We start from the raw sequence: 57,671 nt of genomic DNA, 5'->3' as shown, positions 1-57,671 counted from the left end.
GTAAAAAAAAGAACTAACGCGCGCTACTGGATAGTGGTGATGTTATTTATTGTCACCTCATTTAATTATGGCGATCGTGCCACACTCTCTATTGCCGGTTCGGCAATGGCAAAAGATATTGGGCTGGACTCTGTCGGGATGGGATATATTTTCTCGGCATTTTCATGGGCCTATGTCATCGGACAAATACCCGGCGGCTGGTTGCTGGATAAATTCGGGTCCAAGAAAGTTTATTTCTACAGTATTTTCATCTGGTCCTTATTTACCCTGCTGCAAGGCTTCGTCGATATATTCAGCGGCTTCGGCATTGTGGTTTCTCTCTTCGCGTTACGCTTCCTGGTCGGGCTGGCAGAAGCGCCTTCTTTCCCCGGAAACAGCCGGATCGTCGCTGCCTGGTTCCCTGCTCAGGAACGCGGCACCGCTGTCTCCATTTTCAACTCCGCTCAGTATTTCGCCACGGTCATTTTCGCGCCGATCATGGGCTGGCTGACTCAGACTGTTGGCTGGTCGCATGTCTTCTTCTTCATGGGAGGTCTCGGGATCATCCTGAGTTTTATCTGGCTGAAAGTGATCCACGATCCGAAAGATCATCCGGGCGTAAATCAGGCTGAGCTCGACTACATGGAAGCCGGTGGCGCGCTGATCAATATGGATCAGAAGACCACCAAAAAAGCGCCAGTCAAAGGCGAAAAACTTTTTCAGATTAAACAGTTAATGAAATCCCGCATGATGATTGGCATCTACATAGGCCAGTACTGCATCAATGCTCTGACCTACTTCTTCATCACCTGGTTCCCGGTATATCTGGTGCAGGCGCGCGGCATGTCAATTCTCAAAGCCGGGATGGTGGCCTCCGTGCCTGCGATTTGCGGATTCCTCGGCGGCGTGCTGGGCGGGATTATTTCCGACTGGCTGATGCGCAGAACCGGCAACCTCACGCTGGCGCGCAAAACGCCGATTGTGGTCGGAATGTTGCTGTCGATGTCGATGATCTTCTGTAACTACGTCGATACCGAATGGATGGTGGTAGGCATTATGGCCTTTGCTTTCTTCGGCAAAGGGCTGGGGGCATTGGGCTGGGCGGTGATGGCCGATACCGCACCAAAAGAAATCAGCGGACTTAGCGGCGGCCTGTTCAACATGTTCGGTAACGTCTCCGGCATCATTACGCCAATCGCCATCGGCTACATTATCGGCAGCACAGGATCATTCAACGGCGCGCTGATTTACGTCGGAATTCACGCGTTACTGGCGGTCGTCAGCTACGTATTTATCGTCGGAAAAATCGAACGCATCCAGTTACGCGCCTTCTGAGCTAAAGGAGAATCATGATGAATACGCAATCCTCACCGGTGATTACTGACATGCAGGTCATTCCGGTAGCAGGGCATGACAGCATGCTGATGAACATCGGCGGCGCGCATGGCGCTTATTTTACCCGCAATATCGTTATTCTGACCGACAGCGCCGGGAATACCGGAGTGGGTGAAGCGCCGGGCGGAGAGGTGATTTACAACACGCTGGTGGATGCCATTCCCCAGGTGAAAGGTCAGGAAGTGGCGCGCATGAACCGGCTGGTGCACCAGATCCACGTCGGTAATCAGTCGTCGGATTTTGATTCTTTCGGCAAAGGCGCGTGGACGTTCGAACTGCGCGTCAACGCTGTCGCGGCACTGGAAGCGGCACTCTTAGACCTGATGGGCAAATTCCTCGGCGTTCCGGTGTGCGAGCTCCTCGGGCCAGGCAAACAGCGCGATGAAGTGACGGTGCTGGGATATCTGTTCTACGTCGGCGACCGGCAGAAAACGGATCTTCCCTATCAGGAAGGCGCGCGTGGCGTTCACGACTGGTATCACCTGCGCCATCAGCAGGCGATGAACAGCGAAGCGGTGGTGCGACTGGCGGAAGCGGCGCAGGACCGCTACGGTTTTAAAGATTTCAAACTCAAAGGCGGTGTACTGCCGGGCGAGCAGGAGATCGACGCAGTAAAAGCACTGGCAAAACGTTTCCCTGATGCGCGCATTACCGTCGATCCCAACGGTGCGTGGCTGCTGGATGAAGCGATCGACCTATGCAAAGACCTGCACGGGATCCTCAGTTATGCCGAAGATCCTTGCGGAGCAGAGCAGGGTTTTTCAGGGCGTGAAGTGATGGCGGAATTCCGCCGTGCGACCGGTTTGCCAGTGGCGACCAACATGATCGCCACCAACTGGCGTGAGATGCAGCATGCGGTGATGTTGCAGTCGGTGGATATTCCGCTGGCCGATCCGCACTTCTGGACCATGCACGGCGCGGTGCGCGTGGCGCAACTTTGTGACGAATGGGGCCTGACGTGGGGCTGCCATTCCAATAACCATTTCGATATTTCGCTGGCGATGTTTACCCATGTAGGCGCTGCAGTGCCGGGTAAACCGACGGCCATTGATACGCACTGGATCTGGCAGGAAGGCAACCAGCGCCTGACCAAAGAGCCGCTGCAAATTGTGAACGGAAAAATCAAAGTCCCTGAAAAACCGGGGCTGGGCGTGGAGATCGACATGGATCAAATCCGTCGCGCCCATGAGTTGCATCAGAAACTGCCCTCCGGTGCGCGCAATGATGCTATCGCCATGCAGTACCTGATCCCAGGCTGGACATTCGATCGTAAGCGCCCGGCAATGGGCCGCTGATTAGGAATCTGAATCAATAAGGAGTGAGTATGAGTGCTTCATCTACACCAAAAATTGTTTCCATGCAGGTAATCCCAGTTGCCGGACACGACAGCATGTTGCTCAATCTCAGCGGTGCGCACGCGCCGTTTTTCACCCGTAATATACTGATCCTCAAGGACAGCAGCGGTAATACCGGCGTCGGAGAAGTGCCGGGTGGTGAGAAAATTCGCCAGACGCTGGAGGATTCCTCTTTGCTGGTGATCGGCAAAACGCTGGGTGAATACAAAAACGTGATGACCGCCGTGCGCGAAAAATTCGCCGATCGCGATGCTTCCGGTCGCGGATTACAGACGTTTGATTTGCGTACCACCATTCACGTGGTGACTGCCCTTGAAGCGGCGATGCTGGATTTGCTCGGCAAGCATCTGGGCGTGACCGTGGCGTCATTACTGGGTGACGGTCAGCAGCGCGATGAAGTCGAAATGCTCGGCTATCTATTCTATGTCGGCGACCGCAACAAGACTTCGCTGGGCTATCAGAGCCAGCCGGGCGACAGCTGCGACTGGTACCGTCTGCGCCACGAAGAAGCGCTGACACCGGCGGCGGTGGTACGTCTGGCGGAAGCGGCCTATGAAAAATACGGCTTTAATGATTTCAAACTCAAAGGCGGCGTGCTGGCGGGCAGCGAAGAAGCCGAAGCCGTAACGGCGCTGGCGCAGCGATTCCCGCAGGCGCGCATCACGCTGGATCCTAACGGCGCCTGGTCACTGAATGAAGCGATCGCGCTGGGCAAACAGCTGCGCGGTGTGCTGGCGTATGCCGAAGATCCTTGCGGTGCTGAGCAGGGCTTCTCCGGGCGTGAGGTGATGGCGGAGTTTCGTCAGGCGACCGGTTTGCCGACGGCGACGAATATGATTGCCACCGACTGGCGTCAGATGGGGCATACCATCCAGCTGAAATCCGTGGATATCCCGCTGGCGGATCCGCATTTCTGGACCATGCAAGGTTCAGTGCGCGTGGCGCAGATGTGCCACGAATGGGGACTGACCTGGGGCTCACACTCTAATAATCACTTTGATATTTCGCTGGCAATGTTTACTCAGGTTGCCGCTGCGGCACCGGGTAAAATCACTGCAATCGACACGCACTGGATCTGGCAGGAAGGCAATCAGCGCCTGACGAAAGAACCGTTGCAGATCAAAGGCGGTAAAGTGCGCGTCCCCGAACAGTCGGGTCTGGGCGTCGAGCTGGATATGGATCAGGTGATGAAAGCCCACGAACTGTATAAAGGCATGGGCCTCGGCGCGCGCGACGACGCCCAGGGTATGCAGTTCCTGGTGCCGGACTGGAAGTTCGACCCGAAAAAGCCGTGTCTGGTGCGTTAGTCCACCGGCGTATATCAAAAAGCCTCTCTTGTGAGAGGCTTTTACTTTCCGGCAGAGAACTTAACCCCGTGCGTGCGCAGCCGCTTTCTCAATCAGCTCGTCTGACGGGCGTTGGCCGGTGTACAGCACAAACTGTTCGACAGCTTGTAATGCGGCGACTTCCTCGCCGGTGATGATTTTTTTGCCCTGTTCGCGGCCATAGCGGATAAGCGGTGTCCCGCCCGGTGCTACGACCACGTCAAACACGGTGCTGGCGCGGTCAATCACCTGCTTGTCAAACGCCAGCGACTCGGCTTCTGCGGCACCCGGCATACCAATTGGCGTGACGTTGACCACCATATCCACCGGTAAATCGCCGACTTCGGCTTTCCATTCATAACCATATTCTTCTGCCAGCGCACGGCCGTTCACTTCATTGCGGGCAATGATGTAACCCTTTTTGAATCCGGCGTCACGGATGGCGGCGACCACGGCTTTACCCATACCGCCGCTGCCGCGCAGGGCGAAGACGGCATCACGTGGCACCTGATAGCTGTCGAGCAATTTGGCGACGGCAATATAGTCGGTGTTGTATGCGCGCAGGAAACCGTCGTCATTGACGATGGTATTCACGGACTGAATGGCGGTAGCGGAAGGATCCAGTTCATCGAGGAAAGGAATGCAGGCTTCCTTGAACGGCATCGACACGGCGCAGCCACGAATACCCAGCGCGCGGACACCTTTCACCGCGGCTTCGATATCTTTGGTAGAAAAAGCTTTGTAGACAAAATTCAGGTCTAACGCCTGATAGAGGTAATTATGAAAACGCGTGCCGAAATTTCCCGGACGACCGGAAAGGGACATACACAACTGCGTGTCTTTATTGATTTCCCGACTCATTTCGTTCTCCTGATAGGGGCATTTAGTCTCTCTGAACCTTAGCTGAAACGATACAACCCTACAATCCTACTGTTCCGGTATGATGGAAAAAGTGACGGCTTAACCGTGTTGGATCACGTTAAAATCCTCTTCCGGTTCCGGTGCGACAAAGTGGCGGGATATCAGATCAAACTGCTCATCGGTGACACTAAACTGATGCGTTCCGGCCTGATTGCGTGTCCGCAGCCGGGCTTTACAGACTTCCTCCGGCACGTTCAGATAATGCAGACGGTGGTCCGCGCCCGACTCCGTGATAAGACGCTTCATCCACTGGCGGTTCGCCACGGTATTGGCCGGAAAATCCAGCACGAGCGAGACACCGGCCCTGAGCAGCGAAATGGCGTGTGGCGCAATGGCTTGTCTGAGTTTGGCAGAGCAGTGGACGTAATCCGCCACGCTTTGCATCTCATCCTGATAAAGATGAGCTAGCCACTGGTCTTCATTAAGTACTACGGTGCAGGGTTCTTTAGCCAGTTGAGCTGACAGGGTGGATTTTCCGGAGGCTATTTTCCCGCATAAAATATGCAAAACTGCCGGACGTGCTTGCAGAACATTTTCGGGGCTGGCTGTGGAATTCATTTACCTCTCCTGATCAGACTGCGGTTGAGTCGTTAAAACATCGCATTAATTTCTGAATATGGCGCGGCTTTTTCCAGCATCGGCGTCATTTCATCGTGTCGCAGGAACCTGCTGACTAACTGAGCGTTGTACGCCCATAGCGTTTGCGGCAACCAGGATCCGGCACTGAAATGACCCGGAAAATCGACGCCGCGCGGGCAACATATTCCTCTACCGGCAGCTGATTGCCATCGCGATAGCCCAGAGACCACGCGACGCCCGCGCTGGTGGTCGCAATCGCAGTCGCCCCCAGACTTTCTGACCGCGCGCTGACAGTGCAAATGACGTTCAGGCGACATCCGTTATACTTAGCGGATACGCATAAGCGGAGGCGGTTATGAATTTAGATCTTTTCGATCATCCGGATTTTCACCCGAACTGGCGTGAGGATCTCTGTCCCGGTGCGGTGGTTCTGCGCGGTGCCGCGCTGGAGGAGGATGTGGCACTGCTGGCGGAGATCGACCGTATCGCCGGACTGGTCCCTTTTCAGTACCGGGCCACACCCGGCGGTTACGCGATGTCGGTGGCGATGACCAACTGCGGGGATGTCGGCTGGGTGACAGATAAAGCCGGTTACCGTTATCAGGCGACGTCGCCGGAAAGTCACCAGCAATGGCCGCCGATGCCGGAACTGTTTCGCCATATTGCCATAACGGCGGCGGAGCAGGCGGGATTCCCCGGATTCGAGCCGGATGCCTGCCTGATTAACCGCTATCAGCCGGGCGCCAAAATGAGTCTGCATCAGGACAAAGATGAGCACGATTTCGGCCAGCCGATCGTCTCTGTCTCGCTGGGCTTACCGGCTGTTTTTCAGTTTGGCGGTATGGAGCGCAGCGATAAAACGCAGCGCGTGCAGCTGACGCATGGCGATATTGTGGTGTGGGGCGGCCCGTCGCGGCTGCGTTATCACGGTGTATTGCCGCTGAAAGCGGGCGAGCATCCGCTGACCGGATCCTACAGATTTAATCTGACGTTCCGAAAAGCGATATAAACTGAGGGCATCAGGCAGTAAAGCACAGGACTTTATCCTCATTCTGCTTTACACTGCCGCCCTGCAAAAACTGACATGTTGAATAGATAATTACTTAGGCGGTAAGCGATGAACGGCGTAATCACAACCTGGTTTGAAGATAAAGGTTTCGGTTTTATCAAAGATGAAAACGGCGATAACCGTTATTTCCACGTGATTAAAGTTGCAAACCCTGAGCTGATTAAGAAAGACGCGGCAGTCACTTTTGAGCCGACCACCAATAACAAAGGCCTTTCCGCCTTTGCGGTGAAAGTCGAGCCAGAGAGCAAATACATCTTTATTGCCGGTGAGCGTATCAAAATCACCAGCATCAAATCCTTCCTGGCCTTTAATGAAGAAATGCCGGCAGAAGCGAAAATCGACAAAGAAAACGCCGTACTGTCCGTGGGCCTGCTAATGAACCGCATCCGCCCGCAGGAAGAAGAGAAAAAAGACGCGACGCGTACCATGAAAAAGCTGCTGATCACCACTTTCCAAAACAGCACGTATGTGTTCACTGAAGATGAAATTGATGTCGATGCGACCATCAAAACGCTGAAAGCGCTGTAAGATTTTCAGTTCCAAAACCGGTGCGCATTCGCTGCACCGGTTCTGTTTTTCTCATTATCAATAGGTCACTGTGACTGTCACTGTATCGCTGTAGTTACCTGCGGGCTGATTGCTTTGCGACAAATTCACCGAAGCAGTATACGGGAATGATTGTGATGTTCCGGTACCGGTCGCGCTGCTGTTGGTTGCCGCCGTCCATACCGTGCTGTCGCCTTTAAATATCTGATATTGCAGATAACTGGTGGTGCTGCCGACGGTGGAAGCCATCTGCCGGTACTGACCTGAAGCCAGTACGCTGCTGGAGAGGTTCACGGAATAGCTGGCATTGAGCGTACAACGTACGCTGAGGGTATTGGCGACAACGGTGGTCAGGCCGGAAGGCAGGGCGGCGCTGCCAAATCCGACGTTTGGCGCGCTGTCGATGTAGCAAAAGTTGGTGACGTTAAGCGTCAGGTTGACGGTGCCACTGACGTTGCCGGTATCGGCGATGCACAACAATGTCCCGATGGCCACCGAGCAGATGTTCCACGTCCAGGCGATAGGCACGGTATCGGTGTAGGTGCCAGCCGCCAGATTGGACAGCGTTTTAGGCATCACATAAAGCGGCAATGTACCGTTCGGCCCGGAAAACAGCCCCAGTAATCCCAATGCGGTGGTGCTGCTCCAGCTAATCACATCGCCCTGGTTATATACCGTGCCGCAGCCGCTGTCCTTACACAGGTTGTAGGGCAGAAACTGGCCGGTCGCCGCGCTGTAAAGGCGGGGTTGCGTGCCGGTCGGATGCAGTGTGGCGCCAATGGTTGCGGTAATGGTGTTGGTACCGCCGATACTCAGTAACGGCCCTGTGCAGGTTAATCCGCTGCCACCCGCCGTCACCAGCGGGGACGTGCTGACCGCAAACGAGTTCTGGGTGCCCAGCGTAATGGTGGAGGCCGCCGTGGTACAACCGGCAAAAGCCTGCGATGACGCGCCCAGAAACAGCATCAGCACTAACACGCGCCCGATCCATCGTCTGAATATTCTCATGATTGATCTCCTGGCCTTGCGTTCGCGGCGCTGCCCGCTGTGTTACCAGGGCATGACAGCGGCCCGACTTGCTCAATACTATGACGGTCAGGGTTCAGCCTGAAACTGACCCGACATACCGAATGGTCTTCCTGCTGGATATTCAGCACGTTGTTTTCCTTTAAATGCGAGAAGTACACCAGCCCGTCGTAACCGGTCACGGTGGTTTGCTGCGTATTCTGTTCTGTGACCAGCGTACCCAGTTTCAGCGGTTGTCCGGCGGCGTCATGAAGTGTGATATTGGCCGAAAGCACTTTCTCGACGTTGAATTTCACTACCACGCCGCTGCCTTGTTTCACCGCGATGCGGTCATTGACGTTATTGGCGACCACATCGGCGGGCAGCGGCAGGGTATCGATTTCCACTTTGGCCGGATAATACGAGCTGACGGTCGGGATCAGCAGATGGCCATTCTTATCGGTTTTACCCATTTTCTGGTTCTCGAAAAGTACCGGAACGTCGGCGTAATGGTCGGTATCGACCACAATAAAGGCGTCATTGATCTTGTCAGAAAGGAACCAGTCATTAGCCATAAATACAACTGAACCGCTGAGATCTGCCCAGTTGGTGTAATCCCCCTGATTGCCGTAGAACCCGCCCTGAAGGGTGGCGTAGCGGGATTTCCAGGTGGCATCAGCCTGCTGATAGGGATCGTTGCCGCCGCTGTAGGCCAGATTCCAGCCGAGGCCGCCATCGGTTGGCGTGGCTTTGCTGGCGCCGATTTGCTCCTGATAATTGCCCGCGCTGTCACGCTGTACACCGGCGTTCATGTTGATAGTGGTGCCAATCGGAATGATGAATTGCAGCTGCGCGCTGTAGCCGTTATCGCCCAGCGTTTTATTGAGCGATAAAAACATGCTGCTTTGTCCCCACAGCGAGCGGCTGTAGGAAAAATTCACCAGTCGCGTATGCGAATTGTCATAAGCTTCGACGTCGTAATACCCGATGCCCATCGTGCCGTTTGAAGGCCCGAACGGCGAGGTGCTGAACGTGACCTGATCGGCCTGACGGCTTAACCGCGTGTCACTGGTGTACGACGTCAGATCCTGATAACCCACCGTGCGTTTTGAGCGCAGCGCCGAGAGGCTGAAAATCGTTGAATAATAGGAATAACCCAGCGTGTACTGGCTGCCATCCTTTTTATCCGTGATGTTCTCACCCAGCGGATTGTCGATTTCGCCGCTGGAATCCGGGATGCCCGGCGTCTGACCGTTGTTGTAATTATCCTGCGTAATTATCTGATTATCGCTGCTGACCGGCGGATGATCGGCCTTACTCTGGCTGCCGGATACGCTCAGTGTTCCCCATGTTCCCACTGCGACATCCGCCCCTAAACCTCCCAGCGCCAGACCTTGTACGATTTCGGTATGTCCGGACAGCGTCAGATAATCGCTCAGCCCGTAACGGTAAATCCCGCTGAATGCGGCATCCGAATAGTCGCCGTTGGTGACGCCATAATTGTTGCGCACCGCACCGAGCGAGAAATCAAAATCGCTGAGGTTTTTGCGCAGTAAAGTATTGGAAACGTAAAACGGCACGCTGGTGGAAATCTGACGTCCGACCGCATCGGTGGTAACAATCGTCGCTTCACCGGCACCGTTGATATAAGGCACGTTGGTCAGCGTAAACGGTCCGGAATTCAGGTTGTTGCTGCTGGCCTTGTAGCCATTGAGGAACAGATCAACGGTGCTCGGTACCGCCGCTGTGCCGCTGTACTGCAACAGCGGATACGTCACCAGATCCGGACGCACAGCAAAGTTGCGGCTGATGCGTAAACCGCCCATGCGCGCCGAGTTACTCCAGGTCAGGGAATCGCTGACGAAATCCCCGACCTGATAGCTGATCAGGTTCTTCTCGTCAGTGAATCGCCAGAACGTGTCGTAACGCAGGTAGCCATCCTGTGCGGTGCTGCCGCCATTTTCGTTACCGCCAGAACCGGCGATGTTATAGCGGTAAGTACCGGTATTGGTGAACAGGCCGAGGCTGCTGAATAATCGCTGCTCCATCCAGGTGGCGATGGATTTCGAACCGCCGGGCGGGTCGGTGTAGTACGAATCATAGTTAAACAGCAGGCCGGTGCTGCTTTGTGACGGCGTGTAATTCATCAGCGGATCGCCACTGACATTCTGGTTCGGCAGCCAGGCGTCAGGCACTGTTAACACCAGCTGCTGCGTGGCTGAATCATATTTCGCTTTCACGTCCGGCAGCTCACCGACATTGATCAGCCCCTGCTGGCCGTTAATGTGGATGTGATTTTTTGCCAGTACACCGGCTTCCACGAAATACGCGTTATTACGATAGGTTACCGGCACCACCTGATTATCCGTCTGGCCGTTGACCACAATCGACAGATAAAACATGGCATCGGTCACCACCGGTGCCGCTCGCGGGGCATCGGGCAGTGAAGAATATTCCTGGGCCTGTGCGCCAAAGGCACTGAGATATAACAGGCACAGGCTTCCCCGGAAAATCAGCAGAGGCTGACAACCTGCTCCGGGAAGACGTCTTTTTGGCATCCGTTGCGGCTCCTGCTGTTATTGGCCGCGTGGAATGACAATCGGTTTGGTGTTATCCGCAATTTGCGCATTGAGCTGTGCGCCCGGCGTAACGCCCGCCGGTACCGGCCATCGCATCTGCTGTCCCGGCAACACATATCCCATGAAGCCTCCGACCATGGTTTTGACGCCTTGCTTCTGGTTGTCTGCCGCTGACCAGAACACGTTGCTCAGACGCGCATGGACGATACCGGTATTACGTACCTGCAAATACGTTTTTCCGCCCTCAGACACCGAACGCCAGGTGAGGATCGGACGGGTCGCCGTTGACGCATCGCGCTTCATATCCGGGCGATCATTCGTCCATAAACTGCCGCCATCCATGAACAGCGGCAGAAGATAACGCATCTGCAATTGCAGCCCGACTACCGCTTTGTCTTTGCCCTCACCGGCGCTGTTCAGCGGGGAAGGGATCTCATCGATAATAATGCGGTAAGCCTGTTCGGTATTGGCCGGTACCGGCGTGTTGCGGATCAAACGGATCAGCTGGCGCTGGCCCGGCGGCACGGTAGCAAAAGGCGGGCTGGCGACCACGTTGGTCTGATCCGCGTATTTCTCGTTAAAATTCTCCTGCTTCCAGGCTAGCACGCGCACCTGCAAAGACACGGGATCCGCGCCGCGGTTTTCCAGCCACAGGGCCGATCCGTTCTGATCGGATTCGATAATCTGATAGACCGGCCACACCAGCACCGAACTGGCGGCCTGAACCGCCATGCTGGAAAACAGGGCCACTGTGAGGGCAGAGGTAGCAATCATGCGTGAGAACATCGTCGTCATAGCTCATATCCTGATGATTTAATAAGTGAGAGTCACGGTTACCGTGTCGGTGTAAGTGCCCGCAGTGGGTGACGTCGTGAAAGAAAACAACCGGCCATAGACCGGGTAAGTTTGTGTTGTAGAGGGGAAACTGCTGATGGTCATCGCCTGTGCGCCGGTTCCCCAAATCACGGTGCGTGCGGCGTTCTGATAAAGCTGATAGCCCAGCGTCGCGGTGGCACCGCTGTTGGCCATATATCGCTGGGTGGCAGAGCCGCCGTGTATGCCGTAATCCATGCCAATCGCCACCGTCGTGCCCGGTGTGCAGGTGACCACGACCGAGCCTGCGCCCGACGTGCTGACCACATCGACATTGGTGGGAACCGAAGGAAAAGAGCCGAAGTTGATGGTGCCGAGATTGGTGGTCGGGCTGGAAAGCGAGCTGCCGAAAACGCAGCCATTGGTGAGGGAGGCCGTCACGGTAAACGTAGCAGTGGCCGTGGCACCGCGCGCTGAGCTGCACATTATTACCGGCATCAGTGTGAGCGGCAGCACCATGAGCATCACCTGCGGCACCAGTAAACGGCCAGGCATAAAAACCTCTACCAGGATACGGTGACATTCACCGTATCCTGATAAACACCGGCAGCAGGCGTGGTCTGCGCCGGAACGCGGCCATAGACCGTACTCCACTGATCTGCGCCGTTGCCGGTTCCGCTCACGCCGGTCACGTTATCCCAGACAGTGGTGCGTGCCGCCGTGGTGTAAAGGTTGTACTGCAAGGTCTGCGCGCTGTTGGTGGTATTGACCATCCTGCGGGCGGTGACCACGCCGCTGCTGCCACCATCCATCACAATTTTATACGTCAACCCGTTCACGCAATTCACGCGAATCGACCCCGCCAGTTGCGCGCTGGTGGCATTAATTGCGCTGGTCAGTGACGCATAATTCCCAAAATTCAGCGTACCGAAGCTGGTGCTCCCGGACGTCGTGGTTCCCGCATTGCAGGCGGGCAGCAACGTGGCGCTGATGCCTATCGTTGCTGCCTGACTGAATGGAATGCGCAACTGCATCGACACCAGCAGGATAGCTGGCAGTAGCAGCAGTACCTTGATGTCCATGATCTTTCCTTCCTTGAAACGAAAGCCAGTCAGAGGCGAAACCGACTCTGATGGAATACAGCCCTACCAGGAAAGAGTGGCAACAACGGTATCGTTATATGTCCCTGCAGCCGGCGTGGTGCTGGTCTGGTCAGCAGGCAGCACACGACCATAAATCGGGATATTTTGCGCAGTGGTGCCCGTCGTCAGAGTGATCGGCGTATTGATGGCGATTTCTGTGGTACGCGCAGTGTCAGAGTAGAGGCGGTATGGAATACTGTTGCCGCTCGATGTCATGGTCCGCAGCCCGCCGGTTGCCGCCAGCCCGCCATTAAGCGAAAGCGTCGGAGTCAGCCCGGTGCTACAGGTGATAGTGACCGCACCCGTGCCGTTGGCACCGAATACTGTCCCGTTGATAACGCTGGTCAGGTCAGCGTAATTACCAAAGTTCAGGGTACCCCACTGGTTGGTGCCCCCGGTTGATGTACCGTTACCGACGGTACAACCGGTGCTGATGGTCAGCTGAACACCCACTTGCCCTGTTAAGGTTCCGGCAGCCTGTGCGCCTGCGGCTAACGTCAGCGTTGCAGCAGCAAGAACAGCCAGTAATAATGAATTTTTATCGCCCATGATGACTCCCAATAACTACGTACACAGCTGTGTATTCATGCAACCAGGTGCATGTGGAAATCCTCTGGTGGTCAGTAATCGATGCTAAAAGACTGCAAGAAATACGGGTAATAAACAGCGTTCAGGCCGGGACTTATGTTTTTCAGTTACTACTGAAGACATCCCTGACCTTAACCACATGATGAAAAACGCTGTTAAGGTTAAATATAAGTTAATAAATTTACCTTAAGCGGATCTTTTTGGCATTTATGCCAATAAGGATAAAAATTCTATTAACAGAAAATTATCAGAGTTTTACTCTGTAAATTTGCGTTTAATTTTATTTATGATTGCCTTATGACGCGGGAAGGATGAGATTAATTAACCATTTTTTTGTGTGGTCATAACCTATTCTGTTATCAGAGTTTTTTAACCGGAGACCGGCATGTTTACTGAGTCCGTGATTAACGATATGAACCGGCTGGCGTATTTTCTGGCTTTTGATCAGACTTCAGGAAAGGGGCCGATGGGTGAACCCTCTCTGATGATCCTGCTGGGCAATGCGATTTTACCGACCGCCGAAGCGGCATTTCAGGCGGTGGTGCAGGGTTCAGTTTCCCGGTTGCTGATTGCCGGAGGGATCGGGCACTCGACTGATTTGCTGTATCAGGCGGTGCAAACTCATCCGCGCTACCGGCACATTCATACCTCGGGTCGCAGTGAAGCTGAGGTGCTGAACGATATTGCCGTGCAGTGCTGCGCAGTGCCACAAAAGCAGATTTTGCTGGAAACCGGCTCAACTAACTGTGGCGACAATGCCTTACAGGCGCGGCGGGTGCTGGATCTGGTCGATGACAATTACACTCACATCACGCTGGTGCAGGATCCGCTGATGCAGTTGCGCACCGACGCCAGTTTCCGCCACGTCTGGCGCGATCGTCCTGAAGTGATATTCCTGAACTGGCCGGTGCTGGTGCCTCAGCTGGAGCGCGAAGGTAAAGGGCTGCGCTTTGCCGGAGAAGGGAATCACAGCCTGTGGTCTTTGCCACGATTCGTGTCGTTGTTGCTCGGCGAGATCCCGCGCCTGCGTAATGCGCCGGGCGGGTATGGCCCGCGAGGTGCAGGCTTTATTGCAGAAGTGCAGATCCCCGCTGAGATCGAGGAAATCTACGCGCGGTTGCGTCCGGTGCTGGAAGCGGATTACGGCGACAGATCCTTCTGACACACAGCGTGCGCCGTTTCAGATGTTTCCTGATGATTGCCCCGCAGTGCCAGCAGTACCACCAGCGCGGAAACCAGCGTAATTGCCATCAGACACAGCAACAGCGGGTGCAGTGAAGCGGCATAAAGCTGCTGAAGCTGCGCCGTGCTGGCCTGCCCAATAAGTTGCTGCGCCACGGCGAGATTACCGGTTGCCAGCCGCTGCGCAGCCTGACTGATGTCACCCACTGTAAAATTCGCCGCCAGTGCGCTGTGTGTTAATGCCGACAGAATGGCACCGACGATCGCCAGCGAAATGCCTTCTCCGGCCACGCGCGTGGTGCTGAAAATCCCGGTCGCCATGCCTGCGCGCTCTTTGGGAACCACGCTCACCGACAATCCATCCATCAGCCCCCACGGCAGACCAGTACCGATGCCAATTATCACCATCGGCGCAATCATCGCGGTCATATTTTGCGCCAGCACCGCCTGACTCAGCCAGCCTAAACCGGCGGCGGCAATCACTAAGCCTGATGTACATAACACACCTGCGGACACCCAGCGCGTCAGCCATGCCGCCAGCAGCGGAACCACCAGCATCGGTACCGAAAGCGCCATCATCATCAGTCCGGCACGTTCTTCGCTAAGATTTTCTACGCCGATAAACAGCATCGGTAAAATCACCAGCAGCACCACAAAACAGAAACCCGTGGCCAGAGGCAGCGCCTGCACACCGATAAAACGGATATAGCGGAACAGTGATAAATCGAGCATCGGGTTTTTTACCCGCCGTTCCACGATAACAAAAATCACCAGCAGCAAAGCTGCAGCAGCCAGCAGCGAAAGTACCAGCGGACTGTGCAGACCGGATGGCGGGATTTCCATCAACGCCCAGGTCAGCAGCGCCAGCATCGCGGTGAAAGTGACAGTACCCGGCCAGTCAATGCCCGTCGCCTGCGGGTTACGGGTTTCACGCATCCGGGTCGCACCCGTGACCAGCGAAAGCACGGCAATCACCGTGGCGGAGAAAAATACCGCCCGCCAGCCGAAATTCGCGATCAGTACACCTGCGAGGAACGGGCCGAAAGCGAGCCCGATGCCAAAACTGCTGCCCATCAGGCTGAACGCTCTGGTGCGCGCTGCACCGTCAAACTCCTGTGCCAGAGCCGCTGCGCCGCCAGCCAGTGCGCCAGCGGCGGCGATGCCCTGTGCCGCGCGCAGCAGATCGATCCACAGCAAACTGCTGCTGAAAGCCTGCAATAACGACAGCAATGCAAACAGCGAGACGCCGCTGATAAACACTTTTTTACGTCCCAGTTCATCGGCCAGCGCTCCGGCGGCCATCAGAAAGCAGCCGAAGGTCAGCATAAAAGAATTGGTTATCCAGCTCAGTGCCTGCGCGCTGCCGCCGAGTTCACGGGCAATCGCGGGCGTGGCTACCGCGCCGCTGACAAAGTTGAGGGGCAAAATGACCGCCGCCAGACACACGGTAAATAAAACCCGCGGGCTGCCCGCTGACTGTGTTGTTGTTGAGTTCATGGCTTCTTCCGACAGTTGACGATAATAATGATGATAAAATGTCAGTAATGTTGCGGAAACAGGCTGTAAGTCCGATGATTAAGGACTAAAACGCTCGAATAAACAGGAGTCGAAAATGGAAAACCTCAACGGGCTACTGGCGTTCGTCCGCGCGGCGCAGAGTCAGAGTTTTGCCGCAGCCGCAGAACGGATGGGCATTTCTGCCTCGGCGGTGGGTAAAAGCGTGGCGCGGCTGGAAGAAAAGCTGAGTGTGAGGCTGTTCAACCGCAGCACCCGGCGTATCAGCCTGACCGACGAAGGCCAGCTGTTTTTCGAACGCTGCCAGAATATCGTTTCGCAACTGGAAGATGCCGAGCAGGAGCTGGTGCGGATTTCCGCCGTGCCGCGTGGAAAATTGCGTATCACCGCACCGGCTATCGGTTACCGCATGCTGCTGCCGCACCTGCCGGAATTCCGCCAGCGTTATCCCGACGTTGAGCTGGATCTGGATTTCAGCGACCGGATGGTAGATGTCATTGATGAAGGTTTTGATATCGCCATTCGCAGCGGCGAGCTGAGCAGTTCGCAGATGATGTCGCGCCGCCTCGGGCCGTTCCGGTTTGCGATAGTGGGAGCTGCGCACTATTTTGCTGAGCATCCGGTGCCGCATAATCCTGATGATCTTTATCAGCACGCCTGTCTGCGCTACCGGTTTCCGGGTAACGGGCAGTGGCAGGAGTGGGAGATGACAGGCGCAACGCCCCCTGAGCTGCCGCTGGCACTGAGCAGCAATAACCTGGAATCGATTTTACAGGCGACGTTGCAGGGATTAGGACTGGCATATGTGCCGGAATTTATCGTGCGGGATTATCTGGCGTCCGGCGAGCTGATTTCGGTGTTGTCACCGTATCTGAAAGAGGGCGGCAAATTCTCGGTAGTGTGGCCGAGCAGCCGCCATATGCTGCCAAAAGTCCGGGTATTTATCGATTTTCTGACCGAAAAACAGGTGCTGGGCTGAGCAATTTCAATCTCAGCGTTTATCCAGCCAATTGCCTGTTTCACCCAGTGCTTCATCAAGATTTTCACGGCCAAAACCGATGCGCAGGAAATCTTCAGACACGGTATTGAGTTCTGACGCGTAGGCGACGGAAGGAATAACCATCACACCGGCTTCTTCCACCAGTTGCGTGGCAAAAGCTTCTGCGCCTTCTGTGCCGGTATACCTTGGGAATGCCAGCACACCGGCTTTCGGCACGGAGAGCCGGAAAAGATGGGGGTATTTCGCCAGGAATTCGGTGAGGGTTGTGAGCTGTCGGCGTGAGCGCTCCATGACCCGTTCCAGTATTGGTGCACGGGCGTTGAGCGCGACGGTAGTCAGAAATTCTCCGGGCATGGAATTGCAGATCGACAGATACTGCTTCATGCGCTCAAGTTCCAGCATCCACGCTTTATCCTGACACGCGACCCAGCCGATGCGCAGGCCCGGTAAGCCGTAAGCCTTAGAGGTCACATTCAGGGAGATCCCGCGCTCGTAAATATCAGCCAGCTGCGGCAGACGATCGGCCGGATCGAACTCCGTCATACGGTACACTTCGTCGGAGAAGATCCAGATCCCGTGCTCGCGGCACAGGTCGACCAGTTCATTGAGTTGCTGACGGCTGATCAGTGCCCCGGTCGGATTATGCGGGAAGTTAATCACCAGCACTTTGGTATTGGCGCGTAGCGCATCGCGGACTTTACCGGTATCCAGCGCCCAGTCGTTATCTTCCTCAAGCGCCACGCCGGTGACGTCACACAGCGATAACGGCACGCTTTCCAGCGACTGATAGTTGGGGGTGATCACCACCGCGTGATCGCCGGTTTTGAGCAGCATCTGGAAGCTGGCGTAAATCGCTTCGTCAGCACCGGCAAAACTGATGACGTCCTGCGCGGTGATATTTTTATACGTCGAGGCGATGGCATCCAGCAGTTCGGGCGTTCCGCGCAGCGGCGGGTAATCCAGAGTGGTTTGCATGAACGGCGCACGATGCTGTTTTCCCGCCAGCTCAAACAAGGTATCGATGCTCATCGATTCCGGATAAGACGACGACAGCGGAAAACGGACGGCGTGCTCGAGGCGCGAAAGATAGCTGATTAAACGAAAATCTTCAGGAAAAGACATGGCGTACCCGTTGATGAAAAATCCAAAAATGAGTGAAAACTATAACATTACCGGCGCTGCCCTTGTGCAAAACGGCGCTCAAGGCGGCTTTGCAACAGCTCCAGCACGATCGACATAATCCAGTATATCGCCGCCGCCGTCGCCAGCATTTCCATATAACGGTAAGTGCTGCGCCCGTACGATTGTGCCAGAAAATTCAGCTCCCACAGCCCCATCAGCGAGACAAGAGAAGAGTCCTTCAGCATCGATATAAACATCGATCCGGCAGGCGGAATAATAATGCGCAGGGCCTGTGGTGCCGTCACGTGAACGGCTACCGTCCAGCGCGATACACCGAGTGCCAGTGCAGCTTCCTGCTGACCACGCGGTACCGAAAGCACGCCACTGCGGATAGTTTCCGCAAGATAAGCACCGTAGTTCATTGATAATGCGATGATACCGGAACTGAGCGCACCGAGCACAATACCTACCTGCGGCAGCGCCAGATAGATAATCAGCACTTGTACCAGCAGCGGCGTCCCGCGAAACAGCGAGGCGTAAAACGTCGCGCAGCCAAAGGCCAGCGCGTTTTCCGACATCCGCCCGAGCGCGGTAATAAGCCCAATCAGCAGACAGAAAAACATCGAGCAGGCGGTGATCATAATGGTCAGCGCCGCACCCTGAATAAAGCCGTCCGGTGACAGACGCAAGCCCAGCAGAAAGGGGAGTTTCTGGCCTATCAGGCTCCAGTCCAGCCCCATTTTGCTGAATGTGCCGAGCAGCAGGCTGAGTAAAATCAGCCACGTCAGCCCGGTTTTAAATTTAAACGCGTGTGCGTGGTGCCAGCGCTCCGGGGTTTCCACCTTCGGCTGGCTGTCCGGGATTTGCGGCATCACGGTACCTCGTGCGTAATATCTTCACCCAGCCAGTGCTGGGAGATTTTCGCCAGCGTGCCGTCGTTACGCAGTGACTTAATGGTGTCAGCCACTTTCTTATCCCACTCTGCGTCGCCTTTGTCGGTCGCGACCCAGTTTGGTTCTGCGTAGAGTTCGGTGACAATTTTAAATACCGGCGCACGTTTGATACGGGCGTTAGCCGTGGCTAAATCCGATACCACGCCATCGAGGCGAACGCCCGGTCCGAGCGCCAGATTCTGGAACGCCACTTCTTCGTCACTTGGAATAACCTGAACGCTGTCGAACGGGAAGACAATCGGCTTACTGCCGGGGATCACCAGCGTTTTTTGCAGGTAGGTTTCATAGGATGAACCGATGCCGACACCAATCTTTTTGTTGCTCAGATCGGCTGCCGATTTAATGCGGTCATCTTTCTTATTCACCACCAGCACCGCCGGTGAGCTGTAATACGCGGTCGGGAAATCCAGCACTTTGGCGCGCTCGGTATTTGGCGTCATCGAACAGATGCAGGTGTCCCAACGCCCCTGCCATTTACCGCCGACAATGGTTTCCCAGCCCGGCGCGATAATTTCAAGTTTTACGCCCATGCGCTGCGCCACGGCTTTCGCCACATCCACGTCAAAACCGGCCAGCTGGTTATTGTCATCAATAAACCCAAATGGCGGATAATCGTTCACAATGGCATTGCGCAGTACGCCAGTTTTGGTCACGCGATCAAGCGTCGCACCGGCAAAAGAGGCAGCAGAAAACAGCGTCGCAGCAAGGAGTGTCACAGCAACAAACGGAGTGCGCATAAATGGAGTTCCTTAAACGTAACCAGATTGGGAAAATATTGTAAAAACCTACACTAAGTTTTAGACGTATAGAAGTCTAAATTCGGTGTTTTCCCACTTATTTTCCAGTTACAGTGAACTCTGCGGAAAATCCTATGAATAGCAGCGCATTACTTCAATCACTAGCTCAGTAACCCCGCCCCGACGTTAATCGAAAAGCCTAAAATCGCCAGATTAAACACAAATGAAATAACCGACTGCAACAGGGCAATTTGGCGCATATCGGTGGTGCCGGTGGCGACGTCGGCGGTTTGTGAGGCGACGGCAATAGTGAAAGAGAAATAGAGGAAATCCCAGTAGCCGGGTTCGGCGGGTTTTTCAGGGAAGATCATCGGCGTAACGTCTTTTGACCGCCGCAGATAGTGGTGATGGGCGTAATGCATGGCGAACGACGTCGGCAACAGTGCCCATGAGGCAATCAGCGTGGTCGCGGTCAGCAGAATGTGCAGGGTTTTTGCAGTTCCCGTCAGTTCTTTGAGTGAGCCGAGTTCCATCAGGATCGCCAGAATGCTGACCAGACAGGTCAGTGTGACCAGCGTCAGCACCAGGGTGGCGCTTTCATCCTGAGTTTTAGCGATATGCGGAATATCTTTTGCTTCGGTGCGAAGCATGCGAAACCACAGGAAAAACAGATACATCCACGCCAGCACGTTCCAGCCGATCATCAGGCGCTGCAAAATCCCCAGATGCGCGGGAAGCGCAAAAAAGCAAATCAGACCGGCAATTATCGAGATCAGTAAACGACCACGCACGTGCAGATAATGGCGCAAAGATAAACTCATGATGTCAAACACCTGGCAGAAAAAGACGGATAGGTTAACTGTAGTCGCTGGGAGCAATATCACGCGTTCAGACTTATGCGCAATTTCTTCCAATACCCGTGAGCAGCGGAGTGATTTAGTAGGTTACTCCATTGCGCTTAAGGGTCTGAAACTATGTTTACTACGTCATTTTGGCCAGCTGCTGCGGCATACCAGGTTTCAATGATGGATCTGGATGCTCCGGACCATTTAAATCCCAAAGCTCTGCAAACTATTCACTATTGCCTGCGCCTGACGGAAGCCATTAATCAGCTGGAAGCTGCCTGTGAAAGCCGTTTGCTGGATGCCCTGCGCGAAGAGATGTCGATTCAGTGTTTTCGTCTGGCTCCGATGTTTGACGATCCCGATACCCGGCGCGGTCTGTTTCTTCGCGCGGAGATCCTGGCGGATGACAGTTGTGGGAAAACAGTTCTGCCGCAGATCGCCGGTCTGAACGAACAGCAGCTGGTGCTCGGTATCGGGAACACGTCGACCTGGGTCGGTAAATCCAAACAAAGTTTTTATTCCTCGTGGTTTGGTGAACCCGCGCCGGTATTGCAGGAAATCTCGGATGTGATGGACAGCCTGTTTCCGGAAAGTCTGCTGTATCTGCAAAAGGAAATCGCCGCAGATTTACTGGCGATGCCGGGTTGTGCGTACAAGATTATCAATCTGTTTGGCATTGCGGGTGAGGCCAATACATATCCGAAACACTTTGCGTATTTCTTCCCTGAAGACGAGGGGCTGAAGTATTCGCCGGTGAAACGCACCGTGGTATTTGCCAACACCTATCTGCAATTGTTCGAACTGTTTTCGCGCACCGAAGCCGCCAAAATGGGCTGGGCGGAAGAAGCGTTGCCGGACAGCCAGGTGTGTCAGCGTTATCTGATTGCCTGGTTCCGCGGGCATGATCTCGGACATTCGCTGGTGCGTAATGAAAACGTCTTCCCGAAACTCAGCAAAATTGACCGCTGGGGTTCAATGATGGTGCAGGAAGCGCTGGCGGATCAGTTCGGTTTGCTGATGTGTCTGACTCCGCAGATTGCGGACGGATTACAGCTCGACCGCACGGTGCTGGCGCGCATTTATTTTCTCGAAATGCTGCGCTATCTGCGCCGTGGCCCGTCCAGTTATCCCGATGCAGGCGCGGCCTGGATCCAGTTCAATTATCTGCGGGAGCACGGTTGCATTGAACTGAAAACCGGCTCGATAGATTTCCATCCTGAGCTGTTCTTCACCCAGATGGCGGGCCTGACCCGACTGATGAGCGAAGAGTTGCTGGGCGGCGATACTGAGCGCGCACAGGCTTTCATGCAGCAACATTGTCCGCATACCAATCCTGAAGATGTTGAGGTTCTGATGGCCCGTCTGGGCACGACCAATGACATGATCGAATACAACCAGTTAATCAAGAGAGTGCCGCTATGATGCCGTTTTCAAATGGATTTTTGCTCAGCCTGTCGCTGTGCCTGGACATAGGGATTGCCAATATCGCCATGATGACGCTGGCGATGCAACGCGGCTATTTTCACGGATTTTGGCTGGGAATCGGTACCTGTATCGGCGATTTGATTTACGCCGTGCTGGCGCTGGCAGGGATGACGATTTTGCTGCAATACCAGAGCGTGCGCTGGGTGCTGTGGGTCGGTGGCTCGCTGATGCTGATGTGGTTTACCTACAAAATGATCCGCGCTGCGCTGGCCCCGGCGGAAGACCTGAATGCGGGGGACAATGTTCAGCAACGATCGGTGTTGCGTAATTTCGGACGCGGCATCGTTCTGGCGATGTCCTCTCCGACGGCAATTCTGTGGTTTGCCGCCGTCGGCGGGGCGTTGATTTCCCGTATGGGACACGGCGGGACGGCAGATGCGTCGTGGTTTCTGAGTGGCTTTTTCATCGCAGGCGTGTTCTGGACGATGGTGATTTGCTCGGTCGGCAGTCTGGGCGGAAAAATGCTCGGCACCAAAATGCTCCGGTATTCTTACATGGCCTCTGCGGTGATTTTCTCTTACTTCGCGCTGTATGTGGTGATCACCGGTTATCACGAGTTTATCGTGTAAGCGCTTGACTCATTTGCTGCGAGGCATTGAGTGACAGCGAATAGAGATGGGGAGTGATCCCCATCATCTTGCGGAACGTATTAATGAAGTGGCTCTGATCGTAAAACCCGAGGCGGATCGCCACGTCCAGGGCATTGTCGTTTTTGCGCAGCTGATTGCGGGCTTCCAGTAAACGTAACTGCATGTGGTATTGCAGCGGCGGCATGCCGATGTGCTGGCGAAACAGGCGGACAAAATGGAACTTACTCAGCCCGCTGACCTGAGCCAGCGTATCGAGATGGATTTTTCGCGTCAGGTGGTCCCGCATAAAATCGAGAGCAAGCTGGACAGGGCGCAGCGACTGTTCCTGTTCTCTGGCCGGTTCTTCCAGCAGCGCGCCGAGCAGCCACAGTAAATTTTGTTCCTGATCGTCGTCGTTGAGCGTGCGTTTGTAATGGCACAGCGCGGAAAACAGCGCCGGATTATTCAGTACACCTTCTTTGAGCACCGGCGCGCAGTGGTCGGAACGCAGATTGTGATCGACCGAAACCTGACGCAGTAAAGACTGAGGAATATGCACGCTGAGGAATTCGACTTTATCGTCGCCAAATACTGAGGACTGAATGGTGGCCGGATTATAAATCGTGATTTCGCCGCCGCGCACCAGTTCAGTTTTGCCGTGCAGCCAGATTTCTTCTGTGCCGGTCAGATTGGCACTGATGACGTATTCGTCGTGAGTATGGCGCGGAAATGAAGAATTACTCGCGGTCAGATGCGAGCACTCAATGTCGTTAGCCATCGTCCATTCAGAAATAGAAAGAGACACGTTCCACCCCATAAATCATTGCTGCGCGAAAGAAAGCTCACATTATTTTTTTCTTATGCAAAATTTATAGCACAAACTTTGAACAACAAAAGTGAATGACTTTCATCATGGCGGGATCACGCCAGCAGCCGGACGTTTTGCGTCCCAAGCATTACGCCATTTTTGCCATGATGTTTTATCGCGTACATTGCGCGGTCAGCGAGCAGCAGTGCTTCGCTGAAATCACTGCCGCCGGTCACTTCGTCAATGCCGATAGATGCCCCGATTTGGGCATTACCGTTATCGAGTTCAAACGGGATCATCGCGGCATTCAGACAGGCCTGTGCGACGCGTTTTACCCGCGGATGCATCAGCGGATAAGGCATCAGCAGAATGAATTCATCACCACCCAGCCGTCCTGGGATCACGCCCGGCGGGCAGGCTTCCTTAAAACGCTGGCTCAGGCGCATCAGCACTTCATCGCCGCTTCGATGCCCGAGTGTGTCATTCACATGCTTAAAATTATCCAGATCGATAAACGCGATGCATAACGGTCCGGCATTTTTAAGCTGTGTGAACTGATGTTGCAGCGCATGGCGGTTAGCCAGACCGGTCAGCGGATCGTGATTCGCCAGCGTCGCCAGTTGCTGCTCGTAATTCTTCTCTTTGGTCATGTCGATGTGCGTACCGGTCACTTTAAGCGGGCGTCCGGCGTCGTCCCATTCAGTCACGCGACCACGATCGAGCACCCAGGTAATGGTGCCATTTTTCGCCTGCATCCGGTGCAAAGCCTCATAAAACGGCGTTTTGCCTTCCAGGTGGTTGTAGAACGCAGACAATACATCTTCTTTATCATCAGGGTGTAAATGCTCACGCCAGACTTCAAAACGCGCACTCAGCTCTTTTGGCTGATAGCCAAGCATCGATCCCCACCGGCGGTTGAAAATCACCAGTTTCCCGCTGGGCACGTCGAGCTGCCACAGGCACAAACCGGTTCCATCCAAAGCGGCACTGAGCTTGTTTCGCGCATCATGTGCAATACGTTTCAGGCGGGCATTATGCTTTTTCAGGTTCTGGAGTTGTTGTTTCAGTGAGGAATCAGACATTTCTTATTTTATGAGCAAATAATCTTCATTCTTCCCACTCATCAGGCGTTTGTAAACAGTCTGATCGAAAAAGGCTTCCGAGGGCGGATTTTTCGGATTTTGCCCATGAGTGCCCACCGAGGAAGGTCATTGGAAAGGAATCGATCGGGGAATGGTCTGAATGTTAAATAAGAAGCCTCAAGGTTATATTCAGACGCTTGAATTCGATTATTAATAACGCCAATAACCGGTAATTCATGTTTGTTTTACATGATGAGAACAATTATTAAAACTCCCTGAAACCCGCTTTGACAATACGTGCCAGTTTTGCTGGTTATTTTATTTAATGCCTATGTTTATTCTTCCTTGCCTTGTCATTTCATTACGTAATAGGGCAAAATATGCGCCCCGCAAATCGGGATTAACCGTTACTTCTTCATTGGCGAAGACATCCTTCGCACAAGAAAACATTCAAAAACAGAGGCCGGGCTTAGTACCGGATAGATATTTACTTTCAGATACCGACAGTCTTGTCGCAAGGAAACATTAATGGTGCAGCACTCTCACTATGCCGCGTTTTCCAACATGGGAATGACACATCATGTCGGATAACGTCGTTACGGGTACCGCCTCCCGCGTGGAATTGCGTAAAACTCTTACGCTGATTCCGGTTGTCATGATAGGCCTGGCCTATATGCAACCCATGACACTGTTCGATACGTTCGGTATTGTCTCCGGCCTGACTGACGGCCATGTGCCGACGGCGTATGCGTTTGCGCTGATCGCCGTTCTGTTTACCGCGCTGAGCTACGGCAAGCTGGTGCGCCGCTATCCTTCTGCGGGCTCGGCTTATACTTACGCACAAAAAGCGATTCATCCGGTAGTCGGCTTTATGGTCGGCTGGTCTTCGCTGCTCGATTACCTATTCGCGCCGATGATTAACATCCTGCTGGCAAAAATCTATTTTGAAGCGCTGGTGCCGTCGGTGCCCTCGTGGATATTTGTGGTCGTGCTGGTCGGATTTATGACGCTGTCGAATCTTCGCAGCATTAAAACCGTCGCCAACATTAATACCCTGGTGGTGATCTTACAGATTGTGCTGATCACAGTGATCACCGGCATGGTGATTTATGGCGTTGATCACGGCACCGGCTACGGTACGCTCGCCAGCACCAAACCTTTCTGGGGTGAGAACGCGCATACCGTGCCGATGATTACCGGTGCGACCATTTTGTGTTTCTCCTTTACCGGTTTTGATGGCATCAGTAACTTGTCGGAAGAAACCAAAAATGCAGAGCGTGTGATCCCGCGGGCCATATTCCTGACGGCATTAATTGGCGGCGTGATATTCATTGCGGCGACATATTTCCTGCAACTCTATTTCCCGGATATCTCCAGCTTTAGAAACCCGGACGCTTCACAGCCGGAAATCATGTTGCAGGTGGCGGGCAGGGCGTTCCAGTTTGGCGCGCTGATTTTCTCCAGCATCACCGTGCTGGCTTCCGGTATGGCGGCGCACGCGGGCGTTTCCCGCCTGATGTATGTGATGGGGCGCGACGGCGTATTCCCGAAACGCTTCTTCGGTTATATCCATCCGAAATGGCGCACGCCGTCTTTCAACGTGCTGCTGGTTGGCGCGATTGCTTTACTGGCGATTAACTTCGATCTGGTCACCGCGACGGCGCTGATTAACTTCGGTGCGCTGGTGGCGTTTACGTTCGTGAATTTGTCGGTGATTTCGCAGTTCTGGATCCGCGAGAAACGCAACAAAACTGTGCTGGACCATATCCAGTATCTGCTGCTGCCATTGTGTGGTGCGCTGACGGTCGGCGCGTTGTGGGTCAATCTGGAAGAAGGTTCGATGGTGCTGGGGCTTATCTGGGGCTCAATCGGCTTTATCTACCTGGCCTGTATGACCAAAAGTTTCCGCAATCCGGTACCACAATACGAAGACGTGGCGTAATTACCGCTGGTATTAAAAACACGCCCGCTTTAAAAAAATGGCTCCTTCTCAGGAGCCATTTTTGTTTCTGTTAGTGAATACCCAGCCAGCGCATCAGCGCCGTAACAACGGCTGCCGCAATAATAACCACAATCAGCGGCGCTTTACGCCATGCTAAAAACAGCGCCGCACCGACGCCAATAACCCGTGCGAATCCGCCAAAATGCGGGCCTTCAAACAGCGCCGATGTGGCCGCAACAGCCAGCAGTAATGTGGTAGCTGAATCGGAAAGCATTGTTTGCGTTGCCGGGGAGAAATTAAGGCGGGAGCCCAGCCGGTAACCGGCTACGCGCATCAGAAACGTTCCGGCAGCGAGCACCGCAATACCGGCAATAATCAGACTGTGTGACGTCATTTCCGGTTCCTCCACGCCAGCAATCCGAGCAGGGAAAACAGCACCGGCATACCGGCAGGCACAAAGGGTACGGCGGCAACTGAAATCAGTGCGCCGCATGAGGCGGGGATCCGCGTCCGGCGGCTGCGCAATGCCGGGAAAATCAGTGCCAGCAGAATGGCAGGGAACACCGCATCGAGGCCGATGGCTTTGATATCCGGAATGAACTGACCTATGTATGCACCGGCAATCACGCTGACCGGCCAGAACAGCGCAATGCCCACGCCGCATAACCAGTAGGCAATTTTGCGTTTTTCATGCGTGGGCTGAGAGATGCCAAACACCACGCTTTCGTCATTCATGATATGGCAACCGAGCCAGCTCATGGCTTTACTGCCGACCAGATCTTTCACCGCAATTCCGAACGGTAAATGACGTGCATTCACCAGTATTCCGGCGGCTGCCGCAGCGAAAGGGCTGCCTCCGCCACCGACGATGGCGATGAATAAAAACTCTGACGCACCGGCCAGAACCAGCAAGGAGAGCATCAGCGGCACCCACAGCGGAAAACCGCCCGCAACCGCCAGTGAACCGTATGAAATCCCCACCAGACCATCAGCCAGGCAGACCAGAAAGATAGCTTTCACCACATCACTTCCCAGCGGTGAAAAGAAACGCGCAGACATAATTCAATCCCATAACGAACGATTTCCCATTATAATGAACGCATCTGAATCGTTCTTCAAGTCGAACGATCGTTCGTTATATAAAACAGGCAGGATCATGTCGCAACCCATCAGCGTTATCTCTAAAGGTCTGGTTCGTGAACGTCAGCGGGCAGGAATATCACTGGCAGAAGTGGCCCGCCGTGCGGGGATTGCCAAATCGACGCTCTCGCAACTGGAGGCCGGTAACGGCAATCCGAGTCTGGAAACTCTGTGGGCGCTGTGCGTGGCGCTCAATATTCCTTTCGCGCGCCTGATGGAGCCGGAAGTGAACAAAATGCAGGTAATCCGCCGGGGTGAAGGCCCAGCAGTGGTGGCTGAACTAGCTGATTATAAAGCGGTTTTACTGGCAACCTGCCCGCCGGGTTCGCGCCGGGATATTTATCTGCTGACCACGCAACCAGGGGCTGACCGTGTTTCCAGCCCGCATCCGCAGGGATCGGTCGAGCACATTATTATCACGCAGGGGCGCGCCCTTGTCGGGCTGGTGGATTCACCGGTCGAACTGAACGCCGGCGATTATATTTCCTATCCTGCCGACGTGGAACACATCTTCCGCGCGCTGGAACCGGACACCATGGCAGTGCTGGTCTCAGAGCAAAGCTAAAACGTAATCAGCTTTTTGGTGATGTTGTTTTTCAGCAGCAGTGTGGAAGACAACACGGAAAGCAGAAACGTCAGCAGGATGACGAACAGTTTCGCGGTCAGGGAATTGATCGGGATCCACTGGATTAATAAATTGAAAAAGGTGTAGTGCAGAATATAAACGCCGGTCATGGTTTTCCCCAGCGAACTGACCATTTCGCTGACCGGCAACCGCGTGGCGTCCTGTCTGACGCCATTGGCTGCAATAATGATCAATACCACCAGAATATAGACTTGCGATCCGGTCAGAATAAAGCTGTTACGTGCAATGTTGAAGATTGAAAAGAAGAAATGCTTTTCATAAAACCAGGTGAAAATATACACAAACGGAATGGCGATGGCGGCGACTTTCGCCACCCGCGGGCGACCGTACAGCGCAGAAACCACCGGGTCATATAACAGCTGACCGGTCAGATAATAAAGCACCCAGGTCCAGATGCGGAACTGCGCGGGCGTGGAAAAGGTTTTATGTTCAGTCAAATAGATAGCCAGCAGGTCATACGCAAACGAAAAAATCAGCAGGCCGGCAATCAGTATTGCGAGAATAACCCGTCTTTTGGCCAGCCATTCCACTAAAGGATGAAAGGTGTAAATAATGACCAGCGAAAAGATAAACCACGGCTGGATAAGATACCCTTTCTGGTAAGGCCCCCATAAATAATAAATCGAAAACCAGAAGATGAAGAGGGTTAATATGCTGCGAATTTTCTTCATCTGCCATTCGGTTGTGTGCTGGGAACCGGCATCCATATACCCGGTGACCACAAAAAACAACGGCGTGGCGATGGTAGAAATAAAAGTCAGAAAAGCCAGAATGCTGTCGTAGTTATAATTGTAATTATCGTAAGTATTATAAACGGTAAAAAAAGTCACGGCGGTCAGACAGCCCAGCGTTTTAATAATATTCAGTCCCGTGGTGTTCATTGTGTGTGTCGTTGTCCTTCACGATGAAAACAGTTGTAAATTACCGGCAGCACGAGCAGCGTCAGCACGGTGGCAAATCCCAGCCCGAACATAATGACGACTGCCATGCTCTGGAAAAAGACATCCAGTAATAAAGGCGCCAGCCCCAGTACGGTGGTGAACGCCGTCAGCAGAATAGGGCGCAGACGCGACGTGGCGGCGTAGATAATCGCCTCGGTCTGGTTCTTCTCTTTTTTTTGCTGACCGATTTCCTCGACCAGTACAATGCCGTTGCGGATAAGCATCCCGCTCAGGCTGAGCAGGCCAATCAGCGCCATAAATCCAAACGGAATACCGGTCAGCAGGAAGCCAAACGTCACGCCGATCAGTGCCAGTGGCACGGTCAGCCAGATGGCGATGGCGTTTTTCACCGAACTGAACATCAGTACGGTGATGATAAACATCATCAGGAAACCGATTGGCAACGTGGTGAATAAACCCTGCTGCGCTTCGGCGGAGTTTTCCGCGTCACCGCCCCATTCAATGCTGTAGCCATGCGGCAGGGTCAACGCCTCAACCTGCGGCCTGATACGTGCCAGCATATCGCCGGACGTTTCACCGCTGGCCGGATCCGGATCGGTTTGCACGGTGAGCACCCGAATGCGATCGCGGCGCATGATCAGCGGATCTTCCCATTCGACTTTGAAATCACTGACCACATTGCTCAGCGGAATAAACTGCTGGCGCGTCTGGCTCCAGACCATGATATTCGCCATGTGATCGACATCCAGCCGTTCCGTGGCCGGAGGGCGCAGCACCATTGGCATCAGCGTCGAACCGTCACGGAAAATGCCGACAGTACTGCCGCTGAAATTCATCTGCAAGGCACTGTCGATGTCACCCCGGTCGACGCCGAGTTCGCGTCCCAGATAAGGTGAAAATACAGGACGAACCATTTTGCTGCGTTCCTGCCAGTCATTGCGCACGCCGTCCGCCGCGCCGTCATCGAGAATAATTTTATCGACCTGGCTGGCGATGTGGCGAAGCGTATCGGGATCGGATCCCTTGATACGGACTTCAATCGCGCTGCCACCAGACGGGCCAAACATGATGCGTTTCAGGCTGGCATTCACTTCGGGATAATGATCACGAATGTGCTGTTCGGTGCGGCGGGTCAGTGCAGCAATTTTCCGCTGATCGTCCATACGCACCATAATCTGCGCATAGTTGGAATATTGTCGCTCGCCGTTGTAGGTCAGAATAAAGCGCATTCCGCCCTGACCAACGGTGGTCACGGTGTTTTCCACGCCTTCCTGATGATTGATCTCTTTTTCGATCTCTCCCGCAATTCGCGCGGTGTGATTGATGTCTGTGCCGTAAGGCATCCACAAATCGACGAAGAAAATTGGCGTATTAGACGACGGGAAAAAGTTCTGCCGGACGTAGCCGAATCCCCAGACTGACGCCGCCAGCAGAGCCGCAAGCACCACCAGGGTAATGGTCTGGCGGACCAGCAGCGCTGACAGCACGCGCCGGTAAACGCGAAATATCCAGCCGCCGTAGGGATCCGCCTGCTCGTCCGGCTTTTTCTCCGCCACTTTCATATTGGCAAAGGCCCATTTCACCAGCACCGGCGTCAGCGTCAGCGCGGTCACCCAGCTGAGCATCAGCGAAATCAGCAATACCTGGAACAGCGACTTACAGTATTCACCGGTCGAATCCTGCGAAAGGCCAATCGGTGCAAACGCCAGAATGGCAATCACCGTCGCGCCCAGTAACGGCAGGGCGGAGCGTTTAATGATATGCGAGATGGCGTTCATCAGCGGGTTTCCCTGCTGGCGGGAAATCAGCACGCCTTCCACTACCACAATTGCATTATCCACCAGCATACTGAGCGCAATAATCAGCGCACCGAGCGAGATTCGCTGAAGCTCGATGCCGAACAAATACATGATAAGCAACGTACCGAGCACATTCAGTGCCAGCGACACGGCAATAATAATCCCGCTGCGCAGCCCCATGAAAATCAGTAGAACGCCCACCACAATCGCCAGCGCCATCAGGAAGTTAATGATAAATCCGTCGACGGATTTCTTCACTTCAGCAGCCTGATCGTAGAACACTTTCAGCTGGATCCCAGCCGGTTTATCGGCGGAGATCTGCTGCATGCGCGCTTCAATCGCATGGCCGATGTTCATGACATTCACACCGGGAATATACGAGACCCCGATGGTCAGCGCATCGCGGCCATTGGCGTGGTAGATATTGCCGGGATGATCGCTCACCCCCTGCGACACCTTGGCGATATCACGCAGATAAATACTGTGCGTGGATCCTGCGGGACTGATCAGAACATTATTCAGTTCATCAATATTCTGAAAGCCGCCGGTCGGATGCAGGCGGATAGACTCGCTGCCGACGGTCATGCTGCCCGCATCGGACACCAGATTCTGCCGGTTGAGCACATCCGCAAGCCGCGGCAACGTGACGCCGTAAGCCGCCATTTTGGCGCGGGAAATCTCGATATACACTTGCTCAGGAAGGATGCCGCCGATGGCAACCTTGCCGACGCCGGGCACCAGCACCAGTTCCCTGCGCAACTGATCAGCGTATTTACGCAGTTCGGGATTGGTAAAGTTGTCGCCATAAATAGAGAAAAAATAGCCGTACACATCGCCGAAATCATCGTTCACAAACGGCGGGCTGACGCCGGGCGGAAATTGCAGCGTGGCATCATTGACGCGACGACGCAGTTCATCCCAGATTTGCGGCAGTTCAGAGGAGTGATAGCGGGAATCGATATTGACGGTGATTTGCGATAAACCGACGGCAGAAATCGAGGAAATGTTATCGACATAAGGCAGGCGTTGCAGGGCATTTTCCAGCGGCAGCGTAACTTCCTCCTCGACTTGCTGGGAAGATGCGCCCGGATACTGCACTGACACCACGGCAGTTTTAATGGTAAACGCCGGATCTTCCAGTCGTCCGATATTGAACAACGCAATCAGGCCACCCACGCCGAGCAGCAGGATCACCAGCCAGACACGTGTCGGATTATTGATAAAGCTGTCGTTAATTCTCATCACAGACCCCGTTCCCGGACCCAGATGCGAACCGGCTGCTGAGCGTGCAATTCGCTCACGCCCGCCGCGACCACTCTGTCACCTTTTTGCAGACCCGCTTTAATTTCAATACCCTGCGAGGTCAGTTCGCCGACGGTGACCTTGCGGTCTTCAACGTGTAATGTGTCGCCTTCACCGGCAATCACCCAGACATGTGCGTCATTACGCTGACTGCTGTCCGGGTTAAACACCGCTTCGACCGGGATCACCAGCGTATCCACGGGCGTTGCCGTCGCAAGATTAGCCGGATTTACGGTCACTGTGCCGCTCAAACCGGCGACAGCGGGGAAGTTTTCCGGACGTGGCATGGTCAGCGTCACCTGCCAGGTGAGCGAGTTGGCCTCGCTGCTGGCGGTATGTTCTTTATAGGTGGCGGTAAATTCCCGGTCAGGAAGATTGTTGATGCGCACCCGTGGCTGATAGCTGGCATTACGCATATCGAGGCTGGTAAACAGGTTTTCGGGTACGCTGAAAATGACATCTAATACATCGGAACGGCTGATGGTCGCAACCGGCTGTCCGGCTGCCACCACCTGATGATTACGCACGGAAAGTCTGGCGATCACCCCGCTGAATGGCGCAGTCAGGTTTAAATCATTCAGTTCTTCCTGCGCGATTTTCAGCGCTGCTCTGGCCGAATCCCGGCTGGCTTTATGCACTTCGAGTTCTGCCTGCGATACCACGTTGCGACGTGCCAGCGTCTGATAACGCTCGAACTGACGCTGCGCCAGCGTCGCGGCGCTCTGACGATCGTTCAGGCGTTGACGGGCATCATTGTTGGTCAGCCGGGCGAGGATTTGCCCTTGTTTCACCGATTCGCCTTCACGCACTTCCAGCGTCTGCAACTGGCCTGCGCGTTTAAACGCAATATCGGTATTATCGCCCGCCAGAATGCGTGCAGGAAAAACGCGGGTACTCAGCGGACTGGCCGCTTCAGCGGTGGCGATTTTAACCTGACGTGGCGGAACGGGGGCGTCTGCGGTTTTCTGATCACAGGCGCTTAAAAGTAACAGGAGGATCAGGGCGGGAAAAAAGCGGATATTCAAAATACTTCCCCTCATGCAAACCACATGCGAAAAATTAATTTCCGGCAGAATAGTGAGGCCTTTAATTAGGCAGGCTCCGCTATTTTCTGCGATGACGTATTTTTAGTGAGACTATTAAGCTACTTATTGTTTTTGTTTATTTAATTGTTTTTTTAAAGCAAGGAATTAACACTATTTAAGTCGGTATATTATAGTTTATACAGCTTTACGCATCTTGCCAGAAAACATCACGACAATTCATTCATTACCCGCTTCATTCATGAACCATTTCAGGGGTCAAGGAGTCAGGCATTATGAATAATCCAGCGCCACTTTCTGTGAATAAAACCACCACAGAAAAACTGTGGTATCAGCAAACAGTAGAAGAAAGTCTGGCAGGGTTGCAGTCAGGGCCAGCCGGGCTTTCCGCCGAAGACGCACAAAATAAATTAAAACATTACGGACCGAATGTACTTCCGCAAAAAGAAGGTAAGTCTTTATTTATTAAGTTTATCTCTCACTTTAAAGACATCCTTATCTATATATTACTCGCCGCCGCCGTCGTCACCGCAATAATGGGGCATTGGGTAGACACGCTGGTGATATTAGGCGTGGCGGTGATCAACGCTTTAATAGGTTTTATTCAGGAAAATAATGCCGAGAAGTCATTGAAAAGTATTCAGAATATGCTTTCCAGTGAAGCGCTGGTATTACGCAGCGGACAACAGGTCACCGTAGCCACCGATGAAATCGTGCCGGGTGATATTGTGCTGCTGCGCCCCGGAGACAAAATCCCTGCTGATTTACGCCTGATCGATGTGCATAACCTGCGTGTCGAGGAAGCCATTCTGACCGGTGAATCCACCGTAGTCTCGAAAAAGACCGATTCGCTCGAGGGGGAGAAGTCGATCGGTGACCGCAAAAACCTGGCGTTTTCAGGCACCACGGTCAGTTCCGGTACTGCCAGCGGCGTAGTGTTCGCAACCGGCGGTCAGACTGAACTCGGTCATATCAATGAAATGTTGTCCTCGATTGAAGACAACAAAACACCACTGCTGGTACAGATAGATAAACTAGGCAAATCCATTTTTGTCATCATTCTGTTCATGATGGTGGCGCTGCTGATTTTCGGTTATCTGCTGCGCGATATCCCGTTCGGCGAACTGCTGCTGTCGGTGATAAGTCTGGCGGTGGCTGCCGTGCCGGAAGGTTTACCGGCGATCATCTCGATTATTCTTTCGCTCGGCGTGCAGGCGATGGCGCGTTCCAAAGCCATTATCCGCAAGCTGCCGACAGTTGAAACGCTGGGCGCGATGTCAGTGATTTGTTCGGATAAAACCGGCACGCTGACCATGAACGAGATGACGGTCAAAGCAGTGATTTTGGCGGATAACATCTGGACGGTAGAAGGCAACAGTTACGAGCCAATGGGCAGTTTTTCCATTGCCGGTTCGGCTTCACCATTACCTGCAGATTCCTCGCCGCTGCTGACTCAGTTTCTGCGCACCGTGGATATCTGTAACGACAGTACGCTCAGGCAGGACGCTCAGGGACACTGGGGCATAACCGGTGGTCCGACCGAAGGGGCGCTGAAAGTGCTGGCAGCCAAGGCACATTTGCCGGAACTCGCGTTTAATCTCAGCAGTAAAATTCCGTTTGATTCGCTCTACAAATACATGGCGGTCGCGGGTGAGAAAAACGGTGAATCGCAGATCATGCTGACCGGCGCGCCGGATGTGCTGCTCAAACTCTGTCAGTTCCAGCAGACGCCGCAAGGGGCGGTGCCGCTGGATCACGCCTACTGGGAATCCGCGATCACACAATATGCCAGCGAAGGGTTACGTATGGTGGCCGCCGCCTGGAAGCCTGTCGATCAGCCGATAGCCTCGTTAGATCACCCTGAACTCGGCCACGGCATGGTGCTGATCGGCATTGCGGGGATGATGGATCCGCCGCGTCCTGAAGCCATTGTGGCGATCGGTGAGTGTCAGCAGGCGGGGATCCGCGTCAAGATGATCACCGGTGACCATCAGGAAACCGCGATGGCGATCGGTAAGATGCTTGGCATCGGTAATAGTGAGAATTCCATTACCGGCTATGAGCTGGAACATATGGATGACGCGCAGCTGAGAACGGCGGCGACACAGTTCGATATTTTCGCCCGTACCAGCCCGGAACACAAATTGCGTCTGGTGAAAGCGTTACAGGAAACCGGTGAAATTGTCGGGATGACCGGCGACGGCGTGAATGATGCGCCCGCGCTGAAACAGGCCAACGTCGGGATTGCGATGGGGATTAAGGGCACCGAGGTGACCAAAGAATCCGCCGATATGATCCTGGTGGATGACAACTTTGCCACCATCGCCAACGCGGTCAGGGAAGGGCGACGGGTTTACGACAACCTGAAAAAAACCATCCTCTTTATTATGCCGACCAACCTGGCGCAGGGGTTGCTGATTATTATTGCCATTCTGATGGGGAATCTGCTGCCGCTTACGCCGGTGCAAATTCTGTGGATGAACATGGCGACGTCCGCCACGCTTTCTTTCGGGCTGGCGTTCGAGGAAGCTGAAAGCCGCGTGATGCGTCGTCCGCCGCGTAATGTCAGCGCACACGTCATGGATAAATACGCCATCTGGCGTGTAGCCTTTGTGGGACTGCTGATTTCCATCAGCGCCTTTATGCTCGAAGCCTGGCTCCAGCCACGCGGTTATGAACCGGAATTTATCCGTACCGTGCTGTTGCAGACGCTGGTCACTGCGCAGTGGGTGTACATGATTAACTGCCGCGATTCGGATAATTTCTCTCTCAACCGTGGACTGCTGCAAAACAAAGGTATCTGGATTGTCACCGTGGTGCTCTTCGCGCTACAGGCGATTATTATCTACGTTCCGCTGATGAACACGCTGTTCGGTACACGACCACTGCCCTTCATCTACTGGATTATCGGCCTGCTGATCGGTATCGCGCTGTTTGTAATTGTCGAGATAGAAAAAGTGCTGACGAGGAGTTGGCGTAAAGCGGGTTAACAGACCGCACTGTAATCACATAAGCCACTGCAATAAAAAACCAGCCGTAAGGCTGGTTTTTTATTGACCAGTAAATCCTGCTTATTGTCTGTGGCTTTTTCTGAATGTAGAAGCTGCTTTTTTATAATTCCCCCTGGCTATTTGATTGCTAATCCGCCATTAAGGATAAGTACGCCTGCATTTCATACAGGGAGGTGACGTGAATCGGAGGGTTTTATTTAAGAATACTCCAGACATTGCCATCAGATAAAATTCAGATATTCACCAATATTTGCCTGAAATTAAAGCAATAAGGCTATTTGTTCTGCTCTTAGGAATGGTCTTTTGAAAAAGAAAAGTGAATTGGAAATGCGAATTTCTACGCATAAATGTGGATGAAAAACCAATAATTTAGATTTCGTAAGCTATTTTTCAGAAAACCACCCAGTAATGAAAAATTAAGATTAGTTTCAGGAAAAAATAAAAACTAAATTATCTCTTAAAATAGATTAATGTTCTGTTTAAATACAAATACTCAGATAAAAGCAGCGCTGATAAAACCGCATGAATGCGACTAATTCTTAATGAGAAAATTCTTAGATCCTGTCCGTTATTCCGGGCCAAAGCGTAATATAGCTCACACTTTCGTCCGTAATTAGGAATGTTCGTAAGAATTCGCCTAGAAAATAGGGATGAGATTAACGATAAGAATGTGTAAATCGATTGGTGAAACCTATTATTGCGGGCAATTATGAGCGAGAAAAACGATTTGAAGAGTTTCCGCTGCGTATTACTCTACATACGGCTACTGAAAAGATTTAAATATGATTTAGACCGGTTTTTAACATTCGTTTTTCTTATAGCGTTATGAGAGTGCTTTATTCTTCCCCGGTTTAACAGGGCAGAGTTCAGTGTTTTTAAAACCTCACAATTAGGCGGCCCAATGCCTCGGGTAATAATTTGGAGTGAGTGCCAGTACACAAAACTGGCGTTGAAAGAAATAATCTCCAAGGAGCTACCTTACGTTGACGGTGTCATCTCTTATGACCAGGGCGATGAGGTAAATTTGTATGCAAAAGATTATCTGATCATTGATCCATCAGGCGGCGGGTTCCACCGATGCTACGAGTTTTTGCGAGAGCATCTGAATATATTGGACCCGATAAGGATCCTGATTATGTCATCTGCCGTCGATATGTTGATGCTGGAGCTTCTGCTTAAGAAGGAATTTAAGTTTCTTAAAAAGAAAAAAGAATTGCCTGCGGTGGTGACATCGGTGGAGCAGCTTATCCAGCTACAGGGCATAACGATTAACAAGGAGTCCTTTAATTATAATATCACCAAGATGGAAGAGAAGGTTTTAGTGATGATGATGTCCGGCCTGTCCGTGACAAGCATATCGAATATTCTGAAACTGAGTGTGAAGACCGTAAGTGTCCATAAGTGCAATTCTTTAAGAAAAATAGGCGTTGACGCCAACAGCAGTTCAGCTTTGTTCTTTTTGCATAAACACGCAGTGGGAAACAGAATTAGCAGGTGAAACAATTGAGTTTTTAATCAGTTTCTATTGGTCAGGCGATTTTTCGAGCATGGCTATTTTCAGGGGAACAAATGCAGCCGGTCAGGGCAGGTTTTTCAGACTATATCTATGAGCCTATTGTTTCTGTTTCCGGTGTCATTCTCGGTTTCGAGCTGGTCACCAGAGTGGATGAAAATCGATCTGATTCATGCGGTTATGAGTTATTACGTACAGCCGGTGAGAAAGTGAAGGCATTTTATGAGCAGGTAACTCTGGCGGGTATGAACGAAAGCATATTTATCGATAATAACTTTTTATTATCGATAAATATCGACTATGACGTTGCTGTTCATATTATCGATAACCCGTCTATACATAAGGTGCTCAAACGTTATAGCCACATAAGGTTAGAGCTCGATGAGAACTTTCCTGAATTCAGGACCGGGCAGCAGCGGCCTGTGCTTCAGGCTTTGTCAGAATGCTACCCGCTTTGGCTGGACAATTTCGGCGCAGGGTTAACCAGTTTGTCTCTGATAATGAATGAAAGTTTTGAATGTATAAAAATCAGTAAGACCTTTTTTTTGCAACATCAGGGAACTATTTCACTCAGAAAAACTATAGAACACCTCAGGCCTTATTGTGCAGGTGTCATCATTAATGGTGTTGAGAATTCTCAGCACGTTAAGTACTTAAGTGGAAGTGATATCCGGGCTATGCAAGGAGCATTGTGGTTGCCATATGGACAGGAAGAGTTTATTCGGTCATTTTTTTGATCAGCAAAAATCAAGAGAATGAGTAAATACATTCTGATTTATGAAACGCAATTTATTAAAAATTAACACGCATTAATCACCACAACTACTCAGGTGAGGGTTAACTGCGCTAGATATTATTCGATGTAGAATTTGGCAAATTGGTGGCCGTAAATCAAGGGCGGTAGCATAGCCAAAATTTAGTGAGTCGCTGCAATTATATGAATTTGGATTTTTTATTAATTAAATTTTTATAGCCCGTCACTTCGCGCAATGCGTTTTATTTATTCTTATAGCATCCGATATCTGACTCACGCGGCTTTCGCATTATTCATCATCAAAAAATTCCTTCAGGCAAACGCATGAGGGAGGATTATTATCTCTAATTGTTGTGAGGTGTATATGACATTTCTCACCAGGAACCTTTGGTCTAGTTTATTACTCGCTTTATCCGATTTCCTTAGCTTCACTCTTTCTCTGTATCTGGCTAAATGGATACTCGGCGGGGTCATGACGCATTTTGAACAACGGATCCCGGATGCACAGATTTCCGGCTGGATTGCCCTGCACAGCTTGCTGGCTATTTGTTGTGTTGCGTGGTTCCACCTGCGTCTGCGGCATTATTATTATCGCAAAACCTTCTGGTTCGAGCTGAAAGAAATCCTGCGTACGCTGCTTATCTTTGCGCTAATCGAAATTGCAGTGATCGCTTTTGCTAAGTGGTATTTCTCCCGTTACCTCTGGGTTCTGACCTGGACACTGGTTCTTATTCTCGTGCCGGTTGCAAGAATGATGACCAAACGTGCGCTTGATTCTTTGGGCCTGTGGGAACGCGATGCGATTATTATTGGTAGTGGCAATAATGCGCGAGAAGGATACAACGCGATTAAAAGCGACAGGAATCTCGGTCTGCGGGTCATTAAATTTATTTCCAGCGAACGCGCCGACCAGCCCGGAGATAGGATAGAGGGCATACCTGTGATGCCTTCTGACGAGAACTGGGTACGGAAAAACGTCGATAAGAAGACCCAGTTTATTGTGGCCGTTGAGTCTCATCAGAGCGGGATCCGCAACGCCTGGCTGCGGGTGTTTATGATTAACGGCTACCGTTCTGTCTCGGTGATTCCGAGCCTTCGCGGCATGCCACTGGACAATACCGATATGTCATTCATCTTCAGTCAGGAAGTGATGATTTTCAGGGTGCATCAGAATCTGGCGAAATGGTCTTCACGCGCTGCCAAACGAATGTTCGATATTGTGGGTTCACTGGCAATTATCGTGCTGCTCGCGCCACTACTGTTCTATATCAGCCGTAAGGTGAGAAAAGACGGTGGCCCGGCGATTTATGGCCATGAACGCATTGGCCATAATGGTAAGCCTTTCAAATGCCTGAAATTCCGTTCGATGGTCATTAACTCCAAGGAAGTTCTGGAAGATTTACTGGCGACCAACGCGGAGGCACGGCAGGAATGGGATCTGACGTTCAAACTGAAATATGATCCGCGCATTACTGCCATCGGTAATTTCCTGCGCAGGACCAGCCTTGATGAATTGCCGCAGCTTTTTAATGTCCTGAAAGGCGAAATGAGTCTGGTGGGTCCGCGGCCTATTATTACCGCCGAGCTCGACCGTTATTACGATGAAGTGGAGTATTACCTGCTCAGTAAACCGGGAATGACCGGGCTTTGGCAGGTGAGCGGTCGAAGTGAGGTCGATTACCCAACCCGTGTATACCTTGATTCCTGGTATGTAAAAAACTGGTCAATGTGGAATGATATAGCCATTTTATTTAAAACTGTAAACGTTGTACTTAAAAAAGAGGGGGCTTACTAATTCGTACTGATAAATCGCCTCAACACGCAGTGGTTATATAATGCATCAGTTTCCCTTCATAAAAATAACACAGCATTTTCATTAATACTTTTATCAGCAACCTGAATTTCGGTGAAAGGCCGAAATTCCCATTGTCGTTAAAGGTATTGTATTTATTGAGATTGTCGTTACAAAAAATTGATAGTTTGCGGCTTCCTGATGGGAGGTTTTCCTGTCCATTGGCAGATACTTAACTGAACTACAGATGATATGAAATGATGAATAAAAGCTTTTTAAATATTTCTGTAATGATAGCCACACTTGGGATATTAAGTGGATGTACGGTAATTCCGGGGCAGAATTTAAATACCAGCGGAAAGGCAATCGTTGAACAGCCAGACAATAATTATGACATTGATAAGCTAGTTAATATTTATCCCCTGACTCCCTGGCTGGTGGACAGCTTAAGGTCGCCAACCGTCATGGCACGTCCTAATCCGGAGCTAGATGAGCAGTTAAAACATTACGAATATCACATTGGCGTCGGGGATGTCCTCATGGTGACCGTCTGGGATCACCCTGAGCTGACCACACCCGCAGGTCAGTACCGAAGTGCCAGCGATACCGGTAACTGGGTAAATTCTGACGGAACAATTTTCTATCCTTATATCGGAAAATTAAAAGTGACCGGCAAGACGGTCACTCAGGTCCGTCAGGAAATCAGCTCCCGGCTGGCAACTTATATAGAAAGCCCGCAGGTTGATGTCAGCATCGCGGCATTCCGTTCGCAAAAAATCTATACCACCGGGGAGGTCATTAAATCTGGCCAGCAACCCATTACTAACATCCCGCTGACGGTGATAGATGCCATCAATGCGGCAGGCGGATTAGCGCCGGACGCAGACTGGCGTAACGTGGTGCTCAATCACAACGGCCAGGATACGCAGATTTCACTGCATGCCTTGATGCAAAAAGGCGATCTGACGCAGAACCGGTTGTTGTATCCCGGCGACATTCTGTTCGTGCCGCGTAACGACGACCTGAAGGTGTTTGTGATGGGTGAAGTCACCAAACAGAGCACCCTGAAGATGGATCGCAGCGGGATGACACTGGCCGAAGCGCTGGGTAATTCCGACGGCATTGCACAGAGTATGGCGGATGCCTCCGGGATATTTGTTATCCGTCCGCTTAAGGGCAGTAACAAAGGTAAAATCGCGAACATTTATCAGCTGAATGCGAAAGATGCCGCTTCGATGGTGATGAGCACCGAATTCCAGCTGCAACCTTACGACATTGTTTATGTCACCACGGCACCGATTGTGCGCTGGAACCGTGTGATTTCGCAGATCGTCCCGACCATTACCGGCGTACATGACATGATCGAAGCGGGTCGCTTCATACGACAATGGAATCCCTGATGTTTGATTCTATATTGATCGTCTGCACCGGCAATATCTGCCGCTCTCCCATTGCGGAGAGGTTATTACGGGGCGTACTACCGGGCAGGAAAATAGATTCTGCGGGAATGGCTGCGTTAGTCGATAACCCGGCGGACCCCGGTGCGGTGCAGATAGCGAAAAAGCACGAGCTTATGCTCGATGATCATCGCGGCAGACAGTTCACCTCTGCCCTTGGTCGCCAGTACGACCTCATTTTGGTCATGGAAAAATCTCATCAGGAACTGATCAGTCAGGTATCTCCCGAAGCACGGGGCAAGATCATGCTTCTGGGGCACTGGGTCGGGGCCAGAGAAATTCCGGATCCTTATCACAAGAGTCAGGAAGCCTTTGAGGCTGTATACCGGTTAATTGATCAGGCCTGCCAGTCCTGGTTGCTAAAACTGAACGGATAACTCCATCAGGAAATCAACGCATGTCACCAGTCATTTCAAAAACACCTACGTCGCCCGATTCAGATGAAATAGATGTAGGGCGCCTAATCGGTGAGCTTATTGATCATCGAAAAATGATTATTTGTATTACCGCCGTCCTGACCTTGTTGGCTGTGATTTATGTTCTTTTTGCCACGCCAATTTATCAGGCGGATGCCCTAATTCAGGTGGAACAGAAGCAGGGCAATGCAATCCTTGAAAGCCTGAGTCAGGTACTTCCCGACTCTCAGCCACAATCTGCTCCGGAAATCGCACTGCTGCAGTCACGTATGGTTCTGGGCAAAACAGTCGATGACCTGAATCTGCAGGCCGTAGTTAAGCAGAAGTATTTCCCGCTGTTTGGTCGTGGATGGGCAAGGTTAACCGGAGAAGCGCCGGGTGCGGTGTCTATCGGTCGCTTATATTTACCTGCCAGTGGTGGTGACGTTCCCAAAATAACCCTCGAAGTGATAGATAAAAATAACTATCTCATCGAAGGAAATGATTTTGAAATAAAGGGTGTAGTCGGAAGTCTTCTCAGTGAACACGGCATTTCGTTACTCGTAAAGGATATACAGGCTGAGCCAGGTACGCGGTTTAACGTCTACTATCTGAGCCGGCTAAGGGCAATAATTGATCTGCTGGATGTATTTAATGTTAATGATCAGGGAAAAGATACTGGCATTCTGAATCTTACAATAAATGGTGATAATCGACACCTTATCGCGGCGATGTTGAACAGCATCAGCCAGAATTACCTTGATCAAAATATCGCTCGCCAGGCAGCTCAGAATGCCAAAAGCCTCGATTTCCTTGAACGCCAGCTTCCGCGGGTTCGCACAGACCTGAATACTTCGGAAGACAGCCTGAATACGTATCGCCGCCAGAAGGATTCTGTCGATTTGTCACTTGAGGCCAAGTCAGTACTCGATCAGATTGTCAATGTCGAAAGCCAGTTAAACGAGCTGACATTCCGTGAGGCGGAGATTTCGCAGCTCTATACGAAAGACCACCCGACGTATAAAGCGCTTCTGGAAAAACGCCAGACTTTGCTAAAAGAAAGAAACAGGTTGAACAAAAGCGTCTCTGCAATGCCTGCCACGCAACAGGAAGTCGCCAGACTCAGCCGGGACGCTGAATCTAATCGCGCTATTTACATGCAACTTCTGAATCGTCAGCAGGAACTGAGCATCGCTAAATCGAGTGCAATTGGCAATGTGCGCATCATCGATACAGCGGTCACGGAACTTAAGGCTGTCAAGCCTAAAAAGGTGCTGATTGTATTAATTGGCCTGATATTAGGGGCGCTGATTTCAATCAGTATCGTGTTGTTGCGTGTGTTCCTGAGGAAAGGAATAGATTCACCTGAACAACTCGAAGAAAGAGGGATTAATGTCTATGCCAGTATTCCTCTGTCGGAATGGCTGAGCAGAAAAAATAAGTCAGGTAAAATTAGAGCCAATAGAGAAAAAAGAAAAGACAAGAAAACGAGTTTTCTTGTGGTGGAAAATTCTGCGGATCTTGCTATTGAAGCAATACGTAGCCTGCGCACGAGTCTTCATTTCGCCATGATGGAAGCTAAAAATAATGTTCTGATGATTTCAGGGCCAAGCCAGAACGCGGGTAAAACCTTCGTCAGTAGTAACCTCGCCGTGATAATCGCACAGACTAATAAAAAGGTACTTGTGATCGATGCTGATATGCGAAGAGGACATGTCCATAAGTTATTTAAAACAGGCCTGGATAATGGGCTTTCCGACATTTTGTCCGGGAAGTCAAACCATCAAACCGCTCCGGTAAATATACCTTCTCTCGGTATAGATTTTATCTCACGGGGAGAGATAGCGCCTAATCCGGCTGAGTTATTGATGCATAAGCGATTCGAATTGTTGATCAATTGGGCTTCAGAAAATTATGACCTGGTGATTATTGATACACCGCCAATTCTTGCCGTCACCGATGCCGCAATCATCGGCAGGTATGTGGGTACAACATTGCTGGTAGCCCGCTTTGAAATGAATACTGTGAAAGAAGTAGAAGTGAGTATAAGAAGGTTTGAGCAGAGTGGCGTTCAGGTTAAAGGTTGTATTATTAACAGCGTTATTAAAAAGGCCAGTAGCTATTATGGGTATGGTTACAGTGGCTACGGCTATGCTTATTCGGACGATAAATAACACTCATGTTAAAAGTAACAAACCTGCCCGCAGGTTTTGTCGGATTTAAAAGACGAATATGACAACTAAATCATTAAAAGAGCGCACTATTTCAGGACTAATCTGGAATGCCATAGAAAGGTTTATGGTACAGGGCGGACAATTCGCTATCCGTATTATGATAGCAAGGATGATTACCCCTTCCGAATACGGTCTGGTAGGTATGGTGGCTGTTTTCCTGGTCCTTTCTGATGTGATAATTAACGGAGGTTTTTCACAGGCATTAATTCAAAAGAAAGACCGCTCAGACTTAGATTACTCAACTGTTTTCTACATAAACTTCGTGTTGGGTTTAATGATATATGGAATTTTGTATGTCTTAGCCCCACAAATCTCAGATTTTTATAACGACAACAGACTCATCGAAGTAATCAGGTTAATATCAATCAGTATTGTCATTAAATCTCTTAGTGTGGTTCAGATAGCAAAATTAAGTATAGAATTGAATTTCAGGCTAAAAACATTAGTTAATTTCTGGGCGGTACTGATTAGTGGCATATTTGCTATTTATCTGGCGTATATGAATTATGGTGTATTTGCACTTGTTTACCAGGCAATAAGCTATTCTGCTATCGTAACTGTTCTGATGTTTATTGTTTCCAGATGGCACCCTAAACTGGAGTTCTCTTTTACCAGAACCAAAGAGCTGTTCAATTTTGGATCCAAGGTATTTTTAGCAGGGCTCACCGGCGTATTATCGGATAACTCATATTCAATCCTAATCGGTCGCCTCTTTACGAGCAAGGAAGTCGGGTTTTATTCGCAAGGCCGGAATCTGCCTGACTTACTGTCTGTAAACCTGTTCAACGTTTTACAAGGTGTTTTGTTTCCAGTAATGGCTGCTGCTCAGGATGACAGGGAACGGTTGCTGAAAATATATAAAAAGAGCCTAGATATGACCGCCTTCATCGTTCTTCCTTGTATGGTTGGACTCGTGGTGATTGCGGAGCCCTTTGTCAGATTATTCCTTACTGATAAGTGGCTACCTTCCGTTTTCATTATCCAGTGGCTGGCTCTGTCGCGCATGATTATTCCTCTTGGTGCTATAAATGCAAATCTTCTAAATGCAGTGGGTCGATCTGATCTGTATCTGAAGATTGACCTGATAAAACTCCCTTTGACGATAATCGGTCTGTTTATTTCCGCTCCATTTGGACTAAAGTACATGGTTATAAGTAACTTTGTTATTTCTATCTTTTATTTTTTTATTAACGCTTACTATCCAGGAAAATTGTTTGGGTATGGTGCGATAAAGCAGCTAAAAGATATGTCATTAATATTCATTTCGACACTACTGATGTTTTTATCAACTTACTTCTTCAGTGTCGATGGCGGATTCATTGACATTATTTTGAAGGTTGTTTTGGGTGCCGTGGTTTACATGCTGTGTTGCGCTATGCTCAAAGTTAATGCTCTTTGGGAAGTTCTGAATTATGCCAAAGGGAAGATGAATAAAATCAGACAGAGAGGTGGTGCGTAATGCGGAAGGTATTAATTCTCACCAATGAATTTTATCCCTTCAAAGGTGGCATTGGTCGGTATTGCGAAGAGCTCATAAATGTTATTAAGTATGATAATCAGGTAACCCTGATTGCCCCTGAATATGATGATAAGCTCAGGGATAGTGACATCAGTAAAAAAGTGACATTAAATCTTTTTTCCGGCGGACAGTTTAAATATTGGCATCTGCCAAAATTAATAAAAAAAGTGATGTCTATAAATTTTGATGAATATGAATATATTTTAGTTGCAGACTGGCCATTTTGGGTTTCCATACAATTCGTTAATAGATTTACTCTGCGGAGAAAAATAAGATTTAATCTTATGCTACATGGAAGTGAGGTTCTTAATCTTAAGAATGGTAAGGCTTCTGTGTTTGCAAGGGTATTAAATTTATTTACTGGTGTGAGAACTATTTTTACTAACAGTCATTATACGAAACGTATTTTGCTGGAAAACCATCATGTCCCAAAAGAGATCCCAGTGGTTGTTACTCATCTTGGGGTTTCTCAGGAATTGAAGTTAAGCAATGAAACATATCTGAATAATGCTAATTCAGAACAGTTCAATATACTCACTGTTGGAAGATTAGACGACAGAAAAGGTTATGACTATGTCATTAAATCATTAGGTTTACTCCCTCCAGATATCAGAATAAAAATTCTCTATACTATCGTAGGTAATGGTAGTGATGAGTTTATAGAGAATTTGAGAACACTGGCTGAACGTAATGACGTCAGACTTATGATTCGGTCTGGCGTTGGTGACGAAGAACTTAAGAAAATCTATCAGCAAAATAAAGTTTTTGTGCTTGCTGCAAAGCATAGTAATAAAAAAATTGAAGGTTTCGGACTGGTATTTTTGGAGGCCGCAATCTACGGTATACCTTCTATTGCAACAGATGTGGGCGCAATCAGTGAGGTTGTATTAAATAACCGTAACGGCCTCGTAGTAAAAGAAGATATCCAGAAAATATCTCAGGCAATCATGAGGCTATACAAGGATAGAGAGTTACTTAGTGAATTAAGTAATAATTGTATTTCTGATGTGAAAAAATTCACTTGGTCCAAGCTTGCAGATCTCACTTTGAATGATATAAAACAGGGAGAAACACAATGAAAAAAGAAAAGGTTCTGTACGTTGATACCTGCCACGATGTCGCCGGTGGACAAAGAAGCCTGATTGCACTGTTAGAGAAAATTAATGATAAAATTGATTTTAATATCCTGATCGACAAGAACAACAGTAAATACAAAACGGAATTATTAAATTCAGGGATTAGCGAAAGCCACATTCATTATATTGATAGCAAGCCATTTAACTCTCGAATTTTAGGGGGTATCAATCTGATGTTACGAACCTTAGGGAGAAGTAAATACTACGCTATCGTACATTGTAATACTTTTTATGATGGGCTGTTTGCAATGCCTTCATTCCGACTCAGAGGATGTAAAACAGTTTTTCGTGCACGATGCGGTATTGAGTTATCGAATCACGGTTTCGTGGATAACGTCATATACCGGCTTTCAACGGTAATACTGGCAAACTCTGAATATGTTAAAAGTACATTTAAACGAGTGTCAGATTCACTCAATAAAATAAGAGTTATCTATAACCCACTAGATTTAAAATTTCTTAATAGAGCTAACGTTGAGTTTGTTCAGGATAATGAGCAGTATGTTATCTCTGTAATTGGAGCAATAACAGAAGTTAAGAATCAAATGGAAGTCTTGCAGGCCCTTTATCTGATGAATGACACTTCAGTTAAGTTAAGGTTTATTGGGGAACCAAGAAGCACTGAAAAAGATAAAGAATATTATAAGCAAATACAAAAATTCACCCATGAACATAACCTTCACGAACAGGTGGAATTTACCGGGTTTGTTTCTGATGTCCGCCAGCAGTTGCATGATGTAAATCTGGTCTGTGTCCCATCAGACAGAGAGCCATTAGGGAGAGTGATTTTCGAAACCCAGCTCTATGAAATCCCTGTGTTAGCTTCCGATTCTGGCGGCAATACCGAACTGGTCGAAAATAATATCACAGGATATTTGTATGAGCTGGGCAACGTCGAACAACTTGCGGAAAAGCTTAAACTGGTCAAAGCAGATCATTCACAGATAAAGACCAACGCTAAAGATTTCATCGTCAAGAGATTCTCCCCGGAACGTACTTACCTTGCTGAATTGAGTTTATACACGGACATATTGAAATAAGAATGAAGGTGTTTAATGCAATCTGTCAATAAGGATAGTATCGCAATTCAATTTTCATGTCTTGCTATGGCAATAATTACATTAATACCTTTTGGACGTGGGAATATATCCGGCCTCGAAATTGCTTTTCCATTTTCAATTCTTTCATTGTTTTTTTTCTTATTGAAAAAAAGGAAAAAAAACAAGCATGCTTTCTATATTATATTATTTATTTCATTGTGGTCAATTTGGGTGTTATCCGGGATTACCTACAGTTATCTGTATTACCCTGGTTCTACAGACCACATCCCGGCCTATTTGAGATATTTCAGAATGCTGGAGATGTATATCCCTGGTGTCCTGATACTGGCTTTTAGCCGTGGAGTAAATGAGCGGCAACAGAAGGGGATTGCATTCTTCTTTATCGCTCTCTTCGTTCTGGTCACTCTTGAAACATCGATTGGTTTTTTTTTGCAAAGTCAGGCATTGACAGCCACTCAGATGTATAAATACCCTGGGATGGGGTACGTGTTTAGAGCCGGAGGAGTGGCGAAAGATTCCAGCGCTTACAGTAATCTTATCCTTCTTCTGGGGCTTACAGCATTTATTGAACTAAAAAGAGCAGGCAGGAACACGCTTCTGTTTACCATGGTTTTGTTTTGCTTTCTTATCAATATTTATCTTTCTATGTCCAGAAGTCTGCTGGTTGCTGTTTTAGTATATTTTATTTTTACGCTTGGTCTGGAGCGAAAAATAAAACCCCTGACATTGATATCAATCGCTGTTTTTATTATTTCATTATTGATTTTTGGAATGAATAACGAGTATTTTTCCTCATTCTGGGGGCGGTTGTCAGGTGCTAATCAGCAGGATATCAGTTCAGGAAGATTCACAACCTGGACATTGCTGCTTGGACTCGTTGGGGACAATCCTTTACTTGGGGTAGGTTATCGCTTATCGACAGAGAAGTACGGGCTTATTCCAGATAATATGTTTCTTTCGCTTTCGGTGGAGACCGGTGTTGTTGGCCTCTTATTGTACCTTTTGTTTCTTTTATCACTTTGTGCATTTGTTTATAAGAATAATAGGGGTAAGTTTCCTCTGATTATGGCTTATATTATCTCTGGTATATTTATCGATATATCGACGTTTTGGGTTAGTGTTCCTTTGTTTTTATTTACTATGAGTATCTATAAAAAGAAAGATATTCAAGATTAAGGTGAGTAATGCGCAATCAGGATCAATTTTTTGAAGAATGTATAAATGAGCAGAGGCGTTCTTTTTTAAAGTATACTTCTGCTGGATTTGCAGGATCGTATCTCATTCTGAATAGTGCTTATGGTATCACTTCGTTGGCAGCCAAAATTCCTGAACTGAGCGTATTAGACTTCGGTGCTAAAGGCGATGGTCTAAATGATGATTCTTTTGCCTTTCAGCAGGCATGTGATGTCGCGGCTAAGTTCGGTGGAGCCAGAGTCCATTTACCAGATCCTGATAAGTATTACAGACTGCTATTTCCTGTTTATTTGTCAGATAACACAGAAGTCTTTGGTCAAGGAGAAAACACAAGAATCATATTTGAGGATCCTTTATTTGTAAAAGGTCGGGGTGGTTTTGTTATTGGTTCCAGTCAGGAGGCTAACAGAGAATACGCCAGGAAACGATATTTGAATAAACAGAATGTGTCCACCATCAATCCTGATTTTAAAAACCCTGAACAACGGCAATATCTTCGGGATAACCCAAGGTTCTTACAGGCTGAGAATTCTATCATCCATGACTTATATATTGAGGCGAAGTTCACTCGGGAAAATATAAATAACTGGGGTGGTTACGGAATAAATTTTGTTAACGCAAGAAACTGCCACGCTTATAATGTTTGGGGACGGGGCTGGACTCAGTTGATCGGAATGGGTTCTGATGTACCGCCAGAAACTCCGTCGAATCATAACTGCTCTGCCCGAAACCTGCATGTTATCAGTCCTGATCTTAAAAGAACTTACTATTCCATTGGGTTTATAGCGAACTCCACCAGCTGCGTCATTGAAAATGCACAACAGCATAGTCCTATGACCGCTGGTAGTCTAAACGGAAGTGGAATTGCAACTAACTTATGTGAAGACTGTATCATTAAAAACATTAAAATACCGGACTTAGGAAAAACAGTTACATCTGAAGGGGTTCTTATAAATAATTCTTCTGGTTGCCTGGTGGAAAATATTCTTATAGGCAATGCCAGAACAGCAGTCTCGGTATTTTATAACGATGCGAAAACTCTCAATCCAGTAAAACCTAATTACTTTAGTAATATTAAAGGGGTTAATTGTGAAGTTGTGTTAGCTGTTTATTCTAAGTTTAATGTTATCAGGTACGTTTCTAGTGTTAACAGCACGCACAACATTTTATTGAAAAATAGCAATGCGACAAATAATTATATTTACTCCCCGCCAGAAAGTGTCACAGCATCAAAGAATCTTTCGCAGCGTTTTCTCTCTGTCCATAAATTCATCACATCGCAGTTAAGATAGTTTTTAAAATAATTATCTATTACGATGGCAATGATGTTGGTAATTAATCATGACCACAAACAATAATCAAAGAAATCAATTGGCAGATGTTTTCAGGCTGGTATTGATTTTAATGGTGATCGCGATTCATGTCGGTGTTTTCTCTGAAAATCCTTTGTTAAGTTTCTATACTGTTGATGGTTTTTTCAGAATCGCTGTTCCAATTTTTTTCATAATAAATGGTTTCTACTTTCAAAAACAAATCACTGATTCATTTAAGTTTAAGAAATGGCTGAAGAGAGTTGTTTTATTATTCATGTCCTGGCAAATGATTTATCTCCCTTTATATTTCCCCGTGAATGAAATAAATTCAAATCATCTGGCAGTGTTTTTTTCAGAGCTGATATTTGGTTACCATCACCTTTGGTACATTGCAGCTATGGCAACAGGTGGTGTTGGGTTGTATTTCTTAAAAAACCGAAGTCGCATTATGATTATATGCGTCGGTCTTTTTTTAGCAGGTACCTTATTGCAATATATGAGAGTTTTTCTCCAGCCTGATAGCTTATATTATAAAGTGTTTTCCCAGTATTGGATTTTCAGAAACGGGTTATTCTTCGGTTTTCCCATGATGTACATAGGATCGTACCTTGCAAGGCATAATGTCATCCAAAAAATCAATGCTGATAAAGTAAAGATCGCGTTAATTTTGGGAATTACTTTATTAACGAGTGAGTTGGCTGTAGTCTATTTTTACATTTTCAAAGGTGATTCATATCATATTGATTTTATTTTGTCATTGCTGCTTGTTGCTCCAGTCTTATTTGTTCTGTTAATGAAAAATTCTGCAATATATTTTAAAGGGTTTAACACTAAAAATTTAGCACTGATTTGCAGTGCCATGTATTTTATTCACCCTTATGTCATTTTTTTACTGACTACCGCTGAGAATCTTCCCAGCAATGAAATTTATGTGCTTACAGTAGTCTTAACTCTATTATTATCTCTATTTTTATTTTCATTAAGGAAGAGGTTGTATTTTCTGTTCTGAGTAATTGTAAGAACACAAAATATCGTAGTCCTACTATTAATCAAATTAATACTTTCCATTCAGGTGAGGGTAATCATGATCCTTCCAGTTATTATGGCCGGTGGTACCGGTAGTCGTTTGTGGCCAATGTCTCGCGAGCTTTATCCTAAACAATTTCTTCGTCTGCATGGCGATAATTCAATGCTTCAGGAAACGGTCACCCGTTTAAATGGACTGGACGTTTCTGCGCCGCTGGTTATTTGTAATGAAGAGCATCGTTTTCTTGTCGCGGAACAATTACGGCAAATAAATCAGCTTTCGGACAATATTATTCTCGAGCCGGTCGGGCGCAATACGGCGCCTGCGATCACCCTGGCTGCGCTCAGTGCTATCGACGACGGCCATGACCCGCTTTTACTCGTCCTTGCCGCTGACCATGTGATCGAGTCTCCTGCGGCTTTTCATCGGGCCGTACAGAATGCAATTTCGTTTGCTGAGCAGGGGAAACTGGTGACTTTCGGTATCGTGCCGACTGGCCCTGAAACCGGATACGGTTATATACAACGGGGGACTGAATTCAGTAGTGATGCCGAACCTGTTTTTCGGGTGCAGCGGTTTGTTGAGAAACCCACTCTTCCTACTGCATTGCAATATCTGGAAAGCGGCGAGTATTACTGGAACAGCGGCATGTTTTTGTTCCGTGCTAAACGTTTTCTGGAGGAGATGGCGAAATTCAGACCTGACATTCTTGAATCTTGCCTCAAAGCCATTGAAACCGCGCAGTCGGATGAGCAGCAGGATTTCATTCGTGTTGATAAAGAATCATTTATTTCCTGTCCGGATGAATCTGTAGATTACGCTGTTATGGAAAAAACCACTGATGCGATTGTGGTTCCGTTAGACGCGGGCTGGAATGATGTGGGTTCCTGGTCGGCGCTTTGGGAAGTGAATGACAAAAACGGCGAGGGGAATGCCGTTAATGGCGATGTATTTACTCATAATGCGACGAATTGCTATATCAACACTGATGAGAAATTAGTTGCTGCGATTGGTGTGGATAATCTGGTGATTGTTAATACGAAAGACGCCGTATTAGTGATTGATAAAAACCAGGTGCAGGACGTTAAAAAAGTCGTCGAGTATTTAAAAAGTAATAAGCGCCGGGAGTATCGTTTACATCGCGAATCTTATCGCCCGTGGGGACGTAACGATAATATCGTGACCGAGCCTCGTTATCATGTGAACAGAATAACCGTAAAACCCGGAGGGCAGTTCTCATTACAAATGCATCATCACCGGACTGAACACTGGGTAATTCTTTCAGGTACAGCCAGAGTTATTCTTGAGGATAAGGATTATCTGCTCACTGAAAATGAATCCACGTTTATTCCTGTTGGTGCTCAACATCGTCTGGAAAATCCGGGAAAAATTCCGCTGGAGCTTCTGGAAATCCAGTCAGGCTCTTATCTGGAAGATGACGATATTATTCGTATAAAAGATCACTATGGTCGTTGTTAATTTTGGGGTGAAATATGTCAGGTAAATTAACCTGCTTTAAAGCTTATGATATTCGCGGTGAATTAGGCGTCGAATTAAACGAAGACATCGCTTACAGAATTGGTCGCGCTTATGGCGAATATTTAAAGCCTAAAAAGATGGTATTAGGCGGGGATGTCCGTATAACCAGTGAATCATTGAAGCTTGCCCTGGCCAGAGGGTTGCAGGACGCTGGTACTGATGTTGTCGATATTGGGGTTACGGGAACGGAAGAGATCTATTTTGCGACTTCCTACCTGGCGTTGGATGGCGGTATAGAAGTCACGGCCAGCCATAATCCGATGAATTATAATGGTATGAAGCTGGTCCGCGAAGAATCAAAACCGATAAGCGGTGATACCGGCCTGCGTGATATCCAGGCCTTGGCTGAAGCAAATGCTTTTGGGCCAGGGGACAGCGCCTCCAGGGGGACCTACGAAAAAGCCTCAGTGCTTGAAGCTTATGTGGACAAGCTCCTTAGTTACGTCAATCTGGATAATTTTACCGGGCCACTGAAACTGGTCATCAACTCTGGTAACGGTGCTGCCGGACATGTTATCGATGCCATTGAGCAGCGTTTTATTCAGGCAGGCGCGCCGGTTGAGTTTATTAAGGTGCACCATCAGCCCGATGGCACCTTTCCGAACGGTATCCCTAACCCGTTATTGCCGGAGTGCCGGCAGGACACCACTGACGCTATTATTAAACATAAAGCGGACATGGGCATCGCATTTGACGGTGATTTCGACAGGTGTTTTCTCTTTGATGATACCGGTAATTTTATCGAAGGTTATTACATCGTGGGTTTGCTTGCTGACACCTTTCTCGATAAATATCCCAGCTCACGTATTATCCACGACCCGCGCCTGAGCTGGAATACCATTGATATTGTCACCGAAGCCGGTGGTGTACCGGTAATGTCAAAAACCGGTCATGCTTTTATTAAAGAACGTATGCGTCAGGAAGATGCGGTCTATGGTGGTGAGATGAGCGCCCATCATTATTTCCGCGATTTCTATTATTGTGACAGCGGAATGATCCCCTGGTTGCTGGTCGCTGAATTATTGCATGTTAAAGGAAAATCGCTACAGCAATTGATCAATGACCGGATCACGGCTTATCCTGCTTCTGGCGAAATTAACAGTTATCTGCAACACCCGAATGAATCTATTGCCCGTGTATTAGCCAAGTATGAGACTGAAGCGGTTAAAGTGGATCACACTGACGGGATCAGTCTTGAATTCGATGAATGGCGTTTCAATCTCCGCAGTTCTAATACTGAACCTGTGGTTAGGTTAAATGTAGAATCCCGCGCTAATACAAAACTAATGCAGGAACAAACCAGAAAAATTCTCTCCATTCTTCGTAGTATGTAATGATATTTAAATATATTAATTAAGTGAGTGATAGTAACTCGCTCTGGATTCGCATTGCTCACTTATCAATTTCTAAGGTTAAAAATATGTCACATGATGTGAGTGTGGGGATTGTCGCTGACTGGCTGGTGACATTTGCAGGGTCCGAAAAAGTTATTGCCGAATTTATTAAATTGTACCCACAAGCAGATATCTATTCTGTTGTCGATTTTCTCTCTGATGAATCCCGTAAAAAGTTTTACGGTAAAGAAGCGACGACATCTTTTATTCAGCGGTTACCTTTTGCAAAAAATAAATACCAGCAATATCTGCCGTTAATGCCGCTGGCCATAGAACAGCTTGATGTGACCGGGCATGACATTGTGCTTTCCAGCAGCCATGCGGTGGCAAAAGGAGTGCTGACCGGTCCCGACCAGTTGCACATCAGTTATGTGCATTCTCCGATCCGTTATGCCTGGGATTTCCAGCACCAGTATTTGCGCGAATCAGGCCTGAACAAAGGTTTCAAAGGCAAGCTGGCCCGCTGGTTTTTGCATAAAATCAGGATATGGGATTACCGGACCGCCAATGGCGTGGATCACTTTATCGCCAATTCTCACTTTATCGCCCGCCGGATTAAGAAAGTGTATGGCCGCGACGCGGATGTTATTTATCCACCCGTTGACGTAGAGCGTTTTACATTGCAGGAGAATAAAGAAGATTTCTATTTTACGGCTTCGCGCATGGTGCCTTACAAACGTATTGACCTTATTGTTGAGGCATTCAGTCAGATGCCAGATAAAAAGCTGGTAGTCATTGGTGATGGCTCTGAAATGAGCAAGATTAAAGCCAAAGCTGGCAGTAATATTGAAATACTGGGTTATCAGCCTGACGATGTAATGCAAGATTATATGCGACGTGCGAAAGCGTTTGTTTTTGCTGCGGAAGAGGATTTTGGGATTACGCCAGTCGAAGCGCAGGCCAGCGGAACACCGGTGATTGCCTTTGGCAAAGGAGGTGTTCTTGAAACTATCAGACCTTACGGGGAACTGAATGCGACCGGTGTATTTTTCGCTGAACAGACGGTGGAATCACTCATTAAAGCCGTACATCACTTTGATACGATACAGGAGTCTATTCTTCCGCTGGACTGTCGCGAAAACGCGTTAAAGTTTTCTGCACAACGTTTTCATAATGAACTGGATGAGTATATCAAAACTAAATGGCATGACTTTAATGAAAGCAAGCGCGTCGTTTATTAATATTATTATTGTTTCTCATTTTTTGTCATTGACTCACTATTCTGCGATTCATCTTACTTAAGCTAACCTTGCAATTATAATCGTGCATTTTTCCCGATGCTTTTTTTAAATTGTAATCCAGGGGTTTACTATGTCTAAGGTCGCTCTTATTACCAATATCTCCGGGCAAGACGGCTCCTATCTGGCAGAGCTTTTGCTTAAAAAAGGTTACACCGTCCACGGCATTATTCAACAGGGTCCGTTTCTGAATGCCGAATATTTCAGTGATAATTTATATGTTAATAATCCTGATTTTCGTATTCATCATTATAACCAGAGCGAAATCTCAAATCCGGGCAGATTGCTGGCGTTAATTCGTCCTGATGAGATTTATAATCTGGGTATTCCCAGCGGGACCACAACTCACTCCACGTTAGCCAGCGTCGGGATCAGCGTCCTGAGAATGCTTGAAGCTATCCGTTCGCAGGGACTGGAGCACAAAACCCGTTATTACCAGGCGTCGTCTTCCACATTGTGCGGGCTGGTTGATGGAATGTCGGTTAACGAAATGGTCACATTTAGTGTGCCTTCTGCGGATGCGGTTGCGCAAATCAGCGACTTCTGGACGGTGGTGAATTACCGGGAAACTTTTGGTATGTACGCCTGCAATGGCATTCTGTTTAACCATGAATCGCCGCGGCGCAGCGAAAGTTTTGTGACGCGTAAAATCACGCGGGGTTTGGCAAATATCACGCAGGGACTGGAGAAATGCCTCTATCTGGGCAATTTGAATGCATTACGCGACTGGGGCCACGCCAGGGATTACGTCAAAATGCAGTGGCTGATGTTACAGCAGGACAAACCTGAAGATTTTGTCATTGCAACCGGTGTGCAATTTACAGTGCGTCAGTTCGTCACATTTGCTGCCCTTGAGCTCGGGATCAAGCTTCGCTTTGTCGGTAAAGGCATCGAGGAGAAAGGTGTGATCGCGGCGATTATCAGCCCGGTAGCGGCGGCACTGAAAGTCGGGGACGTGATTGTCACCGTCGACCCCCGTTATATTCGCCCGGCAGAAGTCAGCAAGGTTTCCGCTAATCCGTCAAAAGCGCGGCGTCAGTTAGGCTGGGCACCCGAAACCTCGTTGCAGGATTTGGTGATTGAGATGGTGCTGGCTGATCTGGCCACGGCCAAAGAGGCAGCGCGCCTGAAACTGTACGGATAACGGCAGCTGCCTTTTATGACAAAGTACGAAAAAGCCGGAGAATGCGCTGACATTCTCCGGCTTTTTTTTGCCTGCTATTTACCGCCCGTACATCAGCCAGACGCCCAGCAAAACAGCAGCAATATTGGCAGCGATGCTTAACATAAACCAGGTGCGGAAAGGTTGTTTCTGCGTTTTATGCCTGAAAAATTGCTGACCGACCAGGGCTCCGATCCAACCACCCAGTAGCCCGAACAGCAGCAGCGTGTTTTCCGGTATTCTCTGCCAGCTTCTGCGGGCTGCAAGCTTATCGGCGCCATATATCAGCAGTGTCAGCAGGTTGAGCAGGTGCAAACCGATCCAGACAGGATATGGCGAAATGAGGCTGGTACAGGCCAGTAAAACCAGCAGGACGTAACACGCAGAATTCATTGAGATATCACCGGAAATTGAAGGCAGATCCCGTGTAACCAGAGAGGGCATAAATGCCAGAAAGCAAAAAACCAGCCGTTAAGCTGGTTTCTTTAAATATGGTGCCCGGACTCGGAATCGAACCAAGGACACAGGGATTTTCAATCCCTTGCTCTACCGACTGAGCTATCC

Annotated in this window: 50 protein-coding genes and 1 tRNA gene (2 of these 51 only partly in view); 28 read left to right on the top strand and 23 right to left on the bottom strand. The window is 49.8% G+C overall.

Translation table 11 applies throughout. The features are described from left to right. The 3 genes in view from D5398_RS05195 to gudD are tightly spaced (at most 29 nt apart) and all read left to right on the top strand, a layout consistent with a single transcriptional unit that may run on beyond the window. Nucleotides 1–1,314, top strand: the 3' portion of a protein-coding gene (locus tag D5398_RS05195) for an MFS transporter (RefSeq protein WP_120506612.1). The gene continues 30 nt to the left of window position 1, outside the view; 1,314 of the gene's 1,344 nt are visible here — the last part of the coding sequence; its start codon lies beyond the left edge, outside the window; its stop codon occupies nucleotides 1,312–1,314. Nucleotides 1,315–1,328: 14 nt separating this feature from the next. After that, on the top strand, nucleotides 1,329–2,669 hold the full coding sequence (locus D5398_RS05190) for an enolase C-terminal domain-like protein (protein ID WP_208645877.1): 1,341 nt from the start codon (nucleotides 1,329–1,331) through the stop codon (nucleotides 2,667–2,669). 29 nt (nucleotides 2,670–2,698) lie between these two features. After that, on the top strand, nucleotides 2,699–4,036 hold the full coding sequence (gene gudD, locus D5398_RS05185) for a glucarate dehydratase (protein WP_120506610.1): 1,338 nt from the start codon (nucleotides 2,699–2,701) through the stop codon (nucleotides 4,034–4,036). Between the two features lie 60 nt (nucleotides 4,037–4,096). Here the strand turns inward: gudD and D5398_RS05180 are convergent, their stop codons facing one another. The 3 genes from D5398_RS05180 to D5398_RS25590 all read right to left on the bottom strand — a co-directional run bounded on the left by D5398_RS05180 (nucleotide 4,097) and on the right by D5398_RS25590 (nucleotide 5,777). Next, complete coding sequence (locus tag D5398_RS05180; RefSeq protein ID WP_120506609.1) at nucleotides 4,097–4,915, bottom strand: shikimate 5-dehydrogenase; 819 nt, start codon at nucleotides 4,913–4,915, stop codon at nucleotides 4,097–4,099. Nucleotides 4,916–5,014: 99 nt separating this feature from the next. Then, nucleotides 5,015–5,533 (bottom strand): P-loop nucleotide/nucleoside kinase family protein, encoded by a 519-nt coding sequence (locus D5398_RS05175; RefSeq protein WP_120506608.1) that lies wholly within the window; start codon nucleotides 5,531–5,533, stop codon nucleotides 5,015–5,017. A 115-nt stretch (nucleotides 5,534–5,648) separates the two neighbouring features. After that, the gene (locus tag D5398_RS25590; protein ID WP_244216713.1) at nucleotides 5,649–5,777 is read right to left on the bottom strand and encodes a hypothetical protein; all 129 of its coding nucleotides are present in this window, start codon (nucleotides 5,775–5,777) and stop codon (nucleotides 5,649–5,651) included. 132 nt (nucleotides 5,778–5,909) lie between these two features. Here D5398_RS25590 and alkB point away from each other — a divergent pair, with 132 nt between their 5' ends. Continuing rightward, nucleotides 5,910–6,563, top strand: a complete 654-nt coding sequence (alkB, locus tag D5398_RS05165) for a DNA oxidative demethylase AlkB (protein ID WP_120506607.1) — start codon at nucleotides 5,910–5,912, stop codon at nucleotides 6,561–6,563. 108 nt (nucleotides 6,564–6,671) lie between these two features. Then, nucleotides 6,672–7,151, top strand: coding sequence for a cold-shock protein (locus tag D5398_RS05160; protein ID WP_120506606.1), 480 nt, complete (start codon nucleotides 6,672–6,674; stop codon nucleotides 7,149–7,151). Between the two features lie 57 nt (nucleotides 7,152–7,208). On the opposite strand, the gene D5398_RS05155 is transcribed toward D5398_RS05160, so the two are convergent. The 6 genes from D5398_RS05155 to D5398_RS05130 form a co-directional block, all read right to left on the bottom strand. Beyond that, entirely contained in the window at nucleotides 7,209–8,177 is a 969-nt protein-coding gene (locus D5398_RS05155; RefSeq protein ID WP_120506605.1) for a Csu type fimbrial protein, read from the bottom strand. Beyond that, on the bottom strand, nucleotides 8,174–10,732 hold the full coding sequence (locus tag D5398_RS05150) for a fimbria/pilus outer membrane usher protein (protein WP_120506604.1): 2,559 nt from the start codon (nucleotides 10,730–10,732) through the stop codon (nucleotides 8,174–8,176). Before D5398_RS05150 ends, D5398_RS05155 begins: the two co-directional genes overlap by 4 nt. An 18-nt stretch (nucleotides 10,733–10,750) precedes the next feature. After that, entirely contained in the window at nucleotides 10,751–11,548 is a 798-nt protein-coding gene (locus D5398_RS05145) for a fimbrial biogenesis chaperone (protein WP_120506603.1), read from the bottom strand. A gap of 18 nt (nucleotides 11,549–11,566) precedes the next feature. Continuing rightward, complete coding sequence (locus D5398_RS05140) at nucleotides 11,567–12,085, bottom strand: Csu type fimbrial protein (RefSeq protein WP_425272769.1); 519 nt, start codon at nucleotides 12,083–12,085, stop codon at nucleotides 11,567–11,569. Between the two features lie 44 nt (nucleotides 12,086–12,129). Beyond that, the gene (locus D5398_RS05135) at nucleotides 12,130–12,648 is read right to left on the bottom strand and encodes a Csu type fimbrial protein (RefSeq protein ID WP_120506601.1); all 519 of its coding nucleotides are present in this window, start codon (nucleotides 12,646–12,648) and stop codon (nucleotides 12,130–12,132) included. 63 nt (nucleotides 12,649–12,711) lie between these two features. Further along, on the bottom strand, nucleotides 12,712–13,257 hold the full coding sequence (locus D5398_RS05130) for a Csu type fimbrial protein (protein WP_120506600.1): 546 nt from the start codon (nucleotides 13,255–13,257) through the stop codon (nucleotides 12,712–12,714). A 424-nt stretch (nucleotides 13,258–13,681) separates the two neighbouring features. Here D5398_RS05130 and D5398_RS05125 point away from each other — a divergent pair, with 424 nt between their 5' ends. Further along, nucleotides 13,682–14,458 (top strand): YdcF family protein, encoded by a 777-nt coding sequence (locus tag D5398_RS05125; protein WP_120506599.1) that lies wholly within the window; start codon nucleotides 13,682–13,684, stop codon nucleotides 14,456–14,458. Here D5398_RS05125 and D5398_RS05120 read toward each other — a convergent pair. Next, nucleotides 14,437–15,975 carry an MFS transporter gene (locus D5398_RS05120; protein ID WP_120506598.1) on the bottom strand — a complete coding sequence of 513 codons (1,539 nt, stop codon included), beginning with the start codon at nucleotides 15,973–15,975 and terminating at the stop codon, nucleotides 14,437–14,439. The genes D5398_RS05125 and D5398_RS05120 overlap by 22 nt on opposite strands. 115 nt (nucleotides 15,976–16,090) lie before the next feature. On the opposite strand from D5398_RS05120, the gene D5398_RS05115 reads away from it, so the two are divergent. Then, on the top strand, nucleotides 16,091–16,972 hold the full coding sequence (locus D5398_RS05115; protein WP_120506597.1) for a LysR substrate-binding domain-containing protein: 882 nt from the start codon (nucleotides 16,091–16,093) through the stop codon (nucleotides 16,970–16,972). A gap of 12 nt (nucleotides 16,973–16,984) precedes the next feature. Here D5398_RS05115 and D5398_RS05110 read toward each other — a convergent pair whose 3' ends face one another. The 4 genes from D5398_RS05110 to D5398_RS05095 all read right to left on the bottom strand — a co-directional run bounded on the left by D5398_RS05110 (nucleotide 16,985) and on the right by D5398_RS05095 (nucleotide 20,626). Continuing rightward, nucleotides 16,985–18,115, bottom strand: a complete 1,131-nt coding sequence (locus D5398_RS05110; RefSeq protein WP_120506596.1) for an aminotransferase class I/II-fold pyridoxal phosphate-dependent enzyme — start codon at nucleotides 18,113–18,115, stop codon at nucleotides 16,985–16,987. Nucleotides 18,116–18,162: 47 nt separating this feature from the next. Then, nucleotides 18,163–18,987 carry an amino acid ABC transporter permease gene (locus tag D5398_RS05105; protein WP_120506595.1) on the bottom strand — a complete coding sequence of 275 codons (825 nt, stop codon included), beginning with the start codon at nucleotides 18,985–18,987 and terminating at the stop codon, nucleotides 18,163–18,165. Beyond that, complete coding sequence (locus D5398_RS05100) at nucleotides 18,987–19,805, bottom strand: transporter substrate-binding domain-containing protein (protein WP_120506594.1); 819 nt, start codon at nucleotides 19,803–19,805, stop codon at nucleotides 18,987–18,989. The genes D5398_RS05105 and D5398_RS05100 overlap by 1 nt, the downstream gene beginning before the upstream one ends. Before the next feature lie 161 nt (nucleotides 19,806–19,966). Then, on the bottom strand, nucleotides 19,967–20,626 hold the full coding sequence (locus D5398_RS05095; RefSeq protein ID WP_120506593.1) for a DUF1345 domain-containing protein: 660 nt from the start codon (nucleotides 20,624–20,626) through the stop codon (nucleotides 19,967–19,969). 153 nt (nucleotides 20,627–20,779) lie between these two features. Here D5398_RS05095 and D5398_RS05090 point away from each other — a divergent pair, with 153 nt between their 5' ends. Next, entirely contained in the window at nucleotides 20,780–22,072 is a 1,293-nt protein-coding gene (locus tag D5398_RS05090; protein WP_120506592.1) for a hypothetical protein, read from the top strand. Further along, nucleotides 22,069–22,704 (top strand): LysE family translocator, encoded by a 636-nt coding sequence (locus D5398_RS05085; RefSeq protein ID WP_120506591.1) that lies wholly within the window; start codon nucleotides 22,069–22,071, stop codon nucleotides 22,702–22,704. The genes D5398_RS05090 and D5398_RS05085 overlap by 4 nt, the downstream gene beginning before the upstream one ends. Here the strand turns inward: D5398_RS05085 and D5398_RS05080 are convergent. Then, the gene (locus D5398_RS05080; protein ID WP_120506694.1) at nucleotides 22,694–23,509 is read right to left on the bottom strand and encodes an AraC family transcriptional regulator; all 816 of its coding nucleotides are present in this window, start codon (nucleotides 23,507–23,509) and stop codon (nucleotides 22,694–22,696) included. The two genes, D5398_RS05085 and D5398_RS05080, sit on opposite strands and share 11 nt — an antisense overlap. Nucleotides 23,510–23,625: 116 nt before the next feature. Then, entirely contained in the window at nucleotides 23,626–24,594 is a 969-nt protein-coding gene (locus D5398_RS05075; protein ID WP_120506590.1) for a GGDEF domain-containing protein, read from the bottom strand. Between the two features lie 580 nt (nucleotides 24,595–25,174). Between D5398_RS05075 and D5398_RS05070 the strand changes: the two genes are divergently transcribed. Next, nucleotides 25,175–26,536, top strand: coding sequence for an APC family permease (locus D5398_RS05070; protein WP_120506589.1), 1,362 nt, complete (start codon nucleotides 25,175–25,177; stop codon nucleotides 26,534–26,536). Nucleotides 26,537–26,606: 70 nt separating this feature from the next. Here the strand turns inward: D5398_RS05070 and D5398_RS05065 are convergent, their stop codons facing one another. Then, nucleotides 26,607–26,930 carry an AzlD domain-containing protein gene (locus tag D5398_RS05065; protein WP_120506588.1) on the bottom strand — a complete coding sequence of 108 codons (324 nt, stop codon included), beginning with the start codon at nucleotides 26,928–26,930 and terminating at the stop codon, nucleotides 26,607–26,609. Continuing rightward, complete coding sequence (locus tag D5398_RS05060) at nucleotides 26,927–27,595, bottom strand: AzlC family ABC transporter permease (protein WP_120506587.1); 669 nt, start codon at nucleotides 27,593–27,595, stop codon at nucleotides 26,927–26,929. The genes D5398_RS05065 and D5398_RS05060 overlap by 4 nt, the downstream gene beginning before the upstream one ends. Before the next feature lie 97 nt (nucleotides 27,596–27,692). Here D5398_RS05060 and D5398_RS05055 point away from each other — a divergent pair, with 97 nt between their 5' ends. Beyond that, nucleotides 27,693–28,241 carry a helix-turn-helix domain-containing protein gene (locus D5398_RS05055; protein WP_120506586.1) on the top strand — a complete coding sequence of 183 codons (549 nt, stop codon included), beginning with the start codon at nucleotides 27,693–27,695 and terminating at the stop codon, nucleotides 28,239–28,241. On the opposite strand, the gene D5398_RS05050 is transcribed toward D5398_RS05055, so the two are convergent. The 3 genes from D5398_RS05050 to D5398_RS05040 are packed head-to-tail and all read right to left on the bottom strand — an operon-like array spanning nucleotide 28,238 to nucleotide 33,350. Beyond that, on the bottom strand, nucleotides 28,238–29,203 hold the full coding sequence (locus D5398_RS05050) for an acyltransferase family protein (protein ID WP_120506585.1): 966 nt from the start codon (nucleotides 29,201–29,203) through the stop codon (nucleotides 28,238–28,240). The two genes, D5398_RS05055 and D5398_RS05050, sit on opposite strands and share 4 nt — an antisense overlap. Beyond that, nucleotides 29,200–32,265, bottom strand: a complete 3,066-nt coding sequence (locus tag D5398_RS05045; protein ID WP_120506584.1) for an efflux RND transporter permease subunit — start codon at nucleotides 32,263–32,265, stop codon at nucleotides 29,200–29,202. Before D5398_RS05045 ends, D5398_RS05050 begins: the two co-directional genes overlap by 4 nt. After that, the gene (locus D5398_RS05040) at nucleotides 32,265–33,350 is read right to left on the bottom strand and encodes an efflux RND transporter periplasmic adaptor subunit (RefSeq protein ID WP_120506583.1); all 1,086 of its coding nucleotides are present in this window, start codon (nucleotides 33,348–33,350) and stop codon (nucleotides 32,265–32,267) included. Before D5398_RS05040 ends, D5398_RS05045 begins: the two co-directional genes overlap by 1 nt. Before the next feature lie 293 nt (nucleotides 33,351–33,643). On the opposite strand from D5398_RS05040, the gene D5398_RS05035 reads away from it, so the two are divergent. From D5398_RS05035 to D5398_RS04955, 17 genes are all read left to right on the top strand, one after another. After that, the gene (locus tag D5398_RS05035; protein ID WP_120506582.1) at nucleotides 33,644–36,358 is read left to right on the top strand and encodes a cation-transporting P-type ATPase; all 2,715 of its coding nucleotides are present in this window, start codon (nucleotides 33,644–33,646) and stop codon (nucleotides 36,356–36,358) included. 922 nt (nucleotides 36,359–37,280) lie between these two features. After that, nucleotides 37,281–37,877 (top strand): helix-turn-helix transcriptional regulator, encoded by a 597-nt coding sequence (locus D5398_RS05030; protein WP_120506581.1) that lies wholly within the window; start codon nucleotides 37,281–37,283, stop codon nucleotides 37,875–37,877. A gap of 71 nt (nucleotides 37,878–37,948) precedes the next feature. Further along, complete coding sequence (locus D5398_RS05025; RefSeq protein WP_120506580.1) at nucleotides 37,949–38,629, top strand: EAL domain-containing protein; 681 nt, start codon at nucleotides 37,949–37,951, stop codon at nucleotides 38,627–38,629. A gap of 381 nt (nucleotides 38,630–39,010) precedes the next feature. Further along, a complete protein-coding gene (gene wbaP / locus D5398_RS05020) occupies nucleotides 39,011–40,441 on the top strand; it encodes an undecaprenyl-phosphate galactose phosphotransferase WbaP (RefSeq protein ID WP_120506579.1) in 1,431 nt (476 codons plus the stop codon). A 254-nt stretch (nucleotides 40,442–40,695) separates the two neighbouring features. Continuing rightward, nucleotides 40,696–41,838, top strand: a complete 1,143-nt coding sequence (locus D5398_RS05015) for a polysaccharide export protein (protein WP_462938096.1) — start codon at nucleotides 40,696–40,698, stop codon at nucleotides 41,836–41,838. Further along, nucleotides 41,838–42,272 carry a low molecular weight protein-tyrosine-phosphatase gene (locus D5398_RS05010; RefSeq protein WP_279634997.1) on the top strand — a complete coding sequence of 145 codons (435 nt, stop codon included), beginning with the start codon at nucleotides 41,838–41,840 and terminating at the stop codon, nucleotides 42,270–42,272. The genes D5398_RS05015 and D5398_RS05010 overlap by 1 nt, the downstream gene beginning before the upstream one ends. A gap of 20 nt (nucleotides 42,273–42,292) precedes the next feature. Then, nucleotides 42,293–44,464 carry a polysaccharide biosynthesis tyrosine autokinase gene (locus D5398_RS05005; RefSeq protein WP_120506578.1) on the top strand — a complete coding sequence of 724 codons (2,172 nt, stop codon included), beginning with the start codon at nucleotides 42,293–42,295 and terminating at the stop codon, nucleotides 44,462–44,464. A 58-nt stretch (nucleotides 44,465–44,522) separates the two neighbouring features. Beyond that, complete coding sequence (locus tag D5398_RS05000; protein WP_120506577.1) at nucleotides 44,523–45,983, top strand: lipopolysaccharide biosynthesis protein; 1,461 nt, start codon at nucleotides 44,523–44,525, stop codon at nucleotides 45,981–45,983. After that, a complete protein-coding gene (locus D5398_RS04995; protein ID WP_120506576.1) occupies nucleotides 45,983–47,122 on the top strand; it encodes a glycosyltransferase family 4 protein in 1,140 nt (379 codons plus the stop codon). The genes D5398_RS05000 and D5398_RS04995 overlap by 1 nt, the downstream gene beginning before the upstream one ends. After that, a complete protein-coding gene (locus tag D5398_RS04990) occupies nucleotides 47,119–48,219 on the top strand; it encodes a glycosyltransferase family 4 protein (protein ID WP_120506575.1) in 1,101 nt (366 codons plus the stop codon). Before D5398_RS04995 ends, D5398_RS04990 begins: the two co-directional genes overlap by 4 nt. Before the next feature lie 15 nt (nucleotides 48,220–48,234). Beyond that, complete coding sequence (locus D5398_RS04985; protein ID WP_120506574.1) at nucleotides 48,235–49,416, top strand: O-antigen ligase family protein; 1,182 nt, start codon at nucleotides 48,235–48,237, stop codon at nucleotides 49,414–49,416. Nucleotides 49,417–49,424: 8 nt separating this feature from the next. Continuing rightward, nucleotides 49,425–50,726: a glycosyl hydrolase family 28-related protein gene (locus tag D5398_RS04980; protein ID WP_120506573.1), complete on the top strand. Its 1,302-nt coding sequence runs from the start codon at nucleotides 49,425–49,427 to the stop codon at nucleotides 50,724–50,726. A gap of 49 nt (nucleotides 50,727–50,775) precedes the next feature. Further along, nucleotides 50,776–51,756: an acyltransferase family protein gene (locus D5398_RS04975; RefSeq protein WP_120506572.1), complete on the top strand. Its 981-nt coding sequence runs from the start codon at nucleotides 50,776–50,778 to the stop codon at nucleotides 51,754–51,756. A gap of 75 nt (nucleotides 51,757–51,831) precedes the next feature. Further along, nucleotides 51,832–53,253 (top strand): mannose-1-phosphate guanylyltransferase/mannose-6-phosphate isomerase, encoded by a 1,422-nt coding sequence (locus D5398_RS04970; RefSeq protein ID WP_120506571.1) that lies wholly within the window; start codon nucleotides 51,832–51,834, stop codon nucleotides 53,251–53,253. Between the two features lie 14 nt (nucleotides 53,254–53,267). Next, nucleotides 53,268–54,647, top strand: a complete 1,380-nt coding sequence (gene cpsG / locus D5398_RS04965) for a phosphomannomutase CpsG (RefSeq protein ID WP_120506570.1) — start codon at nucleotides 53,268–53,270, stop codon at nucleotides 54,645–54,647. An 86-nt stretch (nucleotides 54,648–54,733) separates the two neighbouring features. After that, nucleotides 54,734–55,888 (top strand): glycosyltransferase family 4 protein, encoded by a 1,155-nt coding sequence (locus D5398_RS04960; protein ID WP_120506569.1) that lies wholly within the window; start codon nucleotides 54,734–54,736, stop codon nucleotides 55,886–55,888. A 130-nt stretch (nucleotides 55,889–56,018) separates the two neighbouring features. Then, on the top strand, nucleotides 56,019–57,089 hold the full coding sequence (locus D5398_RS04955; protein WP_120506568.1) for a GDP-mannose 4,6-dehydratase: 1,071 nt from the start codon (nucleotides 56,019–56,021) through the stop codon (nucleotides 57,087–57,089). Nucleotides 57,090–57,167: 78 nt separating this feature from the next. On the opposite strand, the gene D5398_RS04950 is transcribed toward D5398_RS04955, so the two are convergent. Continuing rightward, nucleotides 57,168–57,506, bottom strand: coding sequence for a DUF1294 domain-containing protein (locus D5398_RS04950; RefSeq protein ID WP_120506691.1), 339 nt, complete (start codon nucleotides 57,504–57,506; stop codon nucleotides 57,168–57,170). A gap of 93 nt (nucleotides 57,507–57,599) precedes the next feature. Further along, nucleotides 57,600–57,671, bottom strand: a tRNA-Phe gene (locus D5398_RS04945) (it continues 4 nt past the right edge of the window).

Origin of the sequence: Rahnella bruchi (genome assembly GCF_003614975.1) — a bacterium.
Classification (GTDB): domain Bacteria; phylum Pseudomonadota; class Gammaproteobacteria; order Enterobacterales; family Enterobacteriaceae; genus Rahnella; species Rahnella bruchi.
The sequence above is the reverse complement of the archived record's forward strand: the minus strand, read 5'-3'. Positions and strand labels throughout refer to the sequence as shown.

Bases quoted from the DNA above. Each gene is read 5' to 3' on its own strand.
- D5398_RS05190 (WP_208645877.1), top strand. From the start codon at position 1,329: ATGATGAATACGCAATCCTCACCGGTGATTACTGACATGCAGGTCATT.
- gudD (WP_120506610.1), top strand. From the start codon at position 2,699: ATGAGTGCTTCATCTACACCAAAAATTGTTTCCATGCAGGTAATCCCA.
- D5398_RS05180 (WP_120506609.1), bottom strand. From the start codon at position 4,915: ATGAGTCGGGAAATCAATAAAGACACGCAGTTGTGTATGTCCCTTTCC.
- D5398_RS05175 (WP_120506608.1), bottom strand. From the start codon at position 5,533: ATGAATTCCACAGCCAGCCCCGAAAATGTTCTGCAAGCACGTCCGGCA.
- alkB (WP_120506607.1), top strand. From the start codon at position 5,910: ATGAATTTAGATCTTTTCGATCATCCGGATTTTCACCCGAACTGGCGT.
- D5398_RS05160 (WP_120506606.1), top strand. From the start codon at position 6,672: ATGAACGGCGTAATCACAACCTGGTTTGAAGATAAAGGTTTCGGTTTT.
- D5398_RS05155 (WP_120506605.1), bottom strand. From the start codon at position 8,177: ATGAGAATATTCAGACGATGGATCGGGCGCGTGTTAGTGCTGATGCTG.
- D5398_RS05150 (WP_120506604.1), bottom strand. From the start codon at position 10,732: ATGCCAAAAAGACGTCTTCCCGGAGCAGGTTGTCAGCCTCTGCTGATT.
- D5398_RS05145 (WP_120506603.1), bottom strand. From the start codon at position 11,548: ATGACGACGATGTTCTCACGCATGATTGCTACCTCTGCCCTCACAGTG.
- D5398_RS05140 (WP_425272769.1), bottom strand. From the start codon at position 12,085: ATGGTGCTGCCGCTCACACTGATGCCGGTAATAATGTGCAGCTCAGCG.
- D5398_RS05135 (WP_120506601.1), bottom strand. From the start codon at position 12,648: ATGGACATCAAGGTACTGCTGCTACTGCCAGCTATCCTGCTGGTGTCG.
- D5398_RS05130 (WP_120506600.1), bottom strand. From the start codon at position 13,257: ATGGGCGATAAAAATTCATTATTACTGGCTGTTCTTGCTGCTGCAACG.
- D5398_RS05125 (WP_120506599.1), top strand. From the start codon at position 13,682: ATGTTTACTGAGTCCGTGATTAACGATATGAACCGGCTGGCGTATTTT.
- D5398_RS05120 (WP_120506598.1), bottom strand. From the start codon at position 15,975: ATGAACTCAACAACAACACAGTCAGCGGGCAGCCCGCGGGTTTTATTT.
- D5398_RS05115 (WP_120506597.1), top strand. From the start codon at position 16,091: ATGGAAAACCTCAACGGGCTACTGGCGTTCGTCCGCGCGGCGCAGAGT.
- D5398_RS05110 (WP_120506596.1), bottom strand. From the start codon at position 18,115: ATGTCTTTTCCTGAAGATTTTCGTTTAATCAGCTATCTTTCGCGCCTC.
- D5398_RS05105 (WP_120506595.1), bottom strand. From the start codon at position 18,987: ATGCCGCAAATCCCGGACAGCCAGCCGAAGGTGGAAACCCCGGAGCGC.
- D5398_RS05100 (WP_120506594.1), bottom strand. From the start codon at position 19,805: ATGCGCACTCCGTTTGTTGCTGTGACACTCCTTGCTGCGACGCTGTTT.
- D5398_RS05095 (WP_120506593.1), bottom strand. From the start codon at position 20,626: ATGAGTTTATCTTTGCGCCATTATCTGCACGTGCGTGGTCGTTTACTG.
- D5398_RS05090 (WP_120506592.1), top strand. From the start codon at position 20,780: ATGTTTACTACGTCATTTTGGCCAGCTGCTGCGGCATACCAGGTTTCA.
- D5398_RS05085 (WP_120506591.1), top strand. From the start codon at position 22,069: ATGATGCCGTTTTCAAATGGATTTTTGCTCAGCCTGTCGCTGTGCCTG.
- D5398_RS05075 (WP_120506590.1), bottom strand. From the start codon at position 24,594: ATGTCTGATTCCTCACTGAAACAACAACTCCAGAACCTGAAAAAGCAT.
- D5398_RS05070 (WP_120506589.1), top strand. From the start codon at position 25,175: ATGTCGGATAACGTCGTTACGGGTACCGCCTCCCGCGTGGAATTGCGT.
- D5398_RS05065 (WP_120506588.1), bottom strand. From the start codon at position 26,930: ATGACGTCACACAGTCTGATTATTGCCGGTATTGCGGTGCTCGCTGCC.
- D5398_RS05060 (WP_120506587.1), bottom strand. From the start codon at position 27,595: ATGTCTGCGCGTTTCTTTTCACCGCTGGGAAGTGATGTGGTGAAAGCT.
- D5398_RS05055 (WP_120506586.1), top strand. From the start codon at position 27,693: ATGTCGCAACCCATCAGCGTTATCTCTAAAGGTCTGGTTCGTGAACGT.
- D5398_RS05050 (WP_120506585.1), bottom strand. From the start codon at position 29,203: ATGAACACCACGGGACTGAATATTATTAAAACGCTGGGCTGTCTGACC.
- D5398_RS05045 (WP_120506584.1), bottom strand. From the start codon at position 32,265: ATGAGAATTAACGACAGCTTTATCAATAATCCGACACGTGTCTGGCTG.
- D5398_RS05035 (WP_120506582.1), top strand. From the start codon at position 33,644: ATGAATAATCCAGCGCCACTTTCTGTGAATAAAACCACCACAGAAAAA.
- D5398_RS05030 (WP_120506581.1), top strand. From the start codon at position 37,281: ATGCCTCGGGTAATAATTTGGAGTGAGTGCCAGTACACAAAACTGGCG.
- D5398_RS05025 (WP_120506580.1), top strand. From the start codon at position 37,949: ATGCAGCCGGTCAGGGCAGGTTTTTCAGACTATATCTATGAGCCTATT.
- wbaP (WP_120506579.1), top strand. From the start codon at position 39,011: ATGACATTTCTCACCAGGAACCTTTGGTCTAGTTTATTACTCGCTTTA.
- D5398_RS05015 (WP_462938096.1), top strand. From the start codon at position 40,696: ATGATGAATAAAAGCTTTTTAAATATTTCTGTAATGATAGCCACACTT.
- D5398_RS05010 (WP_279634997.1), top strand. From the start codon at position 41,838: ATGTTTGATTCTATATTGATCGTCTGCACCGGCAATATCTGCCGCTCT.
- D5398_RS05005 (WP_120506578.1), top strand. From the start codon at position 42,293: ATGTCACCAGTCATTTCAAAAACACCTACGTCGCCCGATTCAGATGAA.
- D5398_RS05000 (WP_120506577.1), top strand. From the start codon at position 44,523: ATGACAACTAAATCATTAAAAGAGCGCACTATTTCAGGACTAATCTGG.
- D5398_RS04995 (WP_120506576.1), top strand. From the start codon at position 45,983: ATGCGGAAGGTATTAATTCTCACCAATGAATTTTATCCCTTCAAAGGT.
- D5398_RS04990 (WP_120506575.1), top strand. From the start codon at position 47,119: ATGAAAAAAGAAAAGGTTCTGTACGTTGATACCTGCCACGATGTCGCC.
- D5398_RS04985 (WP_120506574.1), top strand. From the start codon at position 48,235: ATGCAATCTGTCAATAAGGATAGTATCGCAATTCAATTTTCATGTCTT.
- D5398_RS04980 (WP_120506573.1), top strand. From the start codon at position 49,425: ATGCGCAATCAGGATCAATTTTTTGAAGAATGTATAAATGAGCAGAGG.
- D5398_RS04975 (WP_120506572.1), top strand. From the start codon at position 50,776: ATGACCACAAACAATAATCAAAGAAATCAATTGGCAGATGTTTTCAGG.
- D5398_RS04970 (WP_120506571.1), top strand. From the start codon at position 51,832: ATGATCCTTCCAGTTATTATGGCCGGTGGTACCGGTAGTCGTTTGTGG.
- cpsG (WP_120506570.1), top strand. From the start codon at position 53,268: ATGTCAGGTAAATTAACCTGCTTTAAAGCTTATGATATTCGCGGTGAA.
- D5398_RS04960 (WP_120506569.1), top strand. From the start codon at position 54,734: ATGTCACATGATGTGAGTGTGGGGATTGTCGCTGACTGGCTGGTGACA.
- D5398_RS04955 (WP_120506568.1), top strand. From the start codon at position 56,019: ATGTCTAAGGTCGCTCTTATTACCAATATCTCCGGGCAAGACGGCTCC.